At 70.2% G+C, this 56,966-nt stretch carries 49 protein-coding genes (2 of these 49 running past the window's edge); 25 read left to right on the plus strand and 24 right to left on the minus strand.

The genetic code is table 11. The features are described 5' to 3' along the window. The 3 genes from ABQ271_RS13220 to ABQ271_RS13230 all read right to left on the minus strand — a co-directional run. Positions 1-80: the 5' portion of a hypothetical protein gene (locus ABQ271_RS13220; protein WP_349309196.1), read on the minus strand. The gene continues 346 nt to the left of window position 1, outside the view; 80 of the gene's 426 nt are visible here — the first part of the coding sequence; its start codon is at positions 78-80; its stop codon lies beyond the left edge, outside the window. Positions 81-168: 88 nt separating this feature from the next. Further along, on the minus strand, positions 169-1,584 hold the full coding sequence (locus tag ABQ271_RS13225; RefSeq protein ID WP_349309197.1) for an FAD-dependent oxidoreductase: 1,416 nt from the start codon (positions 1,582-1,584) through the stop codon (positions 169-171). A 24-nt stretch (positions 1,585-1,608) separates the two neighbouring features. Then, entirely contained in the window at positions 1,609-2,271 is a 663-nt protein-coding gene (locus tag ABQ271_RS13230; RefSeq protein WP_349309198.1) for a hypothetical protein, read from the minus strand. 113 nt (positions 2,272-2,384) lie between these two features. Between ABQ271_RS13230 and ABQ271_RS13235 the strand changes: the two genes are divergently transcribed. Beyond that, positions 2,385-2,960, plus strand: coding sequence for an HhH-GPD-type base excision DNA repair protein (locus ABQ271_RS13235; protein ID WP_349309199.1), 576 nt, complete (start codon positions 2,385-2,387; stop codon positions 2,958-2,960). Positions 2,961-3,158: 198 nt separating this feature from the next. Beyond that, positions 3,159-5,024 (plus strand): CocE/NonD family hydrolase, encoded by a 1,866-nt coding sequence (locus tag ABQ271_RS13240; RefSeq protein ID WP_349309200.1) that lies wholly within the window; start codon positions 3,159-3,161, stop codon positions 5,022-5,024. Positions 5,025-5,162: 138 nt separating this feature from the next. Here ABQ271_RS13240 and ABQ271_RS13245 read toward each other — a convergent pair whose 3' ends face one another. Beyond that, positions 5,163-6,551, minus strand: a complete 1,389-nt coding sequence (locus ABQ271_RS13245; protein ID WP_349310907.1) for a glycine--tRNA ligase — start codon at positions 6,549-6,551, stop codon at positions 5,163-5,165. A 103-nt stretch (positions 6,552-6,654) separates the two neighbouring features. Continuing rightward, a complete protein-coding gene (locus tag ABQ271_RS13250; protein WP_349309201.1) occupies positions 6,655-7,035 on the minus strand; it encodes a DUF4870 domain-containing protein in 381 nt (126 codons plus the stop codon). Positions 7,036-7,166: 131 nt separating this feature from the next. Between ABQ271_RS13250 and ABQ271_RS13255 the strand changes: the two genes are divergently transcribed. The 4 genes from ABQ271_RS13255 to ABQ271_RS13270 all read left to right on the plus strand — a co-directional run bounded on the left by ABQ271_RS13255 (position 7,167) and on the right by ABQ271_RS13270 (position 11,484). Then, the gene (locus tag ABQ271_RS13255) at positions 7,167-8,630 is read left to right on the plus strand and encodes a flotillin family protein (protein WP_349309202.1); all 1,464 of its coding nucleotides are present in this window, start codon (positions 7,167-7,169) and stop codon (positions 8,628-8,630) included. Continuing rightward, the gene (locus ABQ271_RS13260; protein ID WP_349309203.1) at positions 8,627-9,118 is read left to right on the plus strand and encodes a hypothetical protein; all 492 of its coding nucleotides are present in this window, start codon (positions 8,627-8,629) and stop codon (positions 9,116-9,118) included. Before ABQ271_RS13255 ends, ABQ271_RS13260 begins: the two co-directional genes overlap by 4 nt. An 82-nt stretch (positions 9,119-9,200) precedes the next feature. Then, positions 9,201-10,001 (plus strand): SDR family oxidoreductase, encoded by an 801-nt coding sequence (locus ABQ271_RS13265; RefSeq protein WP_349309204.1) that lies wholly within the window; start codon positions 9,201-9,203, stop codon positions 9,999-10,001. An 82-nt stretch (positions 10,002-10,083) separates the two neighbouring features. Then, positions 10,084-11,484 (plus strand): MFS transporter, encoded by a 1,401-nt coding sequence (locus tag ABQ271_RS13270; protein WP_349310908.1) that lies wholly within the window; start codon positions 10,084-10,086, stop codon positions 11,482-11,484. A gap of 117 nt (positions 11,485-11,601) precedes the next feature. Here ABQ271_RS13270 and ABQ271_RS13275 read toward each other — a convergent pair whose 3' ends face one another. Further along, positions 11,602-12,810: an MFS transporter gene (locus tag ABQ271_RS13275; RefSeq protein ID WP_349309205.1), complete on the minus strand. Its 1,209-nt coding sequence runs from the start codon at positions 12,808-12,810 to the stop codon at positions 11,602-11,604. A gap of 56 nt (positions 12,811-12,866) precedes the next feature. On the opposite strand from ABQ271_RS13275, the gene ABQ271_RS13280 reads away from it, so the two are divergent. Together ABQ271_RS13280 and ABQ271_RS13285 are read left to right on the plus strand one after the other, a co-directional pair. Further along, positions 12,867-13,241 carry a MerR family transcriptional regulator gene (locus ABQ271_RS13280; RefSeq protein ID WP_349309206.1) on the plus strand — a complete coding sequence of 125 codons (375 nt, stop codon included), beginning with the start codon at positions 12,867-12,869 and terminating at the stop codon, positions 13,239-13,241. Positions 13,242-13,312: 71 nt separating this feature from the next. Next, positions 13,313-13,582, plus strand: a complete 270-nt coding sequence (locus tag ABQ271_RS13285; RefSeq protein WP_349309207.1) for a hypothetical protein — start codon at positions 13,313-13,315, stop codon at positions 13,580-13,582. A gap of 12 nt (positions 13,583-13,594) precedes the next feature. Here ABQ271_RS13285 and menC read toward each other — a convergent pair whose 3' ends face one another. Next, the gene (gene menC, locus ABQ271_RS13290) at positions 13,595-14,728 is read right to left on the minus strand and encodes an o-succinylbenzoate synthase (protein ID WP_349309208.1); all 1,134 of its coding nucleotides are present in this window, start codon (positions 14,726-14,728) and stop codon (positions 13,595-13,597) included. Positions 14,729-14,794: 66 nt separating this feature from the next. Between menC and ABQ271_RS13295 the strand changes: the two genes are divergently transcribed. Further along, positions 14,795-15,976, plus strand: a complete 1,182-nt coding sequence (locus ABQ271_RS13295; protein WP_349309209.1) for a cobalamin-independent methionine synthase II family protein — start codon at positions 14,795-14,797, stop codon at positions 15,974-15,976. A gap of 9 nt (positions 15,977-15,985) precedes the next feature. Here the strand turns inward: ABQ271_RS13295 and ABQ271_RS13300 are convergent, their stop codons facing one another. Then, positions 15,986-16,681 (minus strand): GNAT family N-acetyltransferase, encoded by a 696-nt coding sequence (locus ABQ271_RS13300; protein WP_349309210.1) that lies wholly within the window; start codon positions 16,679-16,681, stop codon positions 15,986-15,988. A gap of 18 nt (positions 16,682-16,699) precedes the next feature. Further along, a complete protein-coding gene (locus ABQ271_RS13305) occupies positions 16,700-17,590 on the minus strand; it encodes a WcbI family polysaccharide biosynthesis putative acetyltransferase (protein WP_349309211.1) in 891 nt (296 codons plus the stop codon). A 127-nt stretch (positions 17,591-17,717) separates the two neighbouring features. Between ABQ271_RS13305 and purU the strand changes: the two genes are divergently transcribed. Continuing rightward, entirely contained in the window at positions 17,718-18,596 is an 879-nt protein-coding gene (gene purU, locus ABQ271_RS13310; RefSeq protein WP_036309658.1) for a formyltetrahydrofolate deformylase, read from the plus strand. Positions 18,597-18,865: 269 nt separating this feature from the next. Here purU and ABQ271_RS13315 read toward each other — a convergent pair whose 3' ends face one another. From ABQ271_RS13315 to ABQ271_RS13325, 3 genes are read right to left on the minus strand one after another with little or no spacing between them, the layout of a single operon-like run. Beyond that, positions 18,866-19,390, minus strand: coding sequence for a 2'-5' RNA ligase family protein (locus tag ABQ271_RS13315; RefSeq protein WP_349309212.1), 525 nt, complete (start codon positions 19,388-19,390; stop codon positions 18,866-18,868). Continuing rightward, positions 19,387-21,369: a M13-type metalloendopeptidase gene (locus tag ABQ271_RS13320; protein WP_349309213.1), complete on the minus strand. Its 1,983-nt coding sequence runs from the start codon at positions 21,367-21,369 to the stop codon at positions 19,387-19,389. The genes ABQ271_RS13315 and ABQ271_RS13320 overlap by 4 nt, the downstream gene beginning before the upstream one ends. 34 nt (positions 21,370-21,403) lie before the next feature. Next, positions 21,404-23,194, minus strand: coding sequence for an alpha/beta fold hydrolase (locus ABQ271_RS13325; RefSeq protein ID WP_349309214.1), 1,791 nt, complete (start codon positions 23,192-23,194; stop codon positions 21,404-21,406). A 128-nt stretch (positions 23,195-23,322) separates the two neighbouring features. On the opposite strand from ABQ271_RS13325, the gene ABQ271_RS13330 reads away from it, so the two are divergent. The 4 genes from ABQ271_RS13330 to araA all read left to right on the plus strand — a co-directional run bounded on the left by ABQ271_RS13330 (position 23,323) and on the right by araA (position 28,464). Continuing rightward, on the plus strand, positions 23,323-24,315 hold the full coding sequence (locus ABQ271_RS13330) for a substrate-binding domain-containing protein (protein WP_349309215.1): 993 nt from the start codon (positions 23,323-23,325) through the stop codon (positions 24,313-24,315). A gap of 335 nt (positions 24,316-24,650) precedes the next feature. Then, positions 24,651-25,346, plus strand: coding sequence for an L-ribulose-5-phosphate 4-epimerase (locus ABQ271_RS13335; protein ID WP_349309216.1), 696 nt, complete (start codon positions 24,651-24,653; stop codon positions 25,344-25,346). Next, complete coding sequence (locus ABQ271_RS13340) at positions 25,343-26,965, plus strand: FGGY-family carbohydrate kinase (RefSeq protein WP_349309217.1); 1,623 nt, start codon at positions 25,343-25,345, stop codon at positions 26,963-26,965. Before ABQ271_RS13335 ends, ABQ271_RS13340 begins: the two co-directional genes overlap by 4 nt. After that, positions 26,962-28,464 carry an L-arabinose isomerase gene (araA, locus tag ABQ271_RS13345; RefSeq protein WP_349309218.1) on the plus strand — a complete coding sequence of 501 codons (1,503 nt, stop codon included), beginning with the start codon at positions 26,962-26,964 and terminating at the stop codon, positions 28,462-28,464. The genes ABQ271_RS13340 and araA overlap by 4 nt, the downstream gene beginning before the upstream one ends. A gap of 163 nt (positions 28,465-28,627) precedes the next feature. On the opposite strand, the gene ABQ271_RS13350 is transcribed toward araA, so the two are convergent. The 8 genes from ABQ271_RS13350 to ABQ271_RS13385 all read right to left on the minus strand — a co-directional run bounded on the left by ABQ271_RS13350 (position 28,628) and on the right by ABQ271_RS13385 (position 37,176). Continuing rightward, the gene (locus tag ABQ271_RS13350) at positions 28,628-29,170 is read right to left on the minus strand and encodes a hypothetical protein (protein WP_349309219.1); all 543 of its coding nucleotides are present in this window, start codon (positions 29,168-29,170) and stop codon (positions 28,628-28,630) included. Further along, positions 29,170-29,580, minus strand: a complete 411-nt coding sequence (locus ABQ271_RS13355; RefSeq protein ID WP_349309220.1) for a DUF4383 domain-containing protein — start codon at positions 29,578-29,580, stop codon at positions 29,170-29,172. Before ABQ271_RS13355 ends, ABQ271_RS13350 begins: the two co-directional genes overlap by 1 nt. Before the next feature lie 166 nt (positions 29,581-29,746). After that, entirely contained in the window at positions 29,747-31,687 is a 1,941-nt protein-coding gene (locus ABQ271_RS13360; RefSeq protein ID WP_349309221.1) for a DUF2264 domain-containing protein, read from the minus strand. Positions 31,688-31,703: 16 nt separating this feature from the next. Next, positions 31,704-32,810 (minus strand): glycerate kinase, encoded by a 1,107-nt coding sequence (locus ABQ271_RS13365; protein WP_349309222.1) that lies wholly within the window; start codon positions 32,808-32,810, stop codon positions 31,704-31,706. Beyond that, on the minus strand, positions 32,807-33,850 hold the full coding sequence (locus ABQ271_RS13370) for a LacI family DNA-binding transcriptional regulator (protein ID WP_349309223.1): 1,044 nt from the start codon (positions 33,848-33,850) through the stop codon (positions 32,807-32,809). The genes ABQ271_RS13365 and ABQ271_RS13370 overlap by 4 nt, the downstream gene beginning before the upstream one ends. A 45-nt stretch (positions 33,851-33,895) precedes the next feature. After that, positions 33,896-34,768, minus strand: coding sequence for a sugar phosphate isomerase/epimerase family protein (locus ABQ271_RS13375; protein WP_349309224.1), 873 nt, complete (start codon positions 34,766-34,768; stop codon positions 33,896-33,898). Continuing rightward, positions 34,765-35,967 carry a dihydrodipicolinate synthase family protein gene (locus ABQ271_RS13380; protein ID WP_349309225.1) on the minus strand — a complete coding sequence of 401 codons (1,203 nt, stop codon included), beginning with the start codon at positions 35,965-35,967 and terminating at the stop codon, positions 34,765-34,767. The genes ABQ271_RS13375 and ABQ271_RS13380 overlap by 4 nt, the downstream gene beginning before the upstream one ends. Before the next feature lie 3 nt (positions 35,968-35,970). Beyond that, entirely contained in the window at positions 35,971-37,176 is a 1,206-nt protein-coding gene (locus ABQ271_RS13385; RefSeq protein ID WP_349309226.1) for a Gfo/Idh/MocA family oxidoreductase, read from the minus strand. Between the two features lie 328 nt (positions 37,177-37,504). Between ABQ271_RS13385 and ABQ271_RS13390 the strand changes: the two genes are divergently transcribed. The 5 genes from ABQ271_RS13390 to ABQ271_RS13410 are packed head-to-tail and all read left to right on the plus strand — an operon-like array spanning position 37,505 to position 45,371. After that, entirely contained in the window at positions 37,505-38,770 is a 1,266-nt protein-coding gene (locus ABQ271_RS13390; RefSeq protein WP_349309227.1) for an extracellular solute-binding protein, read from the plus strand. Positions 38,771-38,789: 19 nt separating this feature from the next. Then, positions 38,790-39,740 (plus strand): sugar ABC transporter permease, encoded by a 951-nt coding sequence (locus tag ABQ271_RS13395; protein WP_349309228.1) that lies wholly within the window; start codon positions 38,790-38,792, stop codon positions 39,738-39,740. Beyond that, positions 39,734-40,627, plus strand: coding sequence for a carbohydrate ABC transporter permease (locus ABQ271_RS13400; RefSeq protein WP_349309229.1), 894 nt, complete (start codon positions 39,734-39,736; stop codon positions 40,625-40,627). The genes ABQ271_RS13395 and ABQ271_RS13400 overlap by 7 nt, the downstream gene beginning before the upstream one ends. Next, positions 40,627-43,689, plus strand: coding sequence for a glycoside hydrolase family 38 C-terminal domain-containing protein (locus tag ABQ271_RS13405; protein ID WP_349309230.1), 3,063 nt, complete (start codon positions 40,627-40,629; stop codon positions 43,687-43,689). Before ABQ271_RS13400 ends, ABQ271_RS13405 begins: the two co-directional genes overlap by 1 nt. Further along, positions 43,686-45,371 carry a hypothetical protein gene (locus ABQ271_RS13410; protein WP_349309231.1) on the plus strand — a complete coding sequence of 562 codons (1,686 nt, stop codon included), beginning with the start codon at positions 43,686-43,688 and terminating at the stop codon, positions 45,369-45,371. The genes ABQ271_RS13405 and ABQ271_RS13410 overlap by 4 nt, the downstream gene beginning before the upstream one ends. 4 nt (positions 45,372-45,375) lie before the next feature. On the opposite strand, the gene ABQ271_RS13415 is transcribed toward ABQ271_RS13410, so the two are convergent. From ABQ271_RS13415 to ABQ271_RS13430, 4 genes are all read right to left on the minus strand, one after another. Then, on the minus strand, positions 45,376-46,038 hold the full coding sequence (locus ABQ271_RS13415) for a hypothetical protein (RefSeq protein ID WP_349309232.1): 663 nt from the start codon (positions 46,036-46,038) through the stop codon (positions 45,376-45,378). A gap of 1 nt (position 46,039) precedes the next feature. Further along, entirely contained in the window at positions 46,040-46,972 is a 933-nt protein-coding gene (locus ABQ271_RS13420) for a carbohydrate ABC transporter permease (RefSeq protein ID WP_349309233.1), read from the minus strand. Continuing rightward, on the minus strand, positions 46,969-47,961 hold the full coding sequence (locus ABQ271_RS13425) for a sugar ABC transporter permease (RefSeq protein WP_349309234.1): 993 nt from the start codon (positions 47,959-47,961) through the stop codon (positions 46,969-46,971). The genes ABQ271_RS13420 and ABQ271_RS13425 overlap by 4 nt, the downstream gene beginning before the upstream one ends. 73 nt (positions 47,962-48,034) lie before the next feature. Beyond that, entirely contained in the window at positions 48,035-49,324 is a 1,290-nt protein-coding gene (locus ABQ271_RS13430; RefSeq protein WP_349309235.1) for an extracellular solute-binding protein, read from the minus strand. 316 nt (positions 49,325-49,640) lie between these two features. Here ABQ271_RS13430 and ABQ271_RS13435 point away from each other — a divergent pair, with 316 nt between their 5' ends. The 6 genes in view from ABQ271_RS13435 to ABQ271_RS13460 are tightly spaced (at most 54 nt apart) and all read left to right on the plus strand, a layout consistent with a single transcriptional unit that may run on beyond the window. Further along, on the plus strand, positions 49,641-50,312 hold the full coding sequence (locus tag ABQ271_RS13435; protein ID WP_349309236.1) for a DUF624 domain-containing protein: 672 nt from the start codon (positions 49,641-49,643) through the stop codon (positions 50,310-50,312). 53 nt (positions 50,313-50,365) lie between these two features. Continuing rightward, positions 50,366-51,889: an extracellular solute-binding protein gene (locus tag ABQ271_RS13440; RefSeq protein WP_349309237.1), complete on the plus strand. Its 1,524-nt coding sequence runs from the start codon at positions 50,366-50,368 to the stop codon at positions 51,887-51,889. Positions 51,890-51,943: 54 nt separating this feature from the next. Continuing rightward, complete coding sequence (locus ABQ271_RS13445; RefSeq protein ID WP_349309238.1) at positions 51,944-52,912, plus strand: ABC transporter permease subunit; 969 nt, start codon at positions 51,944-51,946, stop codon at positions 52,910-52,912. Then, the gene (locus ABQ271_RS13450) at positions 52,912-53,793 is read left to right on the plus strand and encodes a carbohydrate ABC transporter permease (RefSeq protein ID WP_349309239.1); all 882 of its coding nucleotides are present in this window, start codon (positions 52,912-52,914) and stop codon (positions 53,791-53,793) included. The genes ABQ271_RS13445 and ABQ271_RS13450 overlap by 1 nt, the downstream gene beginning before the upstream one ends. Next, a complete protein-coding gene (locus ABQ271_RS13455) occupies positions 53,790-54,434 on the plus strand; it encodes a DUF1961 family protein (protein WP_349309240.1) in 645 nt (214 codons plus the stop codon). Before ABQ271_RS13450 ends, ABQ271_RS13455 begins: the two co-directional genes overlap by 4 nt. After that, positions 54,431-56,966: the 5' portion of a Tat pathway signal sequence domain protein gene (locus tag ABQ271_RS13460; protein ID WP_349309241.1), read on the plus strand. Its footprint extends 92 nt past the window's final position; only the first 2,536 of its 2,628 coding nucleotides appear in the window; the start codon lies at positions 54,431-54,433; its stop codon lies beyond the right edge, outside the window. Before ABQ271_RS13455 ends, ABQ271_RS13460 begins: the two co-directional genes overlap by 4 nt.

Here is a 56,966-nt window from a genome sequence, read left to right on the forward strand (position 1 = left end):
TCGTAGCGCTCGCGACCCGCACGAGCCCCGAGGACGTAGCCGGCGGTGAGCCCGACGACGATTCCGATCTTGCCCTTCATGGCGATTCCTCACGTTCGAAGCGATGTGGTGCCGAGAACCCAGCGTATCGGCGCATTCCGTTCGCGGCATCCACCCTTGACAGGCGGCTCAGCGCGATGCACCCTCGGTGTCGCCGTGCCACAGGAGACCGGATCGGATGCGTTCGGCTTCCGTCTTGGCGTCGGCGGCGACCCGCGCCAGCCCTGTCCCGTCGATCCACGCGCCGACGACACCCAGGCGCGCGTCGGTGCGGACAGCGCGGCGGACCTCGTCCCGGGCCGGGGAGAGCGCCGACGACGGCAGCGCGCGCGGCCAGCGCGCGCGGTACGACGCCCGGACGGTGCCGAGGTCGGCGCCGAGAAGCTCGGCCGCGGCAGCGGTCGACGTGGCGATCGCCTCGGCATCCGTCTGCTCGCTCGCGGGGATCGTCACGCGCACGATGTGCGGCTCGCCCGCCGCGTGCGGCCAGGTCGCGCTCGCGTGCACGACGGCGAGCGCCGCGGCCTCCCCCGGCGTGGCGTAGACCGCGTGCCCTCGCGGGCGCGCGTCGAGCGCCGCCGCATCCACGACGAGAGTCACGACGTCGACGTCGTCCGGCGACAGGACGGGGCCGTCGAGACCCGTCAGGTGCGCCGCGATCAGGTGGCGCGCGGCACGTTCGGGGGTCGCCACGATCACGGCGTCGACGTCGAAGGTCTCGTCGTCGACCGTCGTCGTCACGGTCCATCCGTCCGCCGTGGGCGAGATGGCGGTGACCTCGGTGCCCATGCGCACGTCGACGCCGAGATCGGCCAATCGTGCCGCGAGGGCGTTGACGAACACCGACATCCCGCCGTCGATGGTCGCGCGGGAAGGGCGGGACGCGGCATCCGTGTCGGGCAACTGCTGCGCGACGGCGCCGGAGAGCGACCCGGTGCGGGTGAGTGCGGAGTTGAGGCCGCGCGCGGCGCGATCGACGTCGACCTGCTCGGGAGGCACACCGTGGATGCCGTAGGTCAGGGGCGCGATCATCCGTTCGAGCACGCGCGCGCCCATCCGCTTCTGCACGAGGGCGCCGAGGTTGCGCTCGACGCCGATCGTGAGCGGCGGCCGGAGACGATCCACGTACGCGCGCCAGGCTCCCGCCGTGCCGACGATCCGACGCACCCGCGCGTCGAACGGGGTCGCCGGGATGCCGAGGATCGACGCCTCCGGCAGAGGTGCGACGCCGTGCGGTCCAGCCACCCAGGTGTCGGCATCGCGGGCGGGCACGACCCGGTCGCGGAGACCTAGCTCGTCGATGAGGTCGTCGAAGGCGCCCGGGGCGACGCGGAAACCGTCCGCGGCGACATCCGTCGTCGTGCCGTCGAGCTCGGCGGAGGCGACGATCCCGCCGAGGCGCTCGCTCGACTCGAACAGCGTGACCCGGATGCCGACTTTCGCGCAGTGCAGCGCCGCGACGAGCCCGGCGATCCCACCCCCGACGACGGCGACGCGCGCTCGACGCGCCTGCGAGATCAGGTCGGTGGCAGCGTCGGACGTCATCCCCCCATCCTCTCCCACCTGGTTTCAGAACGGCTGGTCGCGCGCGCCAGGAGGGGCGATCAACACACCGGTGATCTTGCCCGAGCCGTTGTAGGCGACCCGGCCGATCCACTCGCCTGCCTCGTGATGGAGGGTCGCCTGCACGATGGCACCGTTCGCCAGCACCTTGTTCGCGAACTTGTTGAGCGCGTTCGTGCCGTCGGGAGTCCGCACGGTGAAGTCGGTGGACGACTCGAGCCGGCCGGTCGCGACGACAACCTCGTTCCAGACTCCTGCGAGGCGGCGCTTGCTGAGCGCACGAGCGCAGGCGTAGGTCATCTGCGTTCGCACCGCCTCGTAGTCGCCTGCGTCCAATCGCTCGAACACGGTGCGGGTCCGATCCATGAGGTCGATCGTCTGCTCAGCCATATCCGTCTCCTTCTCGGGGTGCGTAACGGCTGCTCCGAACCGTTTGAATGCCGCCTGGCGACTTACGCCGAGCGCGTCGCCGATCGCCTGCCATGACACCCCGGCGGCCCGCGCAGCGGCGACCAGATCCACCAACCGCGCCTGCGATCGGTGGACAAGGCGATCGGCTCGCCGGATCGCATCGGGTTCGTCCCAGGGTGCTCCTGCGACACCGGCACCCTCGACGGCTGCCGCGAGCTCGGACAGCGAGAGCCGGTCGTCCTCCGCCTGATCGGTCATGTCATTCAACATACGAACGCCAACTGTGAATGTCAACGCATGGTTTACATGCACAGCTGCCCGGGCTCGCTCGCATTCCTGTCAGAACTCAGATCGGGTGCCACGATGGACGCATGGCTCTCCACATCACCGGCGACGAGGCCGCCGACGCGCTCCTCACCGACGAACCGCTCGCTCTGCTCATCGGGATGCTGCTGGACCAGCAGATCGCGATGGAGACGGCATTCGCCGGTCCCCTGAAGATCCGCGATCGGACAGGTGGCATCGATGCGGCCGGGATCGCGGCAGCAGACCCGGAGGAGTTCGCGGCCGCGTTCAGCCAGACCCCCGCCGTCCACCGCTTCCCGGGGTCCATGGCGGGCCGCGTGCAGTCCCTCTGCCAGGCGCTCGTCGACGAGTGGGGTGGCGACGCGTCGAACCTGTGGACCGCGGGCGACCCCGACGGCGCGACCGTGCTGAAGCGCCTGAAGGCGCTGCCGGGCTTCGGCGAGCAGAAGGCTCGGATCTTCGTCGCGCTCCTCGGCAAGCAGTACGGCTTCACGGGCGCAGGCTGGCGCGAAGCCGCGGGCGCCTACGGCGAGGAGGGGTCGTTCCGCTCGGTCGCCGACATCGTGTCGCCTGAGTCGCTCACGAAAGTCCGCGAGCACAAGCGGGCTGCCAAGGCGGCGGCGAAGTCCGCGAAGGACTGACCCGACGGTGCCGTCCGGGCGCGAAAACGTGCGCGTCGATGTGCCGTCGTCTCCGCGTGGCGTGCCCGCTGGTTCGCATTCACCTGAATATCACCGGAGGATCCGCACGTTCGTGCACGGCGATTGAGTAAACGTCCTCGGACTCGTACTGTCGGTTCTCGCGTTCCCGCGAGAACGCTTTCCCCGAGAGGACACCCGATGGCAAAGAAGCCAGCCGACATTCGTGTCGCCAGCGCACCCCCCGCCCCACCCCGCCCGTTCTGGCGCGACCGCCCGAAGGTCGTCGCCCTGCTCGCCGTCTTCCTGATGATCGCCGGCAGCTACCTGGCCATGCAGATCAATACGGCCGGTGGATCCACGAACGTCCGCGAGGTGACGATCTTCAGCGCGACCGGGCAGCAGATCAGCGCCGACCTGTACACACCGGCGAACATGGCGCCCGACAAGCCCGCGCCCGCCGTCGCCATGTGGCACGGTCTGAACAACCAGAAGCAGCACATGCAGCAGACGGCGCTGGAGCTCGCCCGCCGCGGCTTCATCGTCCTGTCCGCCGACCAGATCGGTCACGGCTCGTCGAACGGTGCGAATCAGGATGCCGGGTGCGGCGGCCCCGCAACCCTCGCCTACCTGCAGACCGTCCCCGGCGTCGACGCGTCGCGCATCGGCCTCGTCGGAATGTCTCAGGGCGGCTTCTGCGCGGCCACGTCGGCCGCACTGTCACAGCCCGAGGGTTACGCGTCGGTCTTCTACATGGAGTCCGAGCCCGGCCAGCCTGGGTCCGTCGACGCGAGCGCTCTCACCGGCATCCGCAACGCCGCCGTCCTCATCGGTGACTGGACCGAGCTCCCCGGCCTGATCGCCGTCGGCCGCGGCCTGGACGCCCCGGTCTCCCCCGCCCTGCAGGCCTTCTTCGGCACGAGCGACCGGATCGAAGCCGGCCGCACGTACGGCTCGATCGAGGACGGCACCGCCCGCATCCTCTACACCGAGTGGGAGGGCCACGCCTCGTCGACAGACTCCCCCGCCGCGATCGGCGACGCCGTCGAGTGGATGCAGAAGACCCTGACCGACGGGTCGGGCCTCTCCCCGGACAACCAGATCTGGCCCCTCAAGCTGGTCGGCACCTCGCTGGCGCTGCTCGGCGGCATCCTGTTCCTGTTCGCCGGCGGCAGCCTGCTGCTGCGTACCCGCGCGTTCGCCGGTCTCGTGCGTGCGGTCCCCGAGTACCGCGGCCTCCGCGGACCCGGCTGGTGGATCGGTGCGGTCATCACGACGGCGCTCGGCCCGCTGCTGTACCTCGCGGTCTGGAAGAACATGTTCTTCACTCCCGTGATCGGGGTGAGCACGCTCTGGCCGCAGAACTTCACGAACATCTACATGGTGTGGGGGCTCGTCGTCGGCGTGATCGCCTGGGCACTCATCGCGCTGAACCACTTCGCGTTCACGCGTCGCGCCGGCGGTGGTTTCGCCGCTTACGGCGTCACGGAGCACGGTGGCGGCATCGCCTGGGGCAAGATCGGCCAGGCGCTCCTGTTCACGGTCGCCGTAATGGCTCCCGTATACCTGATCCTGACCTTCACCGATGCCGTGTGGCTCGTCGACTTCAGGTCGTGGGTCGTGACGCTCCCGCCGCTGACGCCCGCGCGCTGGATGGCGTTCCTCGGCTACCTCGTGCCGTTCGCGTTCTTCTACGTCGCGCAAGGCATCCTCTTCAACGGGTTCCTCCGCTGGCGCGGGGGCAAGGCGCCGCTGTGGCAGGAGATGCTCGTCAACTCGATCGTCATGACGCTCGGTGCGCTCGTGTGGGTCTTGATCGCGTACATCCCGCTGCTCTCCGGCCAGCCGCTTCCCTTCGGAACGGACCCGCAGACGATGACGGCTGCAGGCCTCGGGGCGATCTACTACCTCCCGCTCCTGGTGTTCTGGCCCGTCGCGGCGTGCCTCTGGACGTACTTCTTCCGCAAGACGGGACGCACGTACGTCGGCTCGATCATGGTGACCGTGTTCATCGTCTGGAGCCTGGCGGCGTCGTCGAGCTTCCAGATGTGGCCGATCAACGGCTGAGCCTCCCCGGACGACAGCGCCCGCCGACACGCGATGTGTCGGCGGGCGCTTCGTCGTTGCGGGCAGTCGGCTCCAGGGACGCCAGCTGTCGCGGATGACGAGGCGAGGCGACCGTTCGGGTCCCCGGAACCCGCGGAATCAGGCGCCGCGCAGGCGCGGGGCCAGGTACGCGTGCAGCTCGGACAGTGCGACGCGCTCCTGCGCCATCGAGTCGCGGTCGCGGATGGTCACGGCGTCGTCGTCGAGCGAGTCGAAGTCGACCGTGACGCAGAACGGCGTGCCGATCTCGTCCTGACGGCGGTAGCGCCGCCCGATCGCACCGGCGTCGTCGAAGTCGACGTTCCACCCGTTCGCGCGCAGGTCGTCGGCCACCTTGCGGGCCAGCGGCGAGAGGCGCTCGTTGCGGCTCAGCGGCAGCACGGCGACCTTGACCGGCGCGAGACGCGGGTCGAGACCCAGGACCGTGCGGGTGTCGGTGCCGCCCTTCGCGTTCGGCACCTCCTCCTCGCGGTAGGCGTCGACGAGGAACGCCATCATCGCGCGCGTCAGTCCGAACGAGGGCTCGATGACGTACGGGACGTAGGTCTCACCGGATGCCTGGTCGAAGTACGCGAGCTTCTGACCCGACGCCTCGATGTGGCTCGACAGGTCGTAGTCGGTGCGGTTGGCGACGCCCATGAGCTCGCCCCACTCCTTGCCCGTGAAGCCGAAGCGGTACTCGACGTCGATCGTCCCGGCGGAGTAGTGGGCGCGGTCCTCCTGGGGGACGTCGAACTGCCGCATGTTGGCGGGATCGATGCCGAGGTCGATGAACCAGTTCCAGCACGCCTCGACCCAGTGGTCGAACCATTCGCCCGCCTCGGCGGGAGGCGTGAAGAACTCGATCTCCATCTGCTCGAACTCGCGCGTGCGGAAGATGAAGTTGCCGGGGGTGATCTCGTTGCGGAACGCCTTGCCGACCTGGCCGATGCCGAATGGCGGCTTCTTGCGGCTCGCGGTGAGCACGTTCGAGAAGTTCACGAAGATGCCCTGTGCGGTCTCAGGGCGCAGGAAGTGCAGACCGCTCTCGTCGTCGACGACACCGAGATACGTCTTCACGAGACCCGAGAACGACTTCGGCTCGGTGTACTGGCCCTTCGTGCCGCAGTTCGGGCAGGGGATGTCGCCGAGCCCGTTCTCGGCCTTGCGGCCCTTCCGCGCCTCGAAGTCCTCGATGAGCGTGTCCTCGCGGAACCGCTTGTGGCACTGCAGGCACTCGACGAGCGGGTCGCTGAACGTCGCGACGTGGCCGGAGGCCTCCCACACGCGCTTGGGCAGGATGACCGAGGAGTCGAGCCCGACCATGTCGCCGCGTCCGCGGACGAAGGTCTGCCACCACTGGCGGCGGATGTTCTCCTTGAGCTCCGTCCCGAGGGGGCCGTAGTCCCACGCCGACCGCGACCCGCCGTAGATCTCGCCCGCCTGGAAGACGAACCCGCGGTGGCGGGCGAGGGCGATGACTTTGTCGAGACGGGACTGCTCGGCCACGGTGGCTCCAATGGTCGTTGTGAAGAGGGTGCGCGACAGCGCGGATGCCGCAGAACGCGGCATCCGTCAGTCTATCGGGGCGTTTTCGCGGGGGTGACGCCGCTCAGGACACGAAGCGGATGCTGAGGGGCGGCGTGTACCACTGCCCCTGGTTCGCCTTCACGGCCGCGAGGATCTCGATCACGAGGGCGAAGACGCCGACGGCGATCAGGAGGAGCACGCCGATACCGAAGAACGCCAGCGGGATGCAGACGAGCGCGGCGATGAGGATCGTGAGTTGGAAGTTGAGGGCCGCGGCGCTGTGCGCTCGGACGAACGGACCCCGATCGCGCAGGACGAGGTAGATCACGAGCGGGCCGACGAAGTAGAAGAGGATGCCGCTGAGATGAACCAGGGTCGACCAGAGCTTCTCGTCCTGCGGATTCATCGGCGGCACCTGCGGGTACGGCGGCTGAGGCGGGTGAGGGGGCGGCGGCATCGTCATGGCGTCAGCGTAGAGGTCCGAACCGGTTGCCACGAACCTCGTCACTCGGCTGGAGTAACCGATACGTTCGTAGTCAGCACGTGAACCGTGCCGGGAACGACCGACCATCGGGACTCAGGGGGAACACATTCATGGACGTACTCGCAGCCGGAGGCGCTTTCGTGATCGGTGGCGTCGCCATCGTCGCCGTCATCGTCTTCATCATCATCTTCATGGTCATCCTGCGCGCCTGGTACAAGGTCGCCAAGGCCGACCAGGCGCTCGTGATCGTCGGACGCAACCAGAAGAACGCGTCGGGTGACTCGTCGCGCATCTCCGTCATCACCGGCGGCGGCGCCCTCGTGAACCCGCTGACCCAACGCGCCGAGATGATCTCGCTGCGTGCACGCCAGATCAAGATGGAGCCGACGGCTCAGTCGTCCACCGGTGTCACGGTCAACGTGAGCGGTGTCGCGCTCGTCAAGATCGGCTCCGACCCCGAACTGGTCCGCCGTGCCGCCGAGCGGTTCCTGTCGCAGGACGGCGCAATCGAGCAGTTCACCACCGAGCAGCTCGAGGGTGCTCTCCGCGGCGTCGTCGCGACACTGACCGTCGAGCAGCTCATGAACGACCGCCAGAAGCTGAGCGACCAGATCGCCGACGGCATCAAGAGTGACCTGCTCTCGCAGGGCCTCATCCTCGACTCCTTCCAGATCCAGGGCGTCACCGACAAGAACGGCTACATCGACGCCCTCGGCGCGACCGAGGTCGAGCGCGTCCGCCGCGAGGCCGAGGTCGCCCGCATCAACGCGGCCCGCGAAGTGAAGGCTCGCCAGATCGCGACCGACGAGGCGAACCTCATCGAGCAGACGGCGTACGACAAGAACTCCGCCGCCGCCGCCGCCGAAGTCGGTCGTGCCCGCGCCGAGGCCGAGCAGGCTGAGGCTCTCGCCCGCGCCGAGCGCGAGCAGGCCGTCCTCCTGCAGCAGGCCGAGAACCGTCAGGCCCAGCTCGACGCCGACGTCAAGAAGGTCGCCGACGCGTCGCTCTACGAGCGCGAGCGTTCCGCCGACGCCGACGCGTACACGCAGGTCAAGGCGGCCGAGGCTCGTGCGCAGATCGCTGCGCAGGAAGCCGAGGCCACGCGCCTGCGCGCCGAGGCCGACGCCGCCGCCGTACGGCTCGAAGGTGAAGCGCGCGCTGCGGCCCTCACGGCCGAGGCACGCGCCCTCGCCGAGAACCAGCAGGCACTGCTCGCCCAGCGGGCGATCGAGGCCCTCGTGCCGCTCATGACCGAGTTCGCCCGCGGCTTCGACAAGGTCGGCTCGATCACGGTCCTCGGCGGCGAGGGCGCGTCGAGCCACATGGCGAGCGAGAGCGCGTCGAGCATGCGCGCCACGTTCGACGCCGTGCAGGCGGCGACCGGCATCGACCTCCGTGGCATCATCCAGGGCCAGGCCACCGGCCGCGGCATCGCCCAGGGTTTGCAGAACGAGCAGGGTCTGCAGAACGAGCAGGCACAGGACGCGGCGCCGCTGCGTCGTCGGACGGCTGAGACTGCGGCCCCGGCCGGGACCGCGGCATCCGCTGACGCCCCGTCGCCGGACGCCGTGTGAGTACGCCCGAGGGAGGCCGGTCGCTCGTCGTCGACGAACAGCTGGCCTCCCGCCTCGCGCGCGGTTTCTTGCGATGGCAGCTGACGCAGCCGTCGTGGATCGTGCTGATGAGCCTCACGGCCGTGATCGTCGCGCTGAGCGTCGTGCTCACCCTCACGGGAAGCGAGGGCGCGGCCTGGGTCGGCGTCGCCCTCGTGGTCATCCTGAGCGGAGCGGTGATCGCGTCATGGGTCGCCGTGCGGTCGTCGATCCTTCGCGCGTACCCGATCGGCTCCGTCGCCACCGCGACGCTCACGGATGACGCACTGCACGCCACCTCGGCGCTCGGAACGAGCGAGATCCGCTTCACGGCGTTCCGCCGGGTGGATGCCGCAGGCGACGCACTCCTGCTGAAGGTCGGGTCGCGCCTGGGCCCCGTCGCGGTCATGCCGCGGGCGCTGCTGTCCGAGCCGGACATCGCGCGCCTACGGGCGATCTCGTCACGCTGACCGGATGCGGCTCCGGTACGTCCGGGGCCGCATCCCTGTCAACCCGGTGGGCCGCAGTCGCTCCGGTTCGTAGCGTCGGACCATGACCTTCTCCCCTCGCCGCGCCATCGTGACCGCCTCCGACTCCGGGATCGGGCGCGCGACCGCCCTCGCTCTCGCCGACGCCGGGATGGACGTCGGCGTCACCTGGCATTCCGACGAGGACGGCGCGAACGAGACCGCGGAAGAGGTCCGCCGCCGGGGCCGGAAGGCCGTCGTCGCACAGTTCGACGCCACCGACCTCGAGTCGGTCCCCGGCGTCGTCCGCCACCTGGCGGAAGAGCTCGGCGGCCTCGACGTGTTCGTCAACAACGCCGGCGGCGGAACGGGCGGCCCCTTCCTCGACATGGACATCGAGGGCTGGCGGACGGTCGTCGGCCTCAACCTCGACGGTGCCTTCGTCGGCATGCACACGGCGGCGACCCTCATGGCGGATGCCGGCCAGGAAGGCCGCATCATCGCAGTCACGAGTGTCCACGGCTCGCAGCCGCGCGTCGGCTCGGCCGCCTACGTCGCCTCCAAGCACGGCCTCGAGGGCCTCGTGAAGACGATGGCGCAGGAGCTCGGCGCGAAGGGGATCACCGTGAACTCGGTGGCTCCCGGTGAGATCGCGACCCCGATCAACGACATGGAGGGCGAGGACGCGGAGAACACGCACCGCCCCGGCATCCCGATCCCCCGTCCCGGAAAGCCCGAGGAGATCGCCGACGTCATCGCCTTCCTCGCGTCCGGGGCGTCCTCGTATGTCACGGGTGCGACGTGGGTCGTCGACGGCGGGATGCTGCAGATGGGCCCGCAGGCCGGCTCTCACCTCGAGTCGGACGCGTGGCGGTCGGCGGGCTGACGCTCGCCCCTCGGCATCCGGTGTCCGCTGCCGGGGATAACCTGGAGGGATGCCCTCGGACGACAGACGCAGACTCACCCGGATGCCACGTCAGGGCGCGATCGTCGCCGTTCTGGCGATCGCGGGGCTCGCGTCCTCGTTCATGTTCACGCTCGTGGTGCCGATCCAGGCGAAGCTCCCGGAGCTCCTGAACGCCTCTCGCGAGGACACCGCCTGGGTCGTGACCGCGACCCTTCTCGCGGCTGCCGTCTCCACTCCGATCGCGGGCCGGCTCGGCGACATGTACGGCAAGCGCCGCATCGTCCTCATCCTGCTGGGGCTTCTCATCGCCGGCTCGGTGATCGCAGCGCTCTCCCCCGGGATCGGCGGGATCATCGTCGGACGAGCGCTGCAGGGCGCCGTCACGGGTGTCGTTCCGCTCGGCATCTCGATCATGCGCGATGTGCTGCACGAGGACCGAGTGGATGCCGCGATCGCCCTGATGTCCGCGACGCTCGGCGTCGGCGGCGCCGTCGGCATGCCTGTCAGCGCGATCATCACCGAGACGAGCGACTGGCACGTCCTGTTCTGGATGGCCGCAGGCCTCGGTGTCGTCGTCTTCATCCTCGTCGCGCTCGTCGTGCCGGCGAGCGTGCTCCGCACGGCGGGCCGCTTCGACTTCGCGGGAGCCGCGGGCCTGGCCGTCGGTCTCACAGGAGTGCTCCTCGCCGTGTCACGCGGCAACACGTGGGGCTGGACCTCGCCCGCCACCCTCACCCTCGGGATCGGCGGGATCGTCGTCCTGCTCGTCTGGGGCTGGTTCGAGCTGCGCATCAAGGAACCGCTCCTCGACCTGCGGGTCGCCGCCCGCCCGGCCGTGCTCCTGACGAACCTCGCGTCGGTCGCGATGGGCTTCTCGCTGTTCGCCTCGAACGTCTCGTACCCGCAGATGCTGGAGCTCCCGGCATCCGTCGGTGGATTCGGACTCACCCTCTTCCAGGCCAGCCTCATCGTCATGCCCGCGGGCCTCGTGATGATGGTGCTGTCGCCGTTCTCGGGGCGCCTCGCGCGCACCATCGGGCCGCGCGTGCTGCTCATCATGGGGGCCAGCGCCCTCGTCGTCGCCTACGCCTACTCGCTGCTGTGGGCGTCGGAGGTCTGGCACCTGCTGGTCGCCAACCTGCTCATCGGCGTCGGCATCGGGTTCGGCTACGCCGGGATGCCGATGCTGATCATGCGCTCCGTCCCGCAGCACGAGACCGGCGCCTCGAACGGCCTGAACGCCCTGTTCCGCTCGCTCGGAACCTCGATCGCCGCTGCCGTCGTCGGCGCGGTGCTCGCCGCGCTCACGGTCGACCACGGCGGCGTCGCCGTGCCGTCGCCGGACGCCTTCCGGCTCTCGTTCGCGCTCGGCCTCGGCGCCGCGGCGGCGGCCCTGGCGGTCGCGCTCTTCATCCCCCAGCGCCGCGACCCGCACGAGGCGCGGCCGAGCCTGCGCAGCTGACGCCTCCGCCCGGGCGCCGGGCCCGGGGTGGATGTCACGAGATGCAACGGATGCTGCGCGGCGCGCCGCGGCATCCCCCTCCGTCCCGGCGTGTCGCCGAGAATCCATTGCATCCGCTTACGCGCGGCGGCGGGTGCCCGCCGCGAGCGCCGCGATGACGAGCGCGAGGGCGACGAGGACTGCGCCGCCCGAGAGCGCGGTCGCGCCCGTGGGCCGGTCCGCGCCGCCGACGAGGTCGCCGAGCCATGGGCCCGCCGCGATGCCGACGTTGAAGGTGACGACGACGCCGGCGCTGGCGAGCGTGCGGGTGCGATCCGTGGCGATCCGCATGAGCATGGACTGCTGCAGCGGGAAGTAGGCGCCGATCGTGAAGCCCCAGGCTGCGAGCGCGACGTACATCAGCGGGGTGTCGGCGGCGAAGCTCAGGATGCCGAACGCCACCGCCAGGCTCGCGAGCACGGCGACGAGCGAACCTCGCGGCCAGCGGTCGGCGAGTGGACCCGCGACGACGACACCGACGAGACCCGCCGCGCCGTAGCCGAACAGCAGCAGCGGCACCTGCGCCTCGGGCGCTCCCGCCGAGACTTCGAGGAGGGGCCGGACGTACGTGAAGGTCGCGAACTGTCCGAGCGCGAAAACGAGGGCGGCCGCGGCGAAGAGCACGATCGGGCGGAGCGAGGCATCCGCTCCCGCCGGGCGCTCGGCGCGCGGAAGTACGGCCTCGGGCGCGCGCCGCGGCAACCGGAGCGCGATCACCGCCGCCAAGGCGAGCGCCACGCCAGCGAGGACGCCGAACGACCAGCGCCACGACAGCAACTGCGCGATGAGGGCGCCCGCGGGCAGGCCGGCGAGGGTCGCGACCGTGCCGCCCGCGGTCACGAGGGCGAGCCCCCGGCCGAGGTGGGAAGGCGCGAGGAGGGAGGTCGCGTAGACGATGACGATCGCCCAGAAGAGACCGTGCGCGACGCCCCCAGCGATGCGGGTCGCGACGGCGACCTCGTACGTGGGGGCGAGGGCGGTCGCCATGTTCGCGAGGGCGAAGCCGGCGAGCGCGCCGGCGGCGACGAGGCGCCGATCGAAGCGGGCGGTCAGGCGAGCGAGCGGAATGCTCGTGACGATGACCGTCAGCGCCCATACCGAGATGAGCAGGCCCACGCCGAGCGGATCGGTCTGCAGCCCTGTGACCATTTCGGGCAGCAGGCCGGCCGGCAGGGACTCCGCCGTGACCGTGACGAAGACCGCGAGGCTGAGGAGCAGGAGCGCTCCGACGGGGAATCGCGGCGCGGACGTGGCCGTCGTGGGGATGGAGGCGGTGGACGTGCTCATGATCTCGAGCGTAGAGTCTCACATCAATGTGAAGGTCAAGCGGGGATCGAGGAGCGATGAGGATCGGCGAGGTCACGGCGCGCACCGGCATCCCGCAGCGGATGCTGCGTTATTACGAGGAGCAGGGTCTGCTGTCGTCCGAGCGCGCGGACAACGGCTACCGCGAGTACGACCACGACGCCGTCGAGCGCGCGCAGCGCGTGCGCGGACTGATCCAGGCGGGCTTGTCGACGCGCATGGTGAAAGTCGTGCTGGATCTCGAGGCGGACTGCCGTGCAACCCAACCGCCCTCGTGCACCCGCGGGCTGGCCGAAGAGCTCGCGGCCGAGCTGCATGCCCTGGACGATCGGCTGGCGTGCCTGGCGAAAAGCCGAGACGCGGTTGCGCTGTACCTCAGCCGGTCGGCTCACGCCGATCTGCTCTCACAGTGACGCTCTTCACACGGCGGACCCTTCGGAACAACCCCATCGCGACACCCCGGGCGGTCCGCGAGGATGGACGCATGTCCTACGCCACCGAACGCCGTTCCAACCCGACCGCCTGGGCCGCCTTCTGGGTCGGCCTCGCCGGCCTCATCCTCATGCCGATTCCGCTGTTCATCGGGCTGATCCTCGGTGGCGGGCTCTCGCTCGTCGCGGCGGTGCTCGTCGTGATCGCGCTCTTCAAGGGGCTGGCCCGCAGCGGCAAGGGCATCGCCCCGGTCGTCTTCGCCGGTATCTTCGTGCTGCTGACGTGGGGCGGCATCTCGGTCGGCGGCGGCATCCTCTGGTGACGACCGCGCTCGCTAGACGCGCAGGGTCTCGCGAGCGACGGTGAAGGCCTCGAGCGCCTCGGGATCGATCTCGACGCCGAGCCCCGGCCCGGTCGGCACCCGCACGTGCCCGTCCTCGAGGACGGCGGGCTCGGTCACGATGTCCTGCGCGTAGAAGCGAGCGGATGCCGAGACGTCGCCCGGCAGCGTGAAGGCGGGGTGCGCGGCGAGCGCCGCGTTGGCGGCGCGGCCGATACCGGTCTCGAGCATGCCGCCGCACCACACCGGGATGCCGGCGCTCTCGCAGAGATCGGCGATCCGGAGTGCCTCGAGGTAGCCGCCGACGCGGCCCGCCTTCACGTTGATGACCGTCGTCGCGCCGAGGGCGAGCGCGTCACGCGCGGCTTTGACCGACGTGATCGACTCGTCGAGGCAGATCGGCGTCTTCAGCTGCTGGGCGAGCGCGGCGTGGTCGACGATGTCGTCCTCCTGCAGCGGCTGCTCGATGAGCAGCAGGCCGAAGCGGTCGAGCTGCGCGAGCAGGTCGGCGTCGGCGAGTGTGTAGGCGGAGTTCGCGTCGACCTGCAGGGGGATGTCGGGGAAGGCGGAACGCACGGCATCCGTCTCGGCGATGTCGCGGCCGGGCTTGATCTTGATCTTGATCCGTACGTAGCCCTCGTCGAGGTAGCCGCGGACCGTCTCCACGAGGGCCGCGCGATCGGACTGGATGCCGACGCTCACCCCCGACGGGATCGTCGCCGCCGTGCCGCCCAGGTACGACGCGAACGAGCGCCCCTCGAAGCGGAGCGCCGCGTCGATGACGGCGAGCTCGAGACCCGCCTTCGCCATGCGGTGCCCGACGAACGGCTCGAGCGTCGGAGCGACGTCCTCGGGCGCGAGGGCGCCGCGGTCGAGCAGCGCGGGGGCGAGCCAGCGCGTTGCGACGTCCCACGCGCCCTGGGTGTACTCGCTCGAGTAGAGGGGTGCGCTCTGGGTGACGATCTCCCCCCAGCCGTCGCCGACGTCGGTGCGGGCGCGGACGACGATGACCTCGCGCACCGTCTCGGTGCCGAACGACGTCGTGAACGGCGCGACGAGCGGGATCTGGAGCACCCGCAGTTCGATCTCTTCGAGACGGACGGATGCGGCGTGAGAGGCGAGCGGCATAGGGGTCAGGTTACGGGCGGTTGCGGCACGGGTGCGCGGGCCGTGGCGGATTCCTAGACTCGGACGATGCCCCTCGAAACCACCACCTCCGGCAGCCTCCCCCGCTCGAGCGCGCTCATCGAGGCCAATGCCGCGCGAGCGTTCGCCGACGACGGCTTCACGCTGCTTCCCAGTCCCGAGGCGGAGGAGCTCACCGCACGAGCGGTGGCCGAGGTCGTCGAACGCCAGCGCTCAGCGGGGATCACTCTCGTCGGAGACGGTGAGTTCGGCAAGGCGATGACGAACCCGGTCGACTACGGCGCGTGGTGGGGCTACTCGTTCCAACGCGTCTCCGGACTGTCCCTCACCGAGGTGAACGCGTTCACCGAGCCGCCGACCCTGTCGACTCCCGGGAACATCCGCCTGACGAGCTTCCTCGGCCGTCGCGACCGTCAGCGCTTTCCCGCGGTCTACGCCGAGGCCGTCGAATCCGGTCGCATCGCCACCGCCTTCCCGACGACGACGGGGCCGATCGCCTACCGCGGGCACGAGGCCGTGGCGGCCGACATCCGGAACCTCACGTCCGCACTTCGGGACGGCGAGCAGGGCTTCCTGACGGCGATCGCGCCGGGGTCGGCCGCGCGCGTGCACAACGACTACTACGCGACCGACGAGGAGCACATCGAGGCGTGGGCGGATGCACTCCGCGAGGAGTACCGGGCGATCACCGACGCCGGCCTCATCCTGCAGCTCGACGACCCGTCGCTCGCGGAGAACTTCGATCAGATCGACCCGGAGCCCTCGATCGCGGACTACCAGGCGTTCACCCGCATCCGCATCGAGGCCATCAACCGGGCGATCGAGGGGCTCCCGAAGGAGCAGGTGCGGCTGCACCTCTGTTGGGGCTCATGGCACGGCCCGCACACGACCGACGTCGAGCTGAAGGACATCCTCCCGGTCGTGCTCGAAGCGAACGTCGGGTCGATCTCGTTCGAGGCGGGGAACGTCCGACACGAGCACGAGTTCGCCGTCTGGGCGGATGCCGAGATCCCCGACGACCTCGTCCTCGTGCCGGGCGTCGTCAGCCACGCCACGAACGTCGTCGAGCACCCCGACCTGGTCGCGCAGCGCATCCGCCGGTACACCGACATCGTCGGCGCCGAACGCGTCATCGCCTCGACCGACTGCGGCCTGGGCGGCCGCATCCACCCCGACCTCGCGTGGGCGAAGCTCGACGCCCTCGGCGAGGGAGCCCGTCGGGTCGGCTGACCGCGCGGCTCAGCTCCGCGTGAAGAGGTACCCCTCGCCGGTGCGGAACCCGCCCACCACGAGGCCCACGGCGAGGTGGGAGTGGAACGCGTCTCGCACTTCGCGGCGTGCCCGGGCCGCGGCATCCGGATCATCCACGCGGAGACGCTCGACGTCGGCCGGGATCGGGACCACGGCGACCACGTCGGCGGCATTCGGGGTGGGGACCGGCGAGGCGAGATGCCACGCGACATGGAGCCGGTCGCTCTCGTCGCCGCTGTTGATCGCGTCGCCCATGTCGCCGTAGTGGTCGACGAGGTAGTCGGTCACGCGCCCGCCGAGCACCTCGAGGTTGAAGTGGGCGTTCCGGGCGATGAGCGGATCGAACGTCCACGTGATCGTGCCGACGTCGTGCGCGAACGCCCACTCGCGCTGGTGCGCCTTGAGCGCTCGACCGATCCCGCGCGCCTGCGCATCGGCCAGCACGCCGGTCACGTGGGAGTGCATGCTGCGTGACCCCGGCGGACCGAAGAACGCCGCGGATGCCGCGACCATCCGCTCGCCGTCGTAGACGCCGACGACGTAGTTGCCGGAGTGCTCCAGGGCGCGCAGGAGGTTCGGCGGCATCCCGCCGTCCGGCGAACCCCAGACCGCCTCGAAGACGCCGCTCGCCGCGACCATCTCGTCGATCGTGTGCAGTTCGCGGATGTCCAGCGCGTCAGCCATGCCGCCACGCTACGCCGATCAGCGCCGCCAGCGCTCGACACTCGGCCGCAGCCGCTCGAGAGCACCGCGCACGAAATCGGGATGCCGCCGGTACCACTCGAGGTGCGCCTCGCGGACCTCGGCTGGATCGACCGGAACCCCGTTCACGGTCCAGGCGGCCTGCGGCTCGGCGTCGAGGTCCCACGCATCGATCACCCACGACTCGCGGGGCGCGTGCACCGCGTTGAGGAGCGGCCGGCCGGGCTCGGTCGCGGTGCCCGGGCGTCCGAGCGCGCGGAGGACGCGGTCGCCGATCTCGAGGATCACCTCGTTGCCGGGGTGGTTCACCGTGCGCACGAGCTCGAAGCGCGGCTCGGCGAAGAGATCCGAGATCGCGACGTCGAGGGACTCCTCGCGCCGCCCGAGTTCGGCGAGCGAGTCGGCCGCCTCGGCGCGCACCGCCTCGGCACTCAGCTCCGACCGGACCGGGATGCCGGCGGCCTCCGCGAGCGTGCGGACATCGTGGTACGCCACGATCGGCGGCACCTCCTCCGTCCCGGGCACGTGAAGGGCGGCCTGGAACGGATACAGGCCGGTGAACCGAACGACGGGGAACGTGACGGCGCGCCCGGAGGGCGGGAGGGATGCCGCCAGCTGCCGGGTGCCGAGCGGGAGGCCGTGGTAATCGTCCTTCACCGGCTGGGCGACGAGCGCCGATGCGCCCGCGAGCACCTCGTGGAGGCGGGCGGTGTCAGCGGCATCCAGTTCGTGGACGGGCGGCATCCGCAGCAGAGGCATCTCGCCGGAGTCGAGGACCAGACGCACGGATTCCGCTTGGCAGTTGCCGACGACGACCCCGTACCCCGCGGCGGGCAGGTCACCGTAGAACGCGGCGTAGTGGGCCCGGCGAGCGGTCTGCGGATCGGTCATTGCTCGAGCGTCGCAGGCGACATCCGTTCGGACCAACGGCTTGCGCATCCGGCGGACAGCCGCGGGTACACCCGCAGCGCGGCCGGGTCGGTCCGCGGCATCCGTCGTCGCAGGGCAGAATCGAAGGATGACGTCGCCCGCCCCGCAGCTCCACCCCGACCACGCCTGCCTCATCGTGCACGGCAAGGACAGCCCGGGGATCATCGCCGCCGTCTCGGCGATGATCACGCGGATCGGCGGCAACATCGTGCAGTTCGACCAGTACTCCGATGACCCGCGCGGTGGAGCGTACTTCCAGCGCGTCGTCTTCTACCGCCCCGACTTCGCCGGCCAGCGCCCCGTCATCGAGACGGAGATCGCCGACACGCTGAAGCCGTTCGACCTCGAGTGGTCGCTCACCGACCAGTCCGTGCCCAAGCGGATGGCGATCCTGTCGTCGAAGCAGGACCACTGCCTGCTCGATCTGCTGTGGCGGAACCGCCGCGGTGAGCTGCCCACCAGCATCCCGATGGTGATCTCGAACCACACCTCGTCGGCGGATGACGTGCGCTCGTTCGGCGTCCCGTTCTTCCACGTTCCGTCGACGCCGGGGCCCGACAAGTCGGCCTCGGAGGCGAAGATCCTCGAGCTGCTGAAGGGCAACGTCGACTTCGTGGTGCTCGCGCGGTACATGCAGATTCTGTCGCCGGAGTTCCTCGACGAGCTGGGTGTGCCGGTCATCAACATCCACCACTCGTTCCTGCCCGCCTTCATCGGCGCCGAGCCGTACCGCAAGGCGAAGGAGCGGGGCGTCAAGCTCATCGGCGCGACGAGCCACTACGTCACCGGCGACCTCGACGAGGGCCCGATCATCGAGCAGGACACGATCCGCGTCACGCACGCCGACACGACCGCCGAGCTCGTCCGTCGCGGCGCCGACGTCGAGCGCCAGGTGCTCTCGCGCGCCGTCCGCTGGCACTCCGAGGACCGCGTCATCCGCCACGGGAACCACACGATCGTCTTCTGACGCGGGGGCGGGGTTCCGGGGACTCGATTCGTCGCCTGCGCGGTGCCGGAGCGACATCACGGGTCCCCGGAACGTGGCGCGTCACAGCGTGCCCGTGAGCACCCCGCCGTCGGCACACCGCCGTCGGCCCGCAGGGCAGCGCCGAGCCCGACTGGACCCCTGCAGGGATCAGCCCCCCTCGCTCCCCCGTCGCAAACTGCAGCACCACACGGCGAGTCGTGACAGGGGAACGCACAGTCACCGCGGGCGGGGAGGCGTCCGCCGCACGCTCAGCCTGCGAATTCCCCGAGCTCGGTGACGGTGGCGGATGCCGCGTCCCACCGCCGCAGCCCGCGCGCCGTACCCTCTATCGGGTCCCCCAGCAGGGGCAGCGCGCGCTCGAGGTCGGCGACTTTGATCCGGCGCGCGAGGGTGACGTGTGGCATCCACTCGCCCGGCGCGGTGTGCGGAGCGTCGGCACCCGGACCGGCCGCGGCGTGCACGGCGGCGTGCAGGGCGAGCAACTCGGCCGAGGGCACGACCGAGCGGGCGAGCACACGCCGCTCCCCCGCCCCGAACAGCACCAGGGCACCGAGCGTCACGGGGAACGCCGCGGGCAGCGGCACCGACGACAGCGACACAGCGGAACGCACGAGCAGCGTCACGTGCGGCGCGTTCGAGGGCGAGGTGTGCGCCGCGAGACTCGACAGCCCGGCGTCGGCGAGCGCCTGCCACTCCGCGCGCACGGCACGCTCGGTCGCCGCATCGAACTCGAGCTCGATGCTGACGACCGGCGCACCGCGCACCGCGGTCACCAGATGGTGACGCGCTTGTCCTGATCGAGCCAAAGCTCGTCGGCCTCGGTCACATCGAACGCCGCGTAGAACTCGTCGATGTTGCGGACGATCTGGTTGCAGCGGAACTCGTTGGGCGAGTGCGGGTCGATCGTGAGCAGGCGGATCGTCTCGGCATCCCGCCCCTTCTGCTGCCAGATCTGGCCCCAGCTGAGAAGCAGTCGCTGGATGCCGGTGAGTCCGTCGATGACGGGGCCGTCGGCATCCGTCGACCCGGTGGTCTGCAGGTGCAGTCGGTACGCCTTGATCGCGATGCCGAGGCCGCCGAGATCGCCGATGTTCTCACCGATGGTCAGCGCGCCGTTGACGGTGTTGTCCTCCGACAGCCCCCGCGGCACGAGCTCGTTGTATTGCTCGATGAGCGTCTTCGTGCGCTCGGTGAACGATGCGCGGTCCTCGTCGGTCCACCAGTCGTTGAGCGCGCCGGTGCCGTCGAACGCGCTCCCCTGGTCGTCGAAGCCGTGGCCGATCTCGTGACCGATGACCGCGCCGATGCCGCCGTAGTTGGCGGCCGGGTCGCGCTCCATGTCGAAGAACGGGAACTGCAGGATCGCGGCGGGGAAGACGATCTCGTTCATGAGCGGGTTGTAGTACGCGTTGACCGTCTGCGGCGTCATGAACCACTCGTCGCGGTCGATCGGGGCGCCGAGCTTCGCGAGCTGCTCGTCGTGCTGCCACGCGTTCGAGCGGCGGACGTTGCCGATGAGGTCGGATGCGTCGACCTCGAGAGCCGAGTAGTCCTTCCACTTCACCGGGTAGCCGACCTTCGGGGTGAACGCCTCGAGCTTCTCGAGAGCGCGCTCGCGCGTGGCGGGCGTCATCCACTCGAGCGACGAGATCGACTGCCGGTACGCCTCGATGAGGTTGTCGACGAGGACGTCCATCTCCTCCTTCGCGCGCGGCGGGAAGTGACGCTCGACGTACACCTTGCCCACGGCCTCGCCGAGCGCGGCCTCGACGAGCGAGACGCCCCGCTTCCAGCGCTCGCGGTTCACGGGCACGCCGGTCATCTCGGTGCCGTAGAACGCGAAGTTCGCGTCGACGAACGCCTGCGACAGGAATGGCGCCGACGAGCGGATGACCTGCAGCCGCAGCCACGCTTTCCAGTCCTCGAGCCGGTCCTCGGCGAGGAGCGTGCCGAGACCCTCGAAGAAGCTCGGCTGGTTGACGTCGACCTCCTCGATGATGCCTGCCTTGCCGGGGGCGACGGCGTCGCGCCAGGGCGCCAGGTCGGCGCCCGTGAGCTGGACGACGGCATCCCACGACATCAGGTTGTAGGTCGCGACGGCGTCGCGGCTGCGGACGTTGTCCCAGTGGTGCGAGGCGATCTGCGTCTCGAGGGCGACGACGCGGTCGGCCTGCTCTTCGGCGTTCTCGACACCGGCGAGGGTGAAGACCTTCGCGACATAGGCGCGGAACGCGACACGCGTCTTCTCGAAGTTGTCGAGACGGTAGTAGCTCTCGTCGGGGAGCGACAGCCCGCCCTGCACGAGGAACATCACGTACCGCGTCGGGTTGCCCGGGTCGGGCTCGATGTAGGTGCCGAAGATCCCCGGCACGCCCTCGCGTTCGAGCGACCCCGCGGTGCTCAGCAGGGTCGGGATGCCGGTGATCCGATCGACGAGCGCGAGCTGGGGCGCAACCGCCTCGGCGCCCTTCTCCTCGATCGCGTCGGTGTCCATGAAGCTCGCGTAGAGGTCGCCGATCTTGCGGGTCTCGGTGCCCGGCTCGGCATCCGTCGACTCTTCGATGATCGTCTTGACGTCCTTCTCGGCCTGTTCGGCGATGAGGTGGAAGGAGCCCCAGCGCGCCTTGTCCTCGGGGATGTCGGTGCGCTCGAGCCACGAGCCGTTCACGTGGCGGAACAGGTCGTCCTGCGGCCGGACCTCGGTGCTCAGTTCGTCGAGGTCGATGCCGGAGGGAAGGGTGTTCTCGGTCATGCGTCCCACCCTATGGCCGCACTCCGGCGCCGGCTCATTCCCGCGTGGTCGAGCACTTCTCGGGCGCCGGCTTGCCCGCGAACCGAGCCGTCGTCCACTCGATGAGCTCATCGAGGAGCGGCGAGGGGCGTTCCACGACCCCGGCGTGCTCGTAGCCGTCGTAGATGCGGTAGTCGACGACCTGGCCGGCCGCGCACATCCGTCGAACGAACGCCGTCTGGGTCGTGACCGGGATGACGCTGTCCGCCCCACCGTGGGCGAGCAGCACGGGGGCGTTCTGGTGGAGCGGCGCGGCGTTGTCGCGCAGATGGACACCGAGGGGGCCGGATGCCGGGGGCTCCGAGAACAGGCGGGGATCGCCGCTCATCCCGAGCGAGGCCGCGACCGACACGACGATCGCGGGGTCGGACAGGCACCGCTCGGACATCTGCCTGAGCACCGTGTCGGCCCCCGGGCGGACGTAGTCGTCGTACGAGACGTCGTCGTAGATCGACGAGAACGACGCGAAGGCGTAGGAGGCGAAGATGCTGCCGCCCGTCACGCTCGAGATGTTCTGCACGAGCGCGGGCGGATCGCTGGCGGGAGCCAGCGCCGCGACACCCTGCACATACAGCTCCGGCGCGTATTCGCGGGCCATGGAGCCCGCCCACAGCGCGGCGGCGCCGCCCTGCGAATGCCCCCAGATCACCGTGCGGGTGCCGAGGTCGGCATCCTGCAGCTCACGGGCGGCGCGGACCGCGTCGAGCGACGCCGTCGCGCTCGGCGGTCCGATGAGGTACGGATGCGGGCCCTCGGTGCCGAGGCCGATGTAGTCGGTCGCGACGACCGCCCATCCCTGCCGGATGATCGTCGGCAGGATGTAGAGCGCACCCGACCACAGCCCGCGCGGCTGCAGAGAGGGGGCGCAGTTCTCGGAGTACCCGGTCGTGCCGTGGTTCCAATCGATGACCGGCCACTTGCCGTCGCCCTCCTTCGGCACGACGACCACGCCGCTCGCGACCCGCACCTCGCCCTCGACGCCCGTGGTCGTGTAGAGGATGCGCCAGGCCGTCGCCGACACCGGGATGCCGGCGGTGAACGCCTCGGCACGGACGAGGCGACCCGGCTCGGTCGGCAGGTCACGCGGCGCGGCGTAGAAGTCGTCGACGACGGTCGATCCTTCGCGGAGCGGCACCGTCACGAGAGCCGTCGTCACGGCGAGCGCGACCGAGACGAGCGCCGTCACCGTGCGCCCCCACCGCCGGAACGGGCGCGGTTCGTGGCGGTTCGCGGCTCGCGTGTCGCGGCGGCGGCGGATGCGGGTCCAGAGGTCGGCGACGCCGCTCATGATGAGGCGCGCCCCGAAGACCACGGCGACGACGAGGAGTGTGATGTCGGGCCAGAAGAGCGCAAGGACGCCGAAGATCGCGCCCGAGATCGAGAAGGCGGCATCCGCGATGCGGGCATCGAGCGTGCGGCCCTTCGCGAAAACCGCGACGATGCCCAGCGCACCCGCGGCGAAGAGCAGGATGCCGACGAGCGTCGCGACGACGCGCACCGTCAAGCCGGGAGTGAGGAGCACGACGAGCCCGCCGAGCAACCACGCCGCCCCCGTCACGGTGCGCCAGCGCGGCCGCGTGCCCTCGCCGTCGCGCCCCGTCAGCTCGAGGACGCCGGTGAGCACCATGCCGCCGCCGATGAGCCACGCGAGCACGCCGAGAGCCGTCGTCGGGCGGATGACGATGACGATCCCGAGGACGACCGCGCTCACGGCGACGACGACGCGGACCCATTCGGGCAGGCGCGCGTAGAAGCGCCCGAGCGCGAGTCGCTGCAGCAGCCGCATCCGGTCCCTCCTCCGCGTCGGCGTCGAAACGTCCACGCTAATCGCCCGCGCGGGATCGTCCGTGATCCTCGACATCGGGCGGCGACCCGTGCAAGGGGCCGCGTCCGCCGAGGGATACAGTGAGCGCCATGGGACGGGCCGGGACGATGCGCGCCAGCGTGCGCGACGTCGCCGCGCGGGCAGGGGTGTCGACGCAGACCGTGTCGCGCGTCATCAACGACAGCCCGAACCTCCGCCCCGAGACCCGCGCCCGCGTCGAGGCCGCGATCGCCGAACTCGGCTACCGCGTCAACAATGCCGCGCGTTCGCTCGGCACCTCGACGACCCGCACCGTCGGGGTCGTCGCGTCCGATGCGACCCTCTGGGGCCCCGGCGCCGGAATCGCCGCGCTCGACACCGCCGCCCGCGAGGCGGACCGCTGGCTGGCGACGGCCTACGCGGATGCCGCGGACCCGGCATCCGTCACCGATGCCGCCCAGCGACTTCTCGCCCAGGGGGTCGACGCGCTGATCGTCGTCGCTGCGCACACCGCGACGCTCCCCGCCCTCCGCCGCATAGCCGGCGAGACTCCGCTCGCCGCGCTCCACACCGGCGACGGTGCGGAGCGGCAGCGGGTCGGGGCGGGTCTCGCGGTCGACCACCTCGTCGCGCTCGGGCATCGCCGTATCGCGCTGCTCGCCGGACCGGCCGACTGGCTCGAAGCGACAGCCCGCGACGAGGGTGCCGAGGCGGCGTTGTCGGCCGCCGGCATCCGTCCCGCGGCGACCTGGCGCGGCGACTGGAGCGCGGCCACGGGAGCGGCGATCGCGCGCGACGTGGCAGAGGCGGTGCGCGGCGCGGGCGGACCGACGGCGGTCGCGGCGGCGAACGACCAGATGGCGCTCGGGCTCATCGCCGGGCTGGTCGCCGCGGGGGTGCGCGTTCCCGAGGACGTCTCGGTGACCGGGTTCGACGACAACGCGGATGCCGCCTTCTACACGCCCGCGCTGACCACGGTGCGTGTCGACACCGCCGGCGAGGCCCGCCGGGTCGTCGCGGAGGTGCTGGGCCTGCCGGCCGCGGGAGCGGCGGCGGAGCCGGTGCTGGTCGCGCGCGCCTCGACGGCGGCGCCGCGCGACTGAGGGTGCGCGCCCGCCGGTGCGCGGCCGCGCGCGGGCCGTTCTCCGGAGAATCCGAGGTCCGCGGGGCCGACACGGGCCGATCGAGCGATCCATCCGGAGTTCGGTCCGCCGGGTCCCGGGTCCGCCAGGCGAGCGGTAGCGAGCGGCTGAGGGCAAGCGCCCGCCGGGTGCGCGGCCGCGCGCGGGCCGTTCTCCGGAGGATCCGAGGTCCGCGGGGCCGACACAGGCCGATCGGGCGATCCATCCGGAGTTCGGTCCGCCGGGTCCCGGGTCCGGGCACCGAATCCTCGATCTCACCATGGCCAAACCGGCATGTTACCGATAACATCGAGCGCATGACCGATCTCGACGAGGCGATCGCCGCCGTTCGCGCGGACGTGGCCGCTCTCCACGCTGAACTCGTCCGCTACGGCCTGGTCGTCTGGACCGGCGGCAACGTCTCGGGCCGCGTGCCGGGCGCCGACCTGTTCATCATCAAGCCGTCGGGCGTCTCGTACGACGACCTCGCGCCCGAGAACATGATCCTCTGCGACCTCGACGGCAACGTCGTCCCGGGCACCCCCGGCAGCGAGCGCTCGCCCTCGAGCGACACCGCCGCGCACGCCTACGTCTACCGGAACATGCCGGGCGTCGGCGGCGTCGTGCACACCCACTCCCCCTACGCCGTCGCCTGGGCGGCGCGGGGCGAGGAGATCCCCTGCGTCATCACCGGCATGGCCGACGAGTTCGGCGGCCCGATTCCCGTCGGACCGTTCGCGATCATCGGCGACGACTCGATCGGCCGCGGCATCGTCGAGACCCTGAGCGGCCACCGCTCGCGGGCCGTCCTCATGCAGAACCACGGCCCGTTCACGATCGGCGTCAGCGCGAAGGATGCCGTGAAGGCAGCCGTCATGTGCGAAGACGCCGCGCGGACGGTCCACTTCGCGCGTCAGGGCGGTGAGCTCATCCCGATCCCCCAGGAGAAGATCGACGCGCTCTACAACCGCTACCAGAACGTGTACGGCCAGAGCACGGACGCCCGCCGATGAGCGCCGCATCCGTCATCTCCGCGGGCGGCGCAGCCTTGGGCATCGAGCTCGGCTCGACCCGCATCAAGGCGTGCCTCGTCGACGCCCAGAACCCCACCACCGTGCTCGCCGCCGGCAGCCACGAGTGGGAGAACGCCCTGGTCGACGGCGTCTGGACCTACGCCGAGGACGCGATCTGGTCGGGCCTGCAGGCCGCCTACGCCGACCTCGTCGCCGACGTCCGCCGGCAGGGTGCCGAGCTCACCGACCTCGCCGGCATCGGCGTCTCGGCGATGATGCACGGCTACCTGGCCTTCGACGCCGACGGCATCCTGCTCGTCCCGTTCCGCACGTGGCGGAACACGTCGACGGGCGCGGCGGCCGCGGAGCTGACCGACCTGCTGGGCGTGAACATCCCGCTCCGATGGTCGATCGCACACCTGCACCAGGCCGTGCTCGACGACGAGGCGCACGTCGCGTCGGTCGCGAAGATCAACACCCTCGCCGGCTGGGTGCACGAGAAGCTCACGGGCCGCTACGCGCTCGGCGTCGGTGATGCGTCGGGCATGTTCCCGATCGACTCGTCCGGCGGCTACGACCGCGACCGCGTTGCGGCGTACGACGCGCACGCGGCGGAATTCCTCGCCGGCCGCAGCCTCACCGACCTCCTCCCCGAGGTCCTCCCCGCGGGAGCGGATGCCGGCACGCTCACCGCCGAGGGCGCCGCCCTCCTCGACCCGACCGGCACGCTCCGCGCCGGGGCGGTGGCAGCCCCCGCCGAGGGGGACGCCGGCACCGGCATGGTCGCCACCAACGCGGTCGCCCCGCGCAGCGGCAACGTCAGCGCCGGGACGAGCATCTTCGCGATGGTCGTGCTCGAGCGCCCGCTGGAGCGGGTCCACACCGAGATCGACCTCGTGACGACGCCGTCGGGCTCGCCCGTCGCGATGGTGCACTGCAACAACGGCGCGAGCGAGCTCGCCACGTTCGTCTCGCTGTTCGCGCGGTTCGCCGCGGCATCCGGTCAGTCTCTCTCAACGGACGCCGTGTACGAGACGCTCCTCCGCGAAGCTCTCGAGGGCAGAGCGGATGCCGGTGGGGCCCTCGCGTACAACCACCTGAGCGGCGAGCCGATCGCCGGCCTCGCCGAGGGCCGCCCGCTCGTCGTCCGGACGCCGGACGCGGACTTCTCGCTCGCGAACGTCATGCGCGCGCAGGTGTACGGCGTGTTCGCGACGCTCGCGATCGGCATGCAGACGCTCGCCGAGGAGGGCGTCGCGCTCGACGCGATGTTCGCGCACGGCGGGGTGTTCCGCACCGCGGGCGTCGCGCAGCGCTTCCTCGCCGGGGCCCTCGACGCACCCGTCACGGTCGGCGACACGGCTGCCGAGGGCGGCGCGTGGGGCATGGCTGTGCTCGCGGCGTTCGCGGCGGCGCAGCGCGGGACCGACCTGTCCTCCTACCTCAGCGACCACGTCTTCGCGGGGGCGACGTCCGCCACCGTGAACCCCGATCCGGCCGACGTCGCCGGTTTCACCGACTACCTCATCCGCTACCGCAAGGGCCTGGCCGTTGAAGCCGTCGCCGTAACCGCGCTCGGCACCCGCGGCATCCGCTCATCGAACGAAGGAACAGCATGACCCTCTCCACCAGCCTCGAGCAGTACACCGTCTGGTTCGTCACCGGCAGCCAGAACCTCTACGGCGAGGAGACGCTGCGCCAGGTCGCCGAGCAGTCGCAGGCCGTCGCCGAGGGCCTCGCCGGCCTGCCGGTGAAGGTCGAGTGGATGCCCGTCCTCAAGGACTCGGAGTCGATCCGTCGGCTCGCGCTCGACGCGAACGCGGACGACTCGGTCATCGGGGTCATCGCGTGGATGCACACGTTCAGCCCGGCGAAGATGTGGATCTCGGGCCTCGATGCGCTCCGCAAGCCCCTCCTGCACCTGCACACGCAGGCGAACGTCGAGCTGCCCTGGAACGACATCGACTTCGACTTCATGAACCTCAACCAGGCCGCCCACGGCGACCGCGAGTTCGGCTACATCCAGACGCGTCTCGGCGTCCCCCGCAAGACGGTCGTCGGCCACGTCTCGAACCCGGTCGTCGTGCAGCAGATCGAGGACTGGGAGCGCGCCGCCGCCGGCTGGCAGGCCGTCAAGACGCTCAAGCTCGCCCGCTTCGGCGACAACATGCGCTACGTCGCGGTGACCGAGGGCGACAAGACCGAGGCCGAGCTGCAGTTCGGCGTGCAGGTCAACACGTGGGGTGTGAACGAGTTGGCGGATGCCGTGGCCCAGGCATCCGAGCAGCAGATCGACGCGCTCGTCGAGGAGTACGTGGCCTCGTACGACGTGGCGGCGGAGCTGCTGCCCGGCGCGGAGCGCCACCAGTCACTGCGCGACGGCGCGGCGATCGAGATCGGCCTGCGCTCGTTCCTCGAAGCCGGCGGCTTCAGGGCGTTCACCACGTCGTTCGAAGACCTCGGTGCGCTGACGCAGCTGCCCGGCCTCGCAGTGCAGCGCCTGATGGCCGAGGGCTACGGCTTCGGCGCCGAAGGTGACTGGAAGACCGCGATCCTCGTGCGCGTGGCGAACGTGATGGGCTCGGGGCTCCCGGGCGGCGCGAGCCTCATGGAGGACTACACCTACGACCTCGTGCCGGGTAACGAGCGGATCCTCGGCGCGCACATGCTCGAAGTGTCGCCCTCGCTCACGACGTCGAAGCCGCGCCTCGAGGTGCACGAGCTCGGCATCGGCGGCAAGGCCGACCCCGTGCGCCTGGTGTTCACGGCGGATGCCGGTCCTGCCCTCGTCGTGGCGATGAGCGACATGCGCGATCGGTTCCGCCTCGTCGCGAACGTCGTTGAGAACGTCGACGCACCCGACCTGCCGAAGCTGCCGGTGGGCCGCGCGGTCTGGAAGCCGTCGCCGGACTTCGCGACCTCGGCATCCTGCTGGCTGGCGGCCGGTGCGGCGCACCACACCGTCATGACGACGGCCGTGGGCATCGAGGTGTTCCGCGACTTCGCCGACATCGCCGGCACCGAGCTCCTCGTCATCGACGAGGACACGACCGTCCGCGGGTTCCAGAAGGAGATCCGCTGGAACCAGGCCTACTACCGCCTCGCACGCGGACTGTAAGACGCACAGAACGCCCCGGTGCCGGTGTGGCTCCGGGGCGTTCTCGCGTGCACGGGGTGTTGAGTGTCACGCGATGCAATGGATGCCGGGCGGCGCGCCGCGGCATCCGCCCGCTGTCGGCGTGTCGGCGCGGATCCATTGCATCCGCTGACGTCGAACGAGCTCAGTGCCCGCCGTGTCCGGTCATGAAGACCTCGTTGACCGATGCACCGGGGGCATCGCTGCCGATCGGGGTGGCTGCGAGAGCCGGTGTCACGACGCCGGCGAGCAGGAAGGCCCCGGCGATGAGGCCTCCGATGCTCGTCCGCGCCGCCGACCGCGCTGCGGTTCGACTCGGACGTCCGCGGCCGGCACGACGCAGCGCGACCGCAGACACGACGCCCACGGCCAGCGACAGGATCGCTGAGACGGCCACGGGGTAGACGCTCACCTGTGCCGGCCCGACGAGCATGAGCCCGAAGAGCAGGACGATTCCGACCAGCGAGACGGCCACACCCGAGCGTGGCATCGCGATCCGACCCTTGGCCAGGGTGACGACGCCCCACGCGAGGGTGGCGGCGCCGACGGTGGCCAGAAGGATGCCGATGCCGCGATCGACGGCATCGGCGCCCTTCACGATCGCGCCCGCGCCCAGTCCCAGCTGCACCAGCCCGGCTCCCCACGCGGCGAGCGCGGGCCAGGAGCGGACCAGGGCGGACGGCGACATCAGACGGCCGCGCGCGGCGAAACCTGCTTGTCGGCAGCGATGCCGACGCCGAGCAGCACGATCGCGCTCGCGAGGTGCAGGAAGTGGTCAGCCGTGTTCAGCGCGAGGATGTTGGCGGCGCTGCCCACGATGAAGAAGCCGACGATGCCGAGCAGCAGGTAGGCGGCACCGACGACGATGTTGACGCCCTTGGCGGCGCGGACGTTCGACAGGCCGCCGATCAACAGGGCGGCACCGATCAGGAGGTGCGCGACGTTGTGCAGCGGGTTGACCATGAAGATGCCGAGCAGCAGTTGACCGTCGGTGGCCAGGAAGTCGACGCCCGCGGTCACGGTGAAGCCGAGCAGCCCGACGAGGATGTAGACGGCGCCGAAGACGACGGCGACGAGGCGGTTGGGTGAGCTGGTCATGGGATGTCCCTCCATTGGTGCGACGGATGCCGCGGTCCCTGCATGTGATGGTGCTGCAGGTAATTCGGCACGACGGCCGAAACGGATTCAGCACGGCCGTGACCGACGACTGTAGGGAGGACTCCGTGGACCCGCCGCCGGGCTTGTGATGCCCCCGGAGTGGATGCTATGAGCGCGCTGTGAGCGGAGGGAGTGCCGTCCGAGACACGCAGCCATCAGGCCAGGTGATCGCGACGTCGTCGACCTCGAGGGTCACCGCCACCTCGGTCCGAACGGCCGCGCCTGCCCCGCGCAGATCCACCGCCACAGCAACGACACTGTCGATGCCGACCTCGACCTCGACGACGGGAACGAGTGCGCTCACGCCCAACGGACTCGCGTCCTCTCGCCCCACCACGTGCGCCAGTCCCCCGGACAATGAGCGGATGCCGCTCGTCAGACCGTCGGACACGACCTCGGCCGCCGAGCCGTCCACCTGAGCCCGCGGGTCGCTTCCGGCGATCGGCCACCCCCCGACCCGGAGGCGCAGGTCCCCGACGTCGGCCGCGAGGTCTGCCACACGGACGAGCCGGATCTCGAGGCTGCCACGGACGAGCGAGTCGACCCGCAGGCGCCCGGCGTAGCGCGCGGCCCCCGTGGATCCCGACCCGTGCGCGTGCGTCGAGGGTTCCGGCTCGATCCAGTGCGCGTCCCACACCGCCGACGCCACCCCGACCCGGCAGGCCGGCCCATCATCGACGCGGACGCCGAGGAGCTGCATCCCGCTGCGGTGCGTCACGCGCCCGCCGGCGTCTCGCAGCACGACCGCTTGATCGAGAGGCTCCCGCCACGAAGGAGCGTCGAGGAGTGGTGACGTCGCGGTCGAGTACCCGATGCGCGCGTAGAGCGGTGAATCGGTCGACACAGTCCCGGGGAGCGAGTGATCGGTGCCGTGGTTGATGACGCGGACGATGCCGTCATCCGCCGTCCCCGACACGATCCATCCCGGGGCGGTGACGGCCGCCAGCACATCGTGCGTCGCCACGGGAAGCGGCTCCGGCGGCGAGGTCCAGACCGGATGATCGGCGGGGAGCATGATCCCGATCAGCCCCTTCACCGCCCAGTACGGAGACCCCGGACCGGAGTAGGACTGGGCGAGGGAGCGCCACTCCCCGTGCCACCCCATCGTCAGCACCCCGTCCGCGTCGGGCGCGCCGTGATCGGCGAAATGCCGCACGACCCTCTCCGCCGCGGACCGCAGCCGCCCGGAGGAGTGCGACGGCGTCTCGGCGAGCACCCCGATCCAGAAGACGGCGGCCGCCGCGAACCGATAGATGAGACTGCGCCCCTGCACGAGCGGCGAGCCATCCGCTCCGACGAGCGCGAGCGCGTCGTCGAGGAAGCGGTCGAGCCGGGCGACGTCGCCCGCCGTCCGCCCGCGGGCGAGCTCGGCGGCCCCCGACATCCGCGACCACAGGATCGGATACACGTGCAGCGCCCATCCGACGTAATGGTCGTACGAGCGTTCCTCCCCGTCGGCGAGCCAGCCGCCGTCGCGCACGAACGAGTCGTGGCACGCGAGGTCGGCCGCGATGTCGTCCGGCGACCACGGACCGCCGACCGACCGCAGGAACGTCTCGACCACGATCCGGAACCACACCCAGTTCGTCCGCGGGTAGGTGTCGTCGCCCACCACGGGGGCGAACCAGTCGATCACCCGCTGCTGCGTCACCGGGTCGAGGGCGTCCCACACCCACGGTCGGGTGAGATCCAGGACGAGGGCGATGGATGCCGCTTCGACCTTCGCCTGGCCGTGCTCGTCCGGGCGGACCCACCGATCGGGTGCGCCCGAGTCGACCCCGGTCGTGATCCCGCGCCGGACGGCGGCGATGAGGTCGTCGACGCCGGCGCCGCGCTCCCCCGCGATGCGGAATCCCGCGAGCAGCAGCGTGCGGGCGAACCCCTCCAGACCGTCGATGTCACGGCCGTACCCGCCCTCGGCGCCGGGGAGGAGGATGCGCCCGCCGCCGGGCGACGCGTGCCGGAACGCTGCATCCAGGAGCGCGTCGGCGTGGGCGACCCAGTCCGCGCGCGACCATTCCCGCGGCGACGACTCATGGGCTCCCATCGGCGGTATCCCCGGGTCAGGCCCGTTGCCGCGCGAGGCTCCGGCCGGCATCCTGCAGCCAGCGCACCGGATCGGCCATCGAGGCTTCGGCACTGCCCGCGAGGTCGGTGAGCGACACCGCGTGCACGAAGCCCGAGGTGTCGGCATCCGCCCCGATGCGACCGGCGACGACCGCGACCGGCACGCCATGCTCCGCGGCAAGACCGTGGACGAACGCGGGCACCTTCCCCGCGGCGGACTGCCCGTCGAACGACCCCTCCCCCGTGACAACGAGGGATGCCGCAGCCACCGCACCGGCGAGGTCGACCAGGTCCGCGACCCGCTCGGCGCCGCGCACGAGCTCGGCACCCCAGGCGGCGAGGGCGAAGCCCGTCCCACCCGCGGCTCCCGCACCGGGGAGCAGCGGATCGAGGCCGCCGACTTGGCGCGCGATGCAGGCGGCGTACCGCTCCAGCACGCCGTCGACCACGTCGACGTCCGCGGAGCTCAGCCCCTTCTGCGGACCGAACACGGCCGCCGCACCCGACGGTCCCGTGAGCGGGTTGGTGACATCGCTGAGCACCGTCACACCGCCCGCCGGAAGCGCCCGCAGACGCGTGAGGTCGATGGCCGACACAGCCGCGAGCCCGCGGGCACCGGCGGGAACGTCGCGCCCATCGGCGTCGACCATCCGCGCGCCGAGGGCACGCAGCATCCCACTGCCGCCGTCGGTGGATGCCGAGGACCCGATCCCGAGCACGAGCCGGGAGACCCCCGCGTCGAGGGCAGCGGCGATCGCCTGCCCGAAGCCGGTCGTGTCGGCATCCCACGGCAAGCGGTCGTCGCCGAGGAGCTCGATCCCGCTCGTTGACGCGAGTTCGACGACACCGGTGCCGTCGGGGAGGAGGAGCCACTCTGCGTCGACGAGGGTGCCGCGCGGACCGCGGACGCGAACCGGCCGCCGATTCGCCCCCGGGACCGCGGCGGCGAAGGCGTCGAGCGTGCCCTCTCCGCCGTCGGCCATCGGACGGAGCACCAGGTCCGCCGTCGGCGCGAACTCGCGCCAGCCGTCGGCGAACGCGGCCGACGCGGCGGCAGCGGGGAGGGAGCCCTTGAAGCTGTCGAGGGCGACGACGACGCTCATGCGCGCGGCGGGGTGCTCTCGCGCAGCAGCACCTCGAGTCGGAGGTCGTCGGGGTGCGGCGCCCACTCGGCATCCGTCGCGGCACGGAAGGCCTGGTAGCCGACCTCTTCGAGCGGCACCCGCACCGTGGTCAGCGCCGGGGTCACGTCGCGTCCGGTGGGGATGTCGTCGAAGCCCGCGAGCGCGATGTCGTCGCCCGCCGTCCGCCCGGCCGCGCGGATCGCGGTCAGAGCACCGATCGCGACGACGTCGCTGATGCCGAAGACGACCGTCCCGGGCTCGACGCCGTCCGCCAGGGCTCGGGTCATCGTCTCGTAGCCGGCTTCGCGCGTGAAGCCGCCACGGTAGACGCGCGGCTCTGCGCCGCCCGCACCGGTGAACCCGGCCGAGAAGCCCTCGAGGCGCGAGTCGCTCGTCGCGGTCCCCTCTTCGGCGGCGAGCACGACGGCTTCGTGGTAACCGCGCTCGACGAGCGCACGGCCGAGCGCCTCGGCGCCGCTGCGGTTGTCGAGGATGAGGGAGCGCACACCGCCGGCTCCGGGGCCGAGTGCGACGACCTGACCGCCCATTGCGCCGAGCAGGTCGAGCTCGCGCGTGAGGTCGGGGTCCGGGCCGGACGTCGTCCGCGACGCCGCCAGGATCAGTCCCCGCGGCCGCTGCCCGCGAAGGGCGCGGACGAGCCGGACCTCGCGGTCGGGGTCGCGGTCGGTGATCGCGACCGTCACGACGAGACCCGCCTCGTCCGCACCGCGCGCGACGCCCGAGGCGATGAGCCCGAAGTACGGGTCGGCGATGTCGGCGACGAGCAGCGCGATGATCGCCGACGTCCCCCGCGCCGTGGCCTGCGCCGACAGGTTCGCGGTGTATCCGAGCCGCGACGCGGCCTCCTCGACCCGCTCCCGATACGAGTCGGCGACCTTCCGCGTCGAGCCGTTGAGGGCGCGCGACGCGGTCGCGAGCGACACGCCCGCCTCGCGCGCGACGTCGTCGAGGGTCACGGCGCCCGAGGGCGCGGGTCGACGCAGGGTGCGGTCCGTCATGGTGCGCAGTCTACGGGCGGCGGTTCGGGCGGTACGCGAGGTGCGTCATCGACCCGCGAGAGCCGGTGAGACGGATGCCGCGAACCCTGCAGCCGTCCGACGCACCGCCTCGAGCGGGTCGGTCGCCCACACGTCGGCGTTGAAGATCTCGACCTCGACGTCACCCGCGTAGCCGGTGTCGACGACGGCGCGGGTGAGCCCGGCCAGGTCGATCACCCCGTCGCCCGGGTAGTGGCGGCCGAGGAGGACGTCCGCGGGAAGCGGCGTCTTCCAGTCGCACACCTGGTACGTGGCGATGCGGCCCTCACGGCCCGCGCGCTCGATCGAGTCGAGCACGTCCGGATCCCAGAAGATGTGGAACGTGTCGACGGCGGCACCCACGACCGACGGATCGAAGTCCGCCGCGAGGTCGAGCGCCTGCCCGAGGGTCGAGACGACGCACCGGTCGGTCGCGTACATCGGATGCAGCGGCTCGATCGCGAGCGTGACCCCGGCATCCGCGGCATGCGGCGCGAGTTCTCCCAGTGCGTCCCGGACGCGCTCGCGCGCGCCCACGAGATCGCGGGAGCCATCGGGCAGCCCGCCTGCGACGAGCACCAGCACGGCCGCCGAACCCGGCGCACCGGCAGCGGCGAGGGTGGCCGCCTCTTCGATGGCGACGAGGTTGTCCGCGATCGACGCGCGTCGCGCCGGGCCTTCGGGCATCGTGAAGAAGCCCGAGCGGCAGTGCGTCGAGAACCGGAGCCCCGAGTCGGTCAGCATCGCGGCGGCGGTCGCGAGACCGACCTCTTGGACCGGCTCACGCCAGAGCCCGATGGACTGCACGCCCGCCTCGACGGTCACGCGGAGCGCGGTCGCGAGGTCGGCGTACTTGAGGGTGCCCTGGTTGATCGACAGGCGCGCGTCGACGGCGCTCACGCGTCGAGACCGTTCAGGCGCAGCATCGCGTTCCACCGCTCGGCGGCGAGCTCGGGCCGTTCGAAGGCCTTCGCGTCGTTCGCGAGCTCGACGATGCGGGAGAGGTGCGGCAGGCTCCGCGCGGAGTGCAGCCCCCCGACCATCTGGAATGCGGGCTGGTGGCCGTTCAGCCACGCGAGGAACGCGACGCCCGTCTTGTAATAGAACGTGGGCGCGGCGAACACCTGACGCGAGAGCTCCTCGGTCGGCGCGAGCACCTCGAGGTAGCGCGCCGGGTCGCCCGCGTCGAGCGCCTGGATCGCGGCCGAGGCCACCGGCGTCAGCGCGGCGAACGCTCCGAGCAGAGCGTCCGAATGCTGCCGAGCGGATGCCGGGTCGCGCGGCGGCTGCGGCGCGTCGGGCACGTCCGCACCACCGATGAGGCCGACGTAGTTGAAGTCGTCGCCCGTGAACATGCGCACCGACTCCGGCAGGCGCTCGCGCACCGAGACCTCGGAGGACGCGTCGAGGAGGCTCATCTTGACGCCCGCGACCTTGTCGGCATTCGCCTCGATGATCTCGAGCAGCACGGCCGACGCGCTCTGCCAGTCGGGGGCACCGAAGTACCCCGCGAGCTGCGGGTCGAACGCCGTGCCGAGCCAGTGCAGCACGACCGGCGCGGTCGCCCGCGACAGCACGGCGTCGTAGACGCGGCGGTAGTCGGCGGCGCTCTCGGCGACCCGGGCGAGGTGGCGGGAGGCCATGAGGACCGGCCCCGCCCCCTGCTCCTCGGTGAAGTGGAGCTGCTCGAGGTAGGCCGAGATGACCTCGTCGAGCGTGATCCGCTCCGCATCGATGTGGTCGGTGTTCACGCCGACGACGACGGAGCCGCCCTCTTCACGGGCGACCTCTGCGGAGCGGGAGATCAGCTCGCGGGTGGCCGCGGCATCCAGCCCCATGTTTCGCTGCGCGGTGTCCATGGCGTCGGCGACACCGAGACCCCAGGAGTACACGTTGCGGCGGAACGCGAGGGTCGCATCCCAGTCGATGTCGGCCGGCTGGCCGGGGGTGTTGTCGGCGTGCGTCTTCGGCACGACGTGCGCAGCCGCGTAGGCGACACGGCTGCGGAGCGGTCCCTCGGGGCGGGTGTAGCCCGAGGTGTCGATGAGCGGGACGCGGCGGAGGGCGCCGTCGCCCGAGAGGAGGGTGAGGTCGGTCATCGATCAGTCCAGCGACAGCGCGTCGAGCTCGATCTTGCGGCCCTCGCGGCTGGAGCGGAGGCCCGCCTCGGCGAGCTGCACGCCGCGAGCACCGGCGAGCAGGTCGAACTCGTAGTCAGTGCCCTCGACGTAGGAGATCAGGAACTCCTCCCACTGCTGACGGAAGCCGTTCATGAACACGTCGTTGACGGGGATGCTCTGCCAGTCGGCGTCGTAGTCGTGGGTGTCCTCGAGGTCGGGGTTCCACACCGGCTTCGGCGTCGCGTTCCGCGGCTGGATCTTGGCGCCGAACAGGCCCACGACAGCGGAACCGTGCGTGCCGTCGACGTGGAACTCGACGAGCTCGTCGCGGTTCACGCGGACGGTCCACGACGAGTTGATCTGGGCGACGACGCCGCCCTCGAGCTCGAACACGCCGTAGGCGGCGTCTTCGGCGGTCGCGGTGTAGTGCTCGCCGTTCTCGTCCCAGCGGTCCGCGATGTGCACGGCGGCCTGCGCATAGACCGAGTTGACCTCGCCGAACAGGTTCTCGAGCACGTAGTTCCAGTGCGGGAACATGTCGACGATGATGCCGCCGCCGTCCTCGGCGCGGTAGTTCCAGGAGGGACGCTGCGCGGGCTGCCAGTCACCCTCGAAGACCCAATAGCCGAACTCGCCGCGGACCGACAGGATGCGGCCGAAGAAGCCCGAGTCGATGAGGCGCTTCAGCTTCTGGAGGCCCGGGAGGTAGAGCTTGTCGTGCACGACGCCCGTCTTGACGCCGGCGTCGGCGGCGAGCTTCGCGAGCTCCAGCGCCTCTTCGAGCGACTCGGCGGTCGGCTTCTCGGTGTAGATGGTCTTGCCGGCGGCGATCGCCTTGCGGAGAGCCGTCGCGCGGGCCTTCGTGACCAGGAAGTCGGCGTAGATCTCCCAGCGCGGGTCGGCGAGGGCGGCATCCAGATCGGTCGTGTAGTCCTCGATGCCGTGCTTCGCGGCGAGCTCGGCGAGCTTCGCCTCGCTGCGACCCACGAGGAGGGGCTTGACGGTCACCTTCGAGCCGTCGGGCAGTTCGATCCCACCCTGCTCGCGGATCGCGAGGATGGAGCGCACCAGGTGCTGGCGGTACCCCATGCGGCCCGAGACGCCGTTCATGATGATGCCGATCTCGCGGACGGCGGGGGCGGAAGCAGCGGGCGCCGGGGCGGGTGCGGCGATGGTCGTCTCTGACACGGTGTGGTCCTGTCTGTTTCTTCGCGTGCGGTGTCGTCACAGTCTTCGACTGCGATACCGACAATGGGTAAGCGCTTTCCCCCAGTCTGGCATCGGTCTGCGGAATCCGCAACAACCCCGCCATTCGTGCGATCGGAGCCGCTCGGGGGAGGATGGATACCGCCGTTGTCGCAAAGACGTTACATACCCGACACCGGTAAGCGCTTGCCGTCGGGGGGCTCCCCGGTTACCGTATGAGCACCCCTTGTCATGACATGCCGACAAATCCCGGTCGACCTACCCATGGCACATCCCGCGCTCACCGAAGAGCGCCTGCGAAGGAGAAGCAGTGAAGAGTTCCCGCACCATCCGATCCGCCACCATCATCGCCGCGGCAGTGGGCGCGCTCGTGCTCGCCGGCTGCTCGTCTTCCGGGGGCGGTGGGGGCGACGACGTCACCCTCGAGTTCGTCCAGTCCGGCGACGCGGCCCAGGGTGGCGGCTACGCCACGCTGGCCAAGAAGTACGAGAAGGAGACCGGCGTCAAGGTCAAGGTCGTCGAGGTCCCGAGCGACGACCTCCGCACCCGCCTCCGCACCGCCTCGCAGGCGAACGACCTCCCCGCACTCGCCGCCGCTCCCGACGCCGACCCCGCGTGGACCGACCGCATGCTCGACCTGACCGACATCGCCGAGGAAGCCAAGGTCGTCCCGGCGCTCCGCGTCGAGGACCCCGAAGACGGCAAGGTCAAGGCACTCCCGACCACTCTCACGGGCGTCGGCATGTTCCTCAACAAGACCCTCTGGGACGAGGCCGGCGTCGAGTACCCGACCTCGCTCGACCAGAAGTGGACCTGGGACGAGTACGTCCAGAAGGCCACCGAGGTCGTCGACAAGACGGATGCCGAGTTCGGCGCCGTCGTCGACAGCTCGGCGCACCGCCTCCGCGCGTTCATGTTCGAGTTCGGCAGCAAGGGTGTCACCGAGCAGTCCGACGGCACCTGGGCGCTGGACGCCGAAGGCGCGAAGGCCCTCGAGTACTTCAAGAAACTGAACGACGACGGGTTCATGCCGAAGGCCGTCTGGGCCGCCGGTGACGACCCCAGCGCGACCTTCAAGAGCGGTCGCGTCGCCGGCTACATGTCGGGCGTCTGGCAGATCGCCGACTTCCAGGCCAACATCAAGGACTTCGACTGGATCTCGGTGCCGCTGCCGCAGCAGCCGGTCCGCTCGACCAACTACGGTGCCGCTTCCTGGATCGTCGCCTACGACGGCACGGGCGTCGAGAAGGAAACCCTCGACTTCGTGAAGTGGATGTACCAGCCGGAGAACTACAAGGAGTACTGCGAGATCTCGGGCTGCCTCCCCGCGGTCGAAGACGTCGACATCACGTACAAGGACGACGCATACGCGTTCGACCTCTACAACGGTGAGATCGCCGCATCCCCCGAGATCGCTGCCCGCCAGACGGTCGACGGCCTGAAGAACAGCTACACCGGTCTCGCGATCGACAGCGAGCCGCTGAAGGATGAGACGGTCAAGTACCTCAACGGCGAGCAGACGCTCGAGCAGACCGTCACGGCGATCAACACGATCTCCACCGAACAGATGAAGTGACTCCCTAGGGGAACCTCGCATGACTGCAACAATCACGCCGGACGCCTCCGCCCCCGCGGCGGGGGCGCCCGGCGCGCCCTCCCGCCGCCGCAAGCGCGCTTTCGGCCGGTACCGGATGGCGCCGTTCCTGTTCACCATCGTCACCGCCGCCCTTTTCGCGCTGTTCTTCCTGTGGCCGGGCGTCCTGGGGCTGTCGTACTCGCTGACGGACTTCCGCGGCTGGGGCGATGCCAACTTCGTCGGCCTCGACAACTACTCCAAGCTCTTCGGCGACCCGAGCTTCTACGGGGCACTGGGCCGCACGTTCGTGTTCGCCCTGTTCTCCGTCCCGCTGAGCTACGCGCTCTCCCTCGGCATGGCCGTCGCGATCAATGCGACCCACGCCAAGGGCAAGACCGCGGCGCGCATCATCTTCTTCCTGCCGTGGCTCGTCTCGCCCATCGTCACCGGTGTCATCTGGCGCTGGATGTTCGGCGAGAGCTTCGGCTTCGTGAACTTCGTCATCGGCATGCTCGGTGGCGACCGGCTGCCCTGGTCGTCGAACGCCGACCTGTCGCTCTTCGTCGTCATCGTGGCGTCGTCCTGGGGTGGTGCAGCCTTCAACATGCTGCTGTTCGTCGCCGCGCTGAACAACGTCCCGCAGTCGTACTACGAAGCGGCTGAGCTCGACGGCGCCAACGGCTGGCAGCGGTTCCGCAGCATCACGCTGCCCTCCATCGCGCCGACCTCCGTGCTCGTGATCCTGCTGTCGACACTGGGGCACATGAAAGAGTTCGCGCTCATCCAGTCGCTCAACGGCGGCGGCCCCGGCACGCAGAACCGGCTGGTCGTCCAGTACATCTACGAGACCGGCTTCAAGCAGTCCGAGATCGGCTACGCCAGTGCGGCGTCGATGGTCCTCCTGGTGATCCTCATGATCATCGCGATCATCCAGCTGCGCATCAGCCGGAGGAGCAACAACTCATGGTGACCACCTACGCCATCACCGTCCCCGACGAAAAGCAGACGGAGCGTTTCGAACGCCGCCGCCGGAACAAGAACCTCCGGCGCCGCGCGGTCCTGCCGACCACGATGCTCTGGGTGCTCGCGCTCCTGATGCTGTTCCCCCTGGCCTGGTTCCTGCTCTCCTCGTTCAAGCCGGGCAGTGAGCTCTTCAGCTACCCGCTGTCCTTCTTCCCGAAGGAGTGGACGCTCGGGGGCTACTCGGCCGCGCTCGAGCGGATCGACTTCGCGCGGTACTTCCTCAACACCGCGATCGTCGCGACGGTGTCGACGGTGTTCACCGTCTTCCTCTGCGCCACGACCGGCTACGCGCTGGCGAAGTACAAGAACCCCTGGCTGAGCGTCCTCGGTCTTTTCATCCTCTCGATGACGATGCTGCCGGGCGAGGTCATCCTCAACCCGATGTTCGTCGTCATCCGCGACCTCGGGCTGTACAACCAGCTCGCCGGTGTGATCATCCCCTCGATCGTCACCCCGACCGGCGTCTTCATGTTCCGCCAGTTCTTCATCTCGGTTCCGGATGAGCTCATGCAGGCGGCGCGCATCGACGGCGCCAGCGAGTACGGCATCTTCTTCCGGATCATGCTGCCGCTGGCCCGCCCCATCGCGCTGACGCTGGCGATCATGTCGTTCCAGTGGCGCTGGAACGACTACATCTTCCCGCTCATCATCCTGGGCGACCCCGATCAGTTCACGCTGCAGATCGCGCTGCGTGCTCTCGTCGGAGCCGAGAACATCGAGTGGACGATCCTGCTGTCGGCATCCGTGCTGTCGATGATTCCGCTGGTCGCGCTGTACTTGGTCTTCCAGAAGTACGTGACCTCGTCGAACATCAACGCAGGACTCAAGGACTGATGCACTCTCGGGACCACCTCGTCCTGGAACGCGTCGACCGCTTCATCGGGGAGTACCTCGATCAGGCCGTCGTCGCGGACCGCACACCCCTCCAGGTTTCCGCCTGGCAGGTCCCGGACGTCGGGGACCTGCCGGGCGAGCCGGTGTCGGTGGAACGGATGCGGCAGAGCGCCGCCTTCGCCCCCGTCGACGCCGGCCACCGGTGGGGGCGCGCCTGGGGCACGACGTGGTTCACCGTCGAGGGCGAGATCCCCGCGGCGTGGGCCGGCCGCGACGGCAGGATCGAGCTCTCACTCGATCTCGGTTTCTCGCAGGCGAAGCCCGGCTTCCAGTGCGAAGGACTCGTCCGGACTCCCGCCGGCAGTGTCGTCAAGGGTCTCGAGCCGCGGAACCATCACGTCCCCGTGACGAGCGGCCCCGGTGAACGGGTCTCGTTCACGGTCGAGGCGGCGGCGAACCCCGACCTGTCGGGCGGAGATGACTTCAAGAGCCCCCTCGCCTTCGGGCCGACCCCGCTCGGCGACCCGGCCACCGCCGGTGCTGACCCGCTCTACCGCCTCGGCCGGATGGAAGTGCGCCTCGTCGACGAGACCGTGGAGCGCCTCCGCCGCGAGGTCATCGTCCTCGTGGGCCTCGCGCGCGAACTCATCGATTCCGACCCGCGCCGCGCGCGGATCCTGGACGGCCTCGAGCGCGCGCTGTACGCGATCGACCCCGACTCCCCCGCCGGCGGCGCTGCGGCAGCCCGCAGCATCCTGGCCCCCCTGCTCGCGGCTCCTGCCGCGGCATCCGCTCATCGCATCACCGCGACGGGGCACGCGCACATCGATTCGGCCTGGCTCTGGCCGAGCCGCGAGACGGTGCGGAAGGTCACCCGCACCTACGCGAACGTCCTCGAGCTCATGGCAAACGACCCCGATGCGGTGTTCGTGAGCTCCTCGGCGCAGCACTTCGAGTGGGTGCGCCGGAGCGACCCCGACCTCTTCGAGCGCATCACGGAGCGCGTCGCGGAAGGCCGCTTCATCCCCGTCGGCAACATGTGGGTCGAATCCGACGTCAACATGCCCTCCGGCGAATCGCTCGCGCGTCAGCTGCTGGCGGGAACCCGGTTCTTCGAGGAGCACTTCGGCGCGCGCAGCGACGTCGGCTGGCTGCCCGACTCGTTCGGCTTTCCCGCTGGACTCCCCCAGCTTCTCCGCGGCGCGGGCCTCGAGTGGTTCTTCACGCAGAAGATGTGCTGGAACGACATCGACACGATGCCGCACCACTCCTTCGTCTGGGAGGGCCTCGACGGGTCGCGGATCTTCACGCACTTCCCGCCGAACAACACCTACAGCGGCGACATGCGCCCGACCGAGCTCGCCCGCAGCGTCCGGAACTTCGCCGATCACGCCGGCAGCACGCGCTCGCTCATGCCGTTCGGCTTCGGCGACGGCGGCGGCGGGCCGACGCGCGAGATGATGGCCGACGCGCGCTTGCAGGCCGACCTCGAAGGGTCGCCGACGGTCGCCTTCGGCACCCCGCGGGAGTTCTTCCTCGAGGCCGCCGATGAGCCGGTCGATCCGCCCGTCTGGTCGGGCGAGATGTACCTGCAGTTCCACCGCGGCATCTTCACGTCCCAGATGCGCACGAAGCGCGGCAACCGGCGGAACGAGGCTCTGCTCGTCGAGGCGGAGCACTGGAGCGCAGCCGCCGCGGTGCGCCGCGGCATCCCGTACCCCGCTGCGGAACTCGACGAACTCTGGCGCGAGGTGCTGCTGCTGCAGTTCCACGACATCCTCCCGGGCAGCGCGATCGCCTGGGTGCACCGCGAGGCAGAGCGCTCCCACGACGCGACGACGGCCCGACTCGAGGCGATCATCGCGGATGCCGTCGCGGCCCTCGTCGGCGACGGTTCGGAGCGCCTGGCCCTCAACCCCGCCGCGGCACCCATCGGAGCGATCGCCGCCGGCGGCGCGGGCCCGGCCCCGCAGCCCGCACGCGTCTCGGCGGAGGCCGTCGAGGGCGGCTTCCGGCTGCGCTCGGACCTCCTCGACGTCGTCGTCGGCCTCGACGGGACCCTGCGGAGCGTCGTCGACCTCGCCACCGGACGCGACCTGATCCCGGCCGGCCACCGCGGCGGCCTGCTGCAGCTGCACGTCGACGCCCCGTCGAAGTGGGATGCGTGGGAGCTCGACGCCTCGTACCGCCTCGTGACGACCGACGTCGACGGCGGCACGGCGACCCTGACGGACGAGGGCGTCGTGCACGTCGTGCACCCGCTCCCCCGCGGCACCGTCGAGCAGTGGATCGACATCCACCCCGCCGACGGCGCCGTCCGCATCCGCACCCGGGTCGACTGGCACGAGCGTCACCGGCTGCTGAAGCTCGCATTCCCCGTCGCGGTGCACGCGCAGGACGCCGCCTACGAGACCCAGTTCGGGCACGTGCGCCGCCCGCTCCACGCGAACACGTCGTGGGATGCCGCCCGCTACGAGGTGTGCGCGCACCGGTGGGTGCACGTCGCCGAGCCGGGTGCGGGCGCCGCGATCGTGAACGACGGCATGTACGGTCACGATGCGACGCGCACGACCGACGCCAGCGGCACCGTCACGACCGTGCGGCAGTCGCTGCTGCGCGCCCCCACGTTCCCCGATCCCGACGCCGATCAGGGCGTGCACGAGTTCACCTCGGTCTTCGCTCCCGCGGAATCGACGACGGATGCCGCCCGCTGGGGCGCGCTCGTCGGTTCGCCGCTCCGCGAGGTCACCGGCGGCGAGGCCGTCGCACCGCTCGTGTCGAGCTCGTCCGAGGGCATCGTCGTGTCGGCGGTCAAGCTCGCCGCCGACGGCAGCGGCGACCTCATCGTCCGCGTGTTCGAGCAGCGCGGGGCCCGCACCCGCGGCATCCTGCGCATCGATCTCGCCGTCGCGTCGCTCGAGGTCTGCGACCTGGTCGAGACCCCCGGCCGTGGTCGGGACGACGCCGCACTCCTGCACGACGACCACAGCGTCTCCCTCGACCTTCGCGCGTTCGAGGTCGTCACCCTGCGCGTCCGCCTGCACGACCTGGAGACCCGATGACGTACACCACCGACACGTTCGTCGCCGATGTGATCGCCGCGGCAGATGCCGAGGCCGCCGCGCTCCTGCATGCGTCGACCGACGTGTCGGCCGCCCCGCTCGGCCCGCACCGCGCGTCGATGCGGCGGGCGAAGCTCCTCGTCGCGGTGTACCTCGAGCCGGCGTCGGCGTTCGCGGGCGATCCCGCCGTCGTCGCCCTCGCCGAGGCGTACGCGGAGGTGCTCCGCGGGTTGCAGTCACCGACGGGGTTGTTCCTCGGCGGCGACAACGTCGAGTCACCGCCCGACACGGGGTTCACGATCAACGACGTCGGCGACATCCTCGAGCTCGTCCGCCGCTCCGGTGACCCGCGCCTGGACGGCGTCGCCGAGGTGCTCGGCGGCATCGCCGACCGTGCCGCGCCTGCCCTGCTCGCGGGCGGCGTGCACACCCCGAACCACCGGTGGGAGCTCACCGCTGCGCTCATGCGGCTGCACCGCCACCGCCCCGACCCCCGCCTCGAAGCGCGCGCTCACGAGTGGCTGGCCGAGGGCATCGACGTCGATGCGGACGGTCTCTACTCCGAGCGCAGCGCGAACTACGCGGTGTACGTTTCGAACCCGTCGCTGCTCCTCATCGGGGACGTCCTCGACCTGCCCGAATTGCACGAGATCGTGGCGCGGAACCTCGAGTCGACGCTCGGACTCATCTATCCGGACGGCTCACTCGAGACGGTCCACTCCCGTCGCCAGGACCAGCGCGAGCCGCAGTTCCCCCTCGCGCCGTACGCGCTGCACTTCCGCCGCCTCGCGCTCGAGACCGGTCGCAGCGACTTCGCGTGGGCGGCGCGGGCCGCGGCATCCGCTCCGGTGATCGACCCGCAGACAGCGCTCGCCGACATGCTCCTGCACCCGGCGCTGCGCGAGCCGCTCCCCGCGGGCGAGGCACCCGCTGACCGCGGCCGGACCACGTGGCCCGTGTCGGGTCTCGTCGTCGACCGCACGCCCGAGCGCACCGTGACCGTCTTCGGCGGCACGGACTACTCCGTCGCCCGGCGGATCCGTTCCGGCCTCGCGGCCAATCCGACGTTCCTCCGGCTGTTCGCGGGTGACGCCGTGCTCGATTCCGTCCGACTCTCCCGCCACTTCTTCGGTCTCGGTCCGTTCCGCACCGATGAGATGACGATCGGGGACGAGCGGATCGTGCTCGAAGAGCGCCTCTCGCCCGCCTACTTCGGACCGTTGGATGCCGCGCGCCGCCGCCCCGCCGGCGACTACCGCGTCGTCGACGAGGGGCGCTTCTCGGCCGCGATGTCGTTCGACGAGCGGCCGCGCGACGAGGTCCCTCTCCGCACCCGCATCGACATCGTGCCCACCGAGGACGGCGTGGATCTCACGATCGACACCGACGGACCGATCTGCGCGTGGAGCCTCGAGTTCGCGTTCCGCGAGGGCGGTGCGTTCGACGGCGTCGACGGGCGGGGCGACGGCACCGCCGTCCTGACATCGGGGTCCGCGCACTACCGCGTCGGCGGCGACGCGATCGAGGTCGGTCCGGGTACGGGCTCGGCGGCCCCCGCCGCCTATCTGCCCGGCGAGGACTACGACTACCTGGGCGGTACGGATGCCCTGGGCGGTCCGCGCCTCTACGTGACGGGCACGACGCCGGGTCGCGCGACGGTCCGGATCCGCCGCGTGCGCTGAGGCCTCAGCGGCTCCGGCGGCGCTGCGGCACCGCGACGACGGCGAGCACGGCGCACCCGAGCGCGGCCGGCAGCAGGGGCGGCAGCATCCACGTCAGGATGACGACGAGCGCGACGGCTGCGATATAGAAGACGAGTCCGCGGACGTCGTCGCGGACGATCGACGGGACGCTCCGGACGGCGTTGCTCCACCCGGTCTGCGGGTCCCACGCCCCGGCCGCGATCAGCAGACCGACGGCGAGAGCGGCGAGACCGGTCCACCCGACGGCTTCGATGACGACACCACCGGGGAGCATCCCCGACCGCGCGAGCATGATGTCGACCGCCAGGACCGCGGCCGCGACGACGACGATCAGCCCGAGGAGGCTCCCCCCGGCGAGCCCCGCCCGCACGTCGCGCCAGAAGAGCGCGAGCCGGGAGTCCTCGGCCGCGATGTAGCGCCCGAGATGACGGATGCCGGCTGCCAACGCCACCGGCAGGGTCACGACGAGCACGCCCACGAGCACGACCAGCAGTCCCACCATCAGGACCTCGCCGAAGAGCGCGAACTTCGCCGCGGCTCCGGGGAAACGTGCCGAGGGTCGCTCTTCGAGCACGGGCCCGCTGCCGGAGCGGTCCGCGCGTACGGCGGCGCGCTCCGCGCGACGGTCGGCTCGAGTCCCGGTCATGTCAGCCCTTGAGGCCCTGCGTCGCGACGCCGTCGACGAGGAAGCGCTGGAACACGAGGAAGAACAGCAGGACGGGGACGAGCGCGAGGAACGAGGCGGTCACCGTCGCACCGAAGTCGCTCGTCGACGACTGGTCGTTGTAGAGGCGCAGCGCGATCGGGAGCGGGTAGTTCTCGGGGCTCGTCAGGTAGAGGAGGGGTCCGAGGAAGTCGTTCCACGACCAGATGAACGCGAAGATCGCGCACGTGATCAGGGCCGGCTTCACGAGCGGCAGGATGATCGCCCAGAAGATCCGGATGTGCCCCGCGCCGTCGATGCGGGCCGCCTCATCCATGTCGCGCGGCATCTGCCGCATGAACTGGACGAGGAGGAACACGAAGAACGCCTCGGTCGCGAGGAACTTCGGCAGGATCAGCGGCCAGAACGTGTCGACCATGCCCAGATTGTTGAACAGGATGTACTGCGGGATGATCACGACGTGGAACGGCAGCAGCAGCGTGCCGATCATCGCGGCGAACAGGATGCCGAGGCCCTTGAACTGGATGCGGGCGAACGCGTACGCGGCGAGGGCGCTCGAGAAGACGGTACCGACCACGGCCGCGACGGCGAGCAGGAGCGAGTTGCCGAAGAACTGGAGGAGCGGCACACCCGCGATGCCCTCGAAGACCTTCGTGTAGTTGTCGAGCGACGGTGAGTTCGGAATCAGCCCGGAGTTCTGACCGAACTCGGAGTTCGGCTTGAGGGTCGAGACCGCGAGCCACACCAGCGGGTAGAGCACGAGCGCCGTCAGCGCGAGGAGGACGACGAGCCAGATGATCGTCTGCCAGGTCTTGCGCTTGACCCGACGACGGGGTGGGTTCGCGATGACCTGCTGCGCGGCGAAGACGGGGGTGGATGCCGCGCCCGAGGTCGTGGTGACGTTGGAGGTGCTCATCGGTTGTCTCCGGCGTAGTGGACCCAGGAGCGCTGGGTGCGGAAGAGGATGAAGGCGATGATGGCGACGACCACCAGCAGGACCCAGGCGATTGCGGAGGCGTACCCCATCTGCCCATCGGAGAAGCCGCGCTTGTAGAGGTAGATGGTGATGAAGTTCGTCATCCCGGCGGGACCGCCGGAGCCGTTCGAGATGATGTACGCCGAGGCGAACACCTGGAAGGCGCCGATGAGGCCGAGCAACAGGTTGAAGAAGATGACCGGCGACAGCATCGGCAGGGTGACCGCTCGGAAACGATGCCAGGGACCGGCGCCATCCATCTCGGCCGCCTCGTAGAGCTCTTTCGGCACCTGCTTGAGGCCGGCGAGGAAGATGACCATCGTCGCCCCGAACTGCCAGATCGACAGGATGATCATGGCGGGAAGCACGAGGCTCGGGTTGCCGATCCAGCCGCCGAGGTCGATCCCGAAGAACGACAGCGACGAGTCGACCGGGCCGTCTGACCCGAACATGGCGCGCCACACGATCGCGACCGACACGGACCCGCCGATGAGGGAGGGCGCGTAGAAGGCGGAACGGAAGAAGCCCGACCCCTTGTCGCGGAAGTTCAGCAGCATCGCGACGAGGAGCGCTGCGATGAGGGTGATCGGAGTACCCACGAGCACGTAGATGAGGGTGATCTGCGCGGACTGGATGAACTGCGGATCGTTCGTGAACAGCCGGATGTAGTTGTCGAGGCCGACCCAGGAGGGCGGGCGGAAGATGTCGTACCGCGTGAACGACAGGTACAGGGAGTAGACCATCGGGATGATGGTCAGCCCGAAGAAGCCGAGCATCCACGGGATCAGGAATCCGTAGCCCGCGAGCGTCTCCTTGCGGGCGCGCGAGCGCTGGGTCGGACGGCTGAGGTTCTCGGGCCGGCGCTTGTTCGCGAGGGCGCGACGCCGCTTCTCGCCGGTGACGATGACTCTCGTCGCAGTGGTGCTCACAGGGTGCTCCAGATGTCGGGACGGATGGACCGAGCGGGGTCCGGATGCCGCGGCATCCGGACCCCGCCATCGGTCACGAGTTGAGGGCGACGTCCATCTCGGTGAAGAACTGCGACACCGCTTCGTCGACCGTCATGGTGCCGAAGTTCAGCTCGACCCCGAGCTGACGGAACTTCTCCTCGAGAGTGCCATAGCCGACGATCGGGACGGGCGGGGCGTCGCCGAGACGGTCGGCGATGGATTCCTCATAGGCCTTGACCTGCTGGCTCAGCGGGTCGAGGTCGGCGGCGGCGAGAGCCGTCTCGGAAGCGGGCAGGCCGCGGTTGGTGCCGAAGATCTCACCCGACTCGGGCGAGTTGACGAGGAAGTTCACGAGCGTCGCCGCGGCCTCGGGGTGGTCGGTGTTGGCCGCGATCGAGTGCAGCATGGAGGGCTTCAGGTAGAGGTCCTTCGCGCCTTCCTCGGTCACCGGCGGGGCGACGAGACCGAGCTCGGTGTAGCTTTCGCCGAGGTTGCCGAGGTAGCCGGCGCCGAAGTTGTCCCACGTGAGTTCGCTGGCCGTGATGGCGGTGTCGAACGGGCCGAGCGGCAGGGCCTCCTCGACGCGCTGCTGCGGCGCGCCGATACCGTCGCGGATCGACTGGCCGTCTTCCCAGAACTGGGTGAGGCGCGCCTCGTCGAAGCCGGGCTTGCCGTCCTCGGTGAACAGTTCGCCACCCTCGGCGCGCAGCTGGAGTTCGAAGTTCTGGATGCGGCCGGTGTAGTCGCTGCCGCCCCAGAACTCGCCGCCGCTGGCGTCGGTGACGTCCTTCATCCAGTCGGTGTAGTCGTCCCAGGAACCGCCGGCGAACTCATCGACGCCCGCCTTCTCGAGCAGGACCGGGTTGGTGAACAGGCCCCACGCGTTGGTCGACGTGGCGATGCCGTAGGTCTTGTCGTTCACGACGCCGATGTCGAGGATGTTCTCGGGCAGCGGGTCGGTCTCGATGACCTTGCCGAGGTAGGGGTCGAGGTCGAGCAGGAGGCCGTTCTCGGAGTACTGGCGCAGGTACGAGTAGTCGAACTGCATGACGTCGGGGAGGTTCTTGCCGGCCGCCTCGGTCTGACGCTTCTCCCAGAACTCGGGGAACGCGAGGAAGCTCGTGCTGACCTTGATGTTGGGGTACTTCTCGTTGAACGCCTCGATCGCCTTGTTGTAGAGGTCGGCGCGCACGTCGTTGCCCCAGAAGGCGAGGTCGAGCGAGACCTTCTCGTCGGGGTCGTACGTGCCGGCGGGAGCGGGCGAGCCGGCACAGCCCGCGAGGGCGATGGCGGAGCCGGTTGCGAGGGCGATGGCTGCGAGCCCCCGTTTGGTGATGAACATCTTTGTCCTCTCTCGAACGTCCGTGTTGCGAGTGCTGGCGGACGCCGTGGTCCGTGATCGAGGCCTCCCTGGTGCAGCGGGCAGAAGCCCACGGGAAAGCGCTTGCCGCTCAGAATACCGCCAATTGAAACGTTTTTCAAGGGCGGCCTGTGACCGGTCCCACACGGTCCATAGTACGGCTTTGCTCCCGCGCGCGAGGGGTGCAGATTTCGCCTTCGCGCCCCTGGACGGACCTATTGACACGTTTCATTCACGGGGCTACGCTCCCCGGAAAGCGCCTTCCAGCACGCTCTGGGGCGCCAGCACGAGGAGATCAATGACGATGAGTACGCAGTCCGGTGGTGCGACGTGGGCGCTGCGCGTCCATGCCGCCTGCGACTGGGTGCTCTGGTCGCTGACCATGAACGCGCTGTGGCTGGTCTTCACGCTCGCCGGCGGCGTGGTGCTCGGCGCCGCCCCTGCCGCCGTCGCGGCGGCGGATCTCACCCGCCGTCGCCTCCGCGGCGAACTCTTCTCGACGATGCGCGAGTTCCTCGGCGTCTGGCGTCGGGAGTTTCTGCGCGCGAATGCCGTCGTCGCCCCCGCTCTCGCCGTCGCCACGCTTCTGGCGACCCGCGCAATCGCGCTGATCACCGCCGGCGCGGCAGACCCCGCATCCGTCCTGGTGATGGTCGCCGCCGGCTTCGCCTTCACCCTCACCGCCACCCTCGTCCCGCTCTACGTCCACTACGACCTGCCCCTGCGCCGCTACGTGATCGTCGCGTCCCAGTGGCTCCTGCGGAATCTCGCGCACGGCGTCGTGCTGCTCGCCGCCGGAGTCCTGATCGGGGCGGCGAGCGCCGGACTCCCCGGTCTCATCCCGCTCGTCTCGATCGGCGCCTGGCTGTCGCTCAGCACCGCCCTGTGCATCGCCTTCTTCACCGCGAACGACACCGCTGTCGCCGAGCAGATCGCGCCCGTCCCGGCCACTGCGGGAAAGGCCGTCTGAGCCGCATCCGCCTTTCTCCGCACGACTCACCCACCCCGAACGAAGGAGTTCTCATGCACAACCGCACGCGCCTCGCTGCGGCCGCGCTCGTGACCGCCGGCGCCATCGCCCTCGCCGGCTGCTCGGGAGGCGGCGCCGAATCTGAGTCGCTCGACTCGATCTCGATCATGGCGCCCTACCTCGTGACGAATGCGCCGAGCGACGACAATGCGATCCTCGACAAGCTCGAAGACATCGCCGGCGTCGACCTCGACATCAACTGGGTGCCGAACTCGTCCTACGGCGACAAGACGAACATCACGCTCGCCGGCGACGACATCCCGCACGTCATGGTCATCCAGGGCAAGGACCCGGGCTTCGTGAAGAACGCGCAGGCCGGTGCGTTCTGGGACCTCACCGACTATCTCGATGACTACCCCAACCTGAAGACGACCTTCCCCGAGGTGCAGGAGGCCTCGAGCATCAACGGCAAGGTCTACGGCATCTTCCGCGCCCGCGATGTCATGCGCACCGCGGTGATCGTGCGGAAGGACTGGCTGCAGAAGCTCGGTCTCGAGCTCCCGAAGACCACCGAGGACCTCTATGACGTCGCGAAAGCGTTCACCGAGGACGACCCCGACGGCAACGGCAAGAACGACACCTACGGGATCATCATCCCGAAGTGGCCCGGTGCGATCGGCACCAGCAGCCCCTACGACGTGATGGAGACCTGGTACGGCGCCGGCAACCGCTGGACCGAGCGCGACGGCAAGCTCACGCCGAGCTTCACGACGGACGAGTGGTTGGATGCGGTCGACTACGAGAAGCGTCTCGTCGACGACGGCCTCGTGAACGGCGACTACGCCACGTTCGACTCGGCGAACTGGAACGAGCCGTTCCTCAACGGCAAGGGCGGCATCATCATCGACGTGCACTCCCGCGCGGGCGTGCTGATGAGCCTGTTCAAGGAGTCAGACCCCGAGAACTTCGAGAAGTACGTCGACGTGACCGGCAACCTCATCGGACCCGACGGCCAGTTGCACGCGCAGCCGACCACCGGGTACAGCGGCTTCCTGGCGATCCCGAAGGCGAAGGTCCGGACCGAGGCGCAGCTGAAGACGGTGCTGGGCGTGCTCGACAAGCTGAACTCGCCCGAGGCGGGCCCGGTTCTCAACAACGGCATCGAGGGCGAGACCTACACGCTCGACGGCGATCTCGCGGTGCCCGTCGAGGACGCCCCGCAGGCGCTGAAGGATGCTGTCCTGAGCTACTCGCAGCTGGGGATGAACGTCTCCGGTTTCCGGGGTTACCTGCCCAAGCAGGCGTCCGAGTACGAGCAGGAGATGTACGACAAGCGCAAGGCGATCGAGGAGTCCGACCTGGCCTCTGCCGAGTACGACCCGGCCGCGCCGTACGTGTCCGAGACCTACGTCACGCAGGGCGCCCAGCTCGACACGATCGTCTCCGACGCCCGCATCCAGTACATCGCCGGCCAGATCGATCGCGCGGGTCTCACCGCCGCGGTCGACCGGTGGCGCTCGAGCGGTGGCGACAAGGTCATCGACGAGATCAACGAGCTGGCCTCGCAGGCCGACTGAGCCGAGTGGGGCGGATGCCGCATCCGCCCCACTCCCTCTCGAACAGGATTCGACATGACAGTCCTCGATCGCTCGGTCGCCGCGACCGAAGCCCTGGTGGTCCCGCCACGGAAGCGCCGCAAGGGCGTTCGCGTGCACTTCTCGCAGTTCAAGTGGCTGTACCTGCTGCTGCTGCCGGGGATCATCTACTTCGCCTTGTTCCGGTACGGGCCGATGTACGGCGCGATCATCGCGTTCAAGGACTACGTGCCGTTCCTCGGCATCGCCGACAGCCAGTGGGTCGGCTTCGACCATTTCGAGGCGTTCTTCGCGAGCCCCGACTTCCCGAGGCTGCTCGCCAACACGCTGATCCTCGCGCTGCTGAGCCTGCTCATCGCGTTCCCGCTGACGATCATCGTGGCGATCCTGCTCAACGAGCTGCGCGTCACCCTCGTGAAGCGGTCGGTGCAGACCCTCATCTACATCCCGCACTTCCTGTCGTGGACGGTCGTCGCCTCGCTGACGTACCTGCTGTTCGCCCTCGACGTCGGTCCGCTGTTCCAGCTCATCAACAACGTCTTCGGCACGAACGTCGACTTCCTCACCGATCCGGCCTGGTTCCGGCCGATCATCGTGCTGCAGGACATCTGGAAGAACACCGGCTGGGGGACGATCATCTTCCTCGCCGCGCTCGCCAGCGTCGACCAGGAGCAGTACGAGGCCGCGATCATCGACGGCGCCGGCCGGTTCCAGCGCGTCTGGCACATCACCCTGCCGTCGATCATGCCGACGGTCGTCGTGATGCTCGTCCTGCAGATGGGCCAGGTGCTGAACACCGGGTTCGAGCAGATCTACCTCATGACCAACTCGCTGAACCGGCAGGTGGCCGACGTGTTCGACACCTACGTCTACTTCATGGGCATCACGCAGGGCAGCTACAGCTACAGCACCGCCGTCGGCCTGTTCAAGGCGCTCGTGGGCGTCGTACTGATCTTCGGCGCGAACTGGATCGCGCGCCGCTTCAACCAGACGGGGATCTTCTGATGGCACGCGAGAAGTACCGCTTCAACACTCCCGGCGGCCGGGTCTTCGACGTCGTCAATGTCGTCCTCTTGACGGTCCTCGGCATCGTCGCCCTGCTGCCGTTCGTCTACGTCGCGGCGGGGTCGTTCGCCACCGAGTCGGAGCTCGCGACCCGGTCGTTCTTCCTGTGGCCCGAGACGTTCAGCCTCCGCGCCTACGAGTCGATCCTGACGAGCCCGGCGTTCCTGCGTGCCATGGTCACGACGATCCTGGTGACGGCGGTGGGCACCGTCATCCAGCTGCTCCTCACGGCCTCGATGGCGTACCCGCTGTCGAAGGCGAACCTGCCGGGGCGGCGCGTGCTGCTCTCGCTGATCGTGTTCACGATGGTCTTCTCGGGCGGGATGATCCCCACCTTCCTGATGGTGAAGGACCTCGGGCTGCTCGACACCTACTGGGCGCTGATCCTGCCGCTGGCGATCAACCCGTTCAGCCTCATCATCATCAAGAACTTCTTCCAGCAGCTGCCGAACGAGCTGGAGGAGTCGGCCAAGATCGACGGGGCCAACGAGCTGCAGACGCTGTGGAGCGTCATCCTGCCCCTGTCCAAGCCCGTCCTCGCGACGTTCGCCCTGTTCTACGCCGTGGGCATCTGGAACGACTTCATGTCGCCGCTGCTCTACCTCAACGACAACTCGATGTGGACCCTGCAGATGTTCCTCCGGCAGGTCACGGTCGCGACCGATCTGTCGATCGTCGAGGCCGACCCGAGCCAGCTGCCGCCCGCGCAGGGCATCAAGTTCGCGGTCATCGTCGTCGCAACCCTGCCGATCCTGCTGTTCTACCCGTTCCTGCAGAAGCACTTCGCGAAGGGCATGCTGATCGGCTCGGTCAAGGGATGAGCCTCCTCTACCGCAACGCGCTCACCGGTCCCGACGACGTGGCGGATTGGCTCCGCGAGGGACCGGTCGACACGGCCGCGGCGGGCGGTGCGCTCTGCCTGAGCTCGGCGGGCGGAGGTGACGACCACTGGACGCTCTGGTGTCCGGAAGAGTTTCCCGACGGCATCCGCATCACGTGGGAGTTCTCTCCCCGCACCGAGCCCGGCCTCGCGATGCTCTTCTTCGGCGCGCGCGCCGCAGCGGGCGGGGGCATCTTCGACGACGGCGTCGCGGCGCGGACCGGGGCGTACCCGGAGTACCACTCGGGCGACATCCGCACTCTGCACGTGTCGTACTTCCGGCGCCGGTGGGAGGACGAGCGCGCGTTCCACACGTGCAACCTCCGCAAGTCCCCCGGCTTCCACCTCGTCGCCCAGGGCGCCGACCCGCTCCCCCCGGTTGACGACGCCGCGCACCGCTTCTATCGGATCGCGGTGGAGAAGGACGGCGACCGCGTCTCCTTCGACATCGACGATCTGCGCCTGTTCTCGTGGCGCGACGACGGGACGGCCGGCCCTGTCGTCGGCGCCGGCCGGATCGGCTTTCGCCAGATGGCGCCCCTGACGGCGTGCTACCGCAACCTGGAGGTCCACTCGCTATGACCGTCCCGCTCCGCTGGCTCGACGACGCACCCCCCACCCGCCTCCCCGCCGGGGTCACGTGGGGCAGTCCACTGCCGCGCGGCGCCGCCTCGACCCCAGACGCTCTCCGGCTGCGGCGGCGTGGCGACGGCGCCGCGGTACCGGCGCAGTTCTGGCCGCTCGCGACCTGGCCCGACGGCTCGCTCAAATGGGTGGGCGCCGCACTGGGTGCGACGGAGCAGCCCGAGGAATACGACATCCATATCGACCCGGATGCCGCGGCCCCCACCGCTCCGCAGAGCGTCACCGCGCAGATCCTCGAGGGCGCGGTCACCGTCGACACCGGCGTCATCCGCGTGCGGTTCGGCGAGCGCGGCGGCTCGGCGCTCGTGCAGTCGATCGCGCGGGGCGGCGTCACCGTCGCCGAGGACGTGCACCTCGTCAGCCTGCGGCAGGACCGCGTCGACGACGACGACGCGTCGGGCCCGCGCGCACACTTCCGCTCGGCCGTGAGCGAGGTGCACCTCGAGCAGGACGGACCGATCAGGGCGGTCGTCCGCGTCGACGGGCACCACCGAGATGCCGCGGGATCCCGGGAATGGTTGCCGTTCACCGTGCGATTCGTGCTCGCGGCGGGCAGCGACCGCATCCGGATCGTCCACTCGTTCATCTGGGACGGCGACGCCGAGGTCGACTTCATCGCGGGTCTCGGCGTGCGTGCCGCGGTGCCCCTGCGTGCGGAGCCGCACGACCGTCACGTCCGCGTCGCCGGGGCGGACGGCGGCGTCTTCGCCGAGGCCGTCCGCGGGCTCACGGGATTGCGACGCGACCCCGGCGCCGAGGTGCGACAGGCGCAGGTCGCGGGACGTCGGACTCCGTCGCCGGCGGAGTGGGCGCCCGAGGTCTCGTCGCGGCTGCACCTCATCCCCACCTGGGGCGACGTCACCCTCACCCAGCTGAGCGCCGACGGGTTCGGCATCCGCAAGCGCACGGCACCCGGCCACGCATGGATCGACGCGGGCGCCGGAACGCGGTCGGAGGGCTTCGTCTCGCTGAGCGATCCGGACGGCGGCGTCGGACTCGGGGTGCGCGCGTTCTGGCAGTCGCACCCGGGCCAGCTCGACGTCCGCGATGCGACGTCGGACCGGGCCACCGTGACGGCGTGGCTGCACTCGCCCGAGGCCCGCCCGATGGACATGCGGTTCTATCACGATGGTCTCGGGCAGGACGATTTCGCGAGTCAGCTCGACGCGCTCGAGATCACGTACGAGGACTACGAGCCCGGCTTCGGCGACGCGCACGGCATCGCGCGCACGCACGAGCTCGTCCTCGTCGCCTACGCCGCGACGCCGTCCGCGGCGGAGTTCGCCGACGACGTGACCCACCTGCAGCGACCGCCGCTGATGCAACCCACGCCCGCGCACCTCGCGTCGGTCGGGGTCTTCGGCGACTGGGCGCTCGTCGACCGCTCGACGCCCGTCCGCGCCGAGATCGAGGACAGCCTCGACTTCCTGCTCGAGTTCTACCTCGGCCAGGTGGATCAGCGCAGCTGGTACGGCTTCTGGAACTACGGCGACGTCATGCACGCGTACGACACCGACCGGCACACCTGGCGTTACGACGTCGGCGGATATGCGTGGGACAACAGCGAGCTGTCCCCCGACCTCTGGCTCTGGTACTCCTACCTGCGGACGGGCCGGGCGGACGTGTTCCGCTTCGCGGAGGCGATGACCCGCCACACGGGAGAGGTCGACGTCTACCACCGCGGCCGCTGGGCGGGCCTCGGCTCGCGCCACAACGTGCAGCACTGGGGGTGCAGCGCGAAGCAGCTGCGCATCAGCAGCCCGATCTACCGCCGGATCTTCCACTTCCTCACGGCGGACGAGCGCGTGGGGGATCTGCTCACCGAGCTCCGTGACAGCGACGAGCGGTTCCTCGACACCGACCCGACCCGCAAGGTGCGACCGGATGCCGCGACCTACCGCCCCGACCGCCGCGCCCTCGCCGTCGGGCTCGGGACCGACTGGGGCGCTCTCGCGGCCACGTGGCTCGCCGACTGGGAGCGGACGGGCAACGCACGCTCGCGCGACCGCCTCCTCGGGACGATGGCCGACATCGCCGCGCTCCCCCAGGGCTTCCTGACCGGCGAAGCGCTCTACGACCTCGACTCCGGCCGGTTCGACACGGCGCGCGACCGGGTCTCGGTGTCGCATCTGAGCGCCGTCTTCGGCCTCGTCGAAGTGTGCAGCGAGCTCATCTCGCTCGTCGACGTGCCCGGGTTCGCCGTTGCGTGGGAACGCTACTGCCGGCTCTATCTCGCCTCACCCGAGGAGCAGGCGACGGCGGTCGGAGCGCCGCTCACCGGCATCCACCTCGAACAGGCCCACAGCCGCTTGGCGGCCTACGCGGCCGCGCGGCGCGGCGACGAGAAGCTCGCTTCGCTCGCCTGGCGGGCGTTCGAGGGGATGGGCGAATGGCTCGTGCACCGCCGCGACTTCGCGCTCTCCCGCGTCAGTCCGCCGCACGTGCTGCGGCCGGTCGACGAGGTGGCGA

Origin of the sequence: Microbacterium sp. MM2322, from assembly GCF_964186585.1 — a bacterium.
In the GTDB taxonomy this organism is placed as follows: domain Bacteria; phylum Actinomycetota; class Actinomycetes; order Actinomycetales; family Microbacteriaceae; genus Microbacterium.

What these genes read in the sequence shown, in the direction of transcription:
- ABQ271_RS13280 (WP_349309206.1), top strand. Translation starts at nt 12,867, where the DNA reads ATGAGGATCGGCGAGGTCACGGCGCGCACCGGCATCCCGCAGCGGATG.
- ABQ271_RS13230 (WP_349309198.1), bottom strand. Translation starts at nt 2,271, where the DNA reads ATGACCGATCAGGCGGAGGACGACCGGCTCTCGCTGTCCGAGCTCGCG.
- ABQ271_RS13320 (WP_349309213.1), bottom strand. Translation starts at nt 21,369, where the DNA reads ATGACCGAGAACACCCTTCCCTCCGGCATCGACCTCGACGAACTGAGC.
- menC (WP_349309208.1), bottom strand. Translation starts at nt 14,728, where the DNA reads ATGCCGCTCGCCTCTCACGCCGCATCCGTCCGTCTCGAAGAGATCGAA.
- ABQ271_RS13275 (WP_349309205.1), bottom strand. Translation starts at nt 12,810, where the DNA reads ATGAGCACGTCCACCGCCTCCATCCCCACGACGGCCACGTCCGCGCCG.
- ABQ271_RS13420 (WP_349309233.1), bottom strand. Translation starts at nt 46,972, where the DNA reads ATGAGCACCTCCAACGTCACCACGACCTCGGGCGCGGCATCCACCCCC.
- ABQ271_RS13430 (WP_349309235.1), bottom strand. Translation starts at nt 49,324, where the DNA reads ATGTTCATCACCAAACGGGGGCTCGCAGCCATCGCCCTCGCAACCGGC.
- araA (WP_349309218.1), top strand. Translation starts at nt 26,962, where the DNA reads ATGACCCTCTCCACCAGCCTCGAGCAGTACACCGTCTGGTTCGTCACC.
- ABQ271_RS13255 (WP_349309202.1), top strand. Translation starts at nt 7,167, where the DNA reads ATGGACGTACTCGCAGCCGGAGGCGCTTTCGTGATCGGTGGCGTCGCC.
- ABQ271_RS13370 (WP_349309223.1), bottom strand. Translation starts at nt 33,850, where the DNA reads ATGACGGACCGCACCCTGCGTCGACCCGCGCCCTCGGGCGCCGTGACC.
- ABQ271_RS13435 (WP_349309236.1), top strand. Translation starts at nt 49,641, where the DNA reads ATGACGATGAGTACGCAGTCCGGTGGTGCGACGTGGGCGCTGCGCGTC.
- ABQ271_RS13340 (WP_349309217.1), top strand. Translation starts at nt 25,343, where the DNA reads ATGAGCGCCGCATCCGTCATCTCCGCGGGCGGCGCAGCCTTGGGCATC.
- ABQ271_RS13330 (WP_349309215.1), top strand. Translation starts at nt 23,323, where the DNA reads ATGGGACGGGCCGGGACGATGCGCGCCAGCGTGCGCGACGTCGCCGCG.
- ABQ271_RS13405 (WP_349309230.1), top strand. Translation starts at nt 40,627, where the DNA reads ATGCACTCTCGGGACCACCTCGTCCTGGAACGCGTCGACCGCTTCATC.
- ABQ271_RS13300 (WP_349309210.1), bottom strand. Translation starts at nt 16,681, where the DNA reads ATGGCTGACGCGCTGGACATCCGCGAACTGCACACGATCGACGAGATG.
- ABQ271_RS13335 (WP_349309216.1), top strand. Translation starts at nt 24,651, where the DNA reads ATGACCGATCTCGACGAGGCGATCGCCGCCGTTCGCGCGGACGTGGCC.
- ABQ271_RS13285 (WP_349309207.1), top strand. Translation starts at nt 13,313, where the DNA reads ATGTCCTACGCCACCGAACGCCGTTCCAACCCGACCGCCTGGGCCGCC.
- ABQ271_RS13295 (WP_349309209.1), top strand. Translation starts at nt 14,795, where the DNA reads ATGCCCCTCGAAACCACCACCTCCGGCAGCCTCCCCCGCTCGAGCGCG.
- ABQ271_RS13265 (WP_349309204.1), top strand. Translation starts at nt 9,201, where the DNA reads ATGACCTTCTCCCCTCGCCGCGCCATCGTGACCGCCTCCGACTCCGGG.
- ABQ271_RS13235 (WP_349309199.1), top strand. Translation starts at nt 2,385, where the DNA reads ATGGCTCTCCACATCACCGGCGACGAGGCCGCCGACGCGCTCCTCACC.
- ABQ271_RS13380 (WP_349309225.1), bottom strand. Translation starts at nt 35,967, where the DNA reads ATGACCGACCTCACCCTCCTCTCGGGCGACGGCGCCCTCCGCCGCGTC.
- ABQ271_RS13360 (WP_349309221.1), bottom strand. Translation starts at nt 31,687, where the DNA reads ATGGGAGCCCATGAGTCGTCGCCGCGGGAATGGTCGCGCGCGGACTGG.
- ABQ271_RS13445 (WP_349309238.1), top strand. Translation starts at nt 51,944, where the DNA reads ATGACAGTCCTCGATCGCTCGGTCGCCGCGACCGAAGCCCTGGTGGTC.
- ABQ271_RS13325 (WP_349309214.1), bottom strand. Translation starts at nt 23,194, where the DNA reads ATGCGGCTGCTGCAGCGACTCGCGCTCGGGCGCTTCTACGCGCGCCTG.
- ABQ271_RS13270 (WP_349310908.1), top strand. Translation starts at nt 10,084, where the DNA reads ATGCCACGTCAGGGCGCGATCGTCGCCGTTCTGGCGATCGCGGGGCTC.
- ABQ271_RS13365 (WP_349309222.1), bottom strand. Translation starts at nt 32,810, where the DNA reads ATGAGCGTCGTCGTCGCCCTCGACAGCTTCAAGGGCTCCCTCCCCGCT.
- ABQ271_RS13440 (WP_349309237.1), top strand. Translation starts at nt 50,366, where the DNA reads ATGCACAACCGCACGCGCCTCGCTGCGGCCGCGCTCGTGACCGCCGGC.
- ABQ271_RS13395 (WP_349309228.1), top strand. Translation starts at nt 38,790, where the DNA reads ATGACTGCAACAATCACGCCGGACGCCTCCGCCCCCGCGGCGGGGGCG.
- ABQ271_RS13410 (WP_349309231.1), top strand. Translation starts at nt 43,686, where the DNA reads ATGACGTACACCACCGACACGTTCGTCGCCGATGTGATCGCCGCGGCA.
- ABQ271_RS13450 (WP_349309239.1), top strand. Translation starts at nt 52,912, where the DNA reads ATGGCACGCGAGAAGTACCGCTTCAACACTCCCGGCGGCCGGGTCTTC.
- ABQ271_RS13415 (WP_349309232.1), bottom strand. Translation starts at nt 46,038, where the DNA reads ATGACCGGGACTCGAGCCGACCGTCGCGCGGAGCGCGCCGCCGTACGC.
- ABQ271_RS13455 (WP_349309240.1), top strand. Translation starts at nt 53,790, where the DNA reads ATGAGCCTCCTCTACCGCAACGCGCTCACCGGTCCCGACGACGTGGCG.
- ABQ271_RS13400 (WP_349309229.1), top strand. Translation starts at nt 39,734, where the DNA reads ATGGTGACCACCTACGCCATCACCGTCCCCGACGAAAAGCAGACGGAG.
- ABQ271_RS13355 (WP_349309220.1), bottom strand. Translation starts at nt 29,580, where the DNA reads ATGACCAGCTCACCCAACCGCCTCGTCGCCGTCGTCTTCGGCGCCGTC.
- ABQ271_RS13225 (WP_349309197.1), bottom strand. Translation starts at nt 1,584, where the DNA reads ATGACGTCCGACGCTGCCACCGACCTGATCTCGCAGGCGCGTCGAGCG.
- ABQ271_RS13350 (WP_349309219.1), bottom strand. Translation starts at nt 29,170, where the DNA reads ATGTCGCCGTCCGCCCTGGTCCGCTCCTGGCCCGCGCTCGCCGCGTGG.
- purU (WP_036309658.1), top strand. Translation starts at nt 17,718, where the DNA reads ATGACGTCGCCCGCCCCGCAGCTCCACCCCGACCACGCCTGCCTCATC.
- ABQ271_RS13305 (WP_349309211.1), bottom strand. Translation starts at nt 17,590, where the DNA reads ATGACCGATCCGCAGACCGCTCGCCGGGCCCACTACGCCGCGTTCTAC.
- ABQ271_RS13240 (WP_349309200.1), top strand. Translation starts at nt 3,159, where the DNA reads ATGGCAAAGAAGCCAGCCGACATTCGTGTCGCCAGCGCACCCCCCGCC.
- ABQ271_RS13250 (WP_349309201.1), bottom strand. Translation starts at nt 7,035, where the DNA reads ATGACGATGCCGCCGCCCCCTCACCCGCCTCAGCCGCCGTACCCGCAG.